Below are 57,671 nucleotides of genomic sequence, written 5' to 3' on the forward strand. Positions count from 1 at the left end.
AATGGCTATTAGCACTGTTTTGAACTTTTGGGTGTCCTATTGATGAAGTCAGGAGAATTTGAGTTCCTTACCAACCTTTTTGATATGAGACCTGATTTGGTATCAGCCATCTACAAACTCCGTTGGCAGATAGAACTGCTCTTCAAACAGCTAAAACAGAATTTTCCATTGAAATATTTTTTAGGTGACAATGAAAACGCCATCAAAATACAAATTTATTGTACATTGATAGTAAATCTACTGCTTACAGTCATTCAAAAGCAGTTAAAGCGCAATTGGTCATTTTCCAATTTAGTTAGTTTTTGCCGTATTCATTTGTTCAACTATCTACATTTGGTGAGATTTTTGGAAAATCCTGAGCAGGATTGGCTAAAGCCTTTGACCAAACCGCCTGAACTTAATCTATTCAGCTATGGGGGCTCACTTTTCTAAAAATACCAACGAATTAATATAACTTGCATATAATCAATTTATTACAAACCAAATATTCGAGAATTATACTTTTGTCGGACGCTACTGGATTACAATAGTGATTCACCAACGAAATCATAGTTTTCATACTTTCTGAACCACAATCAAGTAGCCATTGTGTTACGAATGATAATGATAGAAATAAGTAGCAGTAACTTTATCGGTTACTGCTACTTATTTCTATCAAAATGGGTTTATTTTTCAGCCTTACGAAAGGCTATAACTTTCACTAATTCAGCCTAATACGAAACCCAAGTATAACATCATTGTAAAAAGTATAGGTGTCGTTTTTTTGGTAAGATGAGTTTCCGTCAGAAACAGTTATGCCAGAATCTGGGTTGTAATATCCAATATCAGATTCGAGAAATACCTCTAAAAAGTCGAATACTTCCCATAAATATCCTGCACCAACATAGATGTCGGGAGTTATCCAGAGACTTGTTTTGTTTTCGGGATCCACAAACTTAAAGGCTTTACGGTTATGATGAATCCGTGCATGGATACCAATATTTCCATAAAGAGCCGACCCATTTCTTCTCTTTCCCGGAAAAAGGAATGGTTGATACGATACGCCCAACAGTGTAGAACCTGTGCTAAAAAAGCCTTTTCCATAATCTGACGAAGCTTTGTCTGTAACAAAACTACGAGAAACGCCCAACTTTAGCTCCAAAGAACCGTGGTGTGCAAACACATAACGGTAGCTAAACCCTTTGCAACCCTTACCTACTGAAACAGTTATCCCAACAGCTCTTTCTCCAACAATCTGAGCTCTATTTATCTGAAAGGAAAACAGCCATACTAATGCCGCTAATCCTAAAATTTTTCTTGACATATTATTTTATTATTACTGATTATTAGGATTAAAAAATTAATGTGAAGGTTGGATACCTTTATCTCCTTTTTTCTTTTTTACTGTTTTCGTTTCTTTTTCCTTTCCGGTACTATCGTAAGTTTTTTTCATTAGATCTCCTGATTCATTGTAGAAAAATACTCGATAAGTGCTCCCTTTTTTTTGTAGTTGGTTGCGATAAACTTCTTGCGTTTTCCAGCCTTGAGATTCTATTTGTTTGCTATCTTTAAGAATAGATTCCGGTACTTGGGCTTGTCCAACCTTTTGAACAGAGCCGATTACTTCGCCCTGCCCGTCAAACGTAACGCTAAAAGTGCTTCCGTCATTCATGCCGCTGGCGTGGTAAATCAATTCTCTGCCTTTGTAACGCATCCCCCAACGAATACTGGAAGGGTTGGTATAAATCTCCTTCATTTTTTGGAGAATCTTATTCGGAATTTCATTTTCCTCTACGGGAGACCAATTTCTCTGCGCATTTGAATGGAACGATCCCTTAATAAGAAACAAACTTATCAAAAGCGTGAAAAATAGTAGCTTGAATAAACTTTGTGTTATTCTCATAAGATTGATAGATAATTTAGCAAGACTGCGAAAATATCTATAAAATCAATATATCCAAGAAAAAAAGTATGCTTAATGAGTATTTTTTACGTACTCAGGGTTGAGAAGGTGTCTTTGCTCTTATGGGTTTTCTACGTCTGCACCACGTTGGAATCCGTATTTTTCGATTTTTGAGTATAGGTGGCTGCGCTGAACTTCTATTTCTTCGGCTGTTTTGGTAACGTTCCAGCTATTTTTTTCTAATTTTCTGCGTATAAATTCTTTTTCTGCTGCGTCTTTAAAACTCTGGAAGGAGGTGAATTTATCAAAAAATGAATCTGTTGAAGTCTTAACTACTTCATTTTTAGAGATTACGTATGTGTAAATGTCGTTTTCTGTGATTTCTTTTTCACTTAAAATTGCCAGTCGTTCTATCACATTGCGTAATTCTCTGATATTTCCGCTCCATTCGAGAGCAGTTAGTATTGAAATTGCAGTCGGAGTAAAGGTCTTAGGTTGAAAAGTGTATTCTGTGCAAATTCGATTCAGGAAGTATTGGCACAAAATCGGTATATCTTCTTTTCGTTCACGGAGTAAAGGCACTTGAATTGGGATTACATTTAGCCGGTGAAATAGGTCTTCGCGAAAGTTTCCGCGTTCAATTTCTTTACGTAAGTCTTTGTTGGTGGCGGCAATAACCCTCACGTTTACTGAAATATCTTTTTCCCCGCCTACGCGGGTAATTTTGTTTTCTTGTAAGGCTCTCAGCACTTTTGCTTGCGCCGAGAGGGACATATCACCGATTTCATCTAAGAATAAAGTGCCCTCATGGGCTTGTTCAAACTTACCGATTCGCTGTTTAACAGCACTGGTAAATGAACCTTTTTCGTGCCCAAATAATTCACTTTCAATTAATTCTGATGGGATAGCGGCGCAATTTACTTCAACAAGGTGTTTATGTGCGCGCAAACTTTTTTCGTGAATTCTGTGGGCTACTAATTCTTTTCCGGTTCCATTGCCTCCGGTTATCAGCACCCGTGCATCGGTAGGTGCAATTCTTTCTATGGTTTCTAATATTTTAGTAATAGCAATTGACTGCCCGATAATTTCATGGGATTTAGAGATTTTCTTTTTCAGAACGCGCGTCTCGGTTACCAAATGAGATTTGTCTTGTGCATTCCTAAGAGCTACTAATAAGCGATTTAAATCCGGAGGTTTTTCTATAAAATCAAAAGCCCCTTTTTTGGTAGCCTCTACCGCTGTTTCGATATTTGCGTGGCCTGAAATCATGATAAACTGAACATCAGGTTGGGCTTCACGTGCGCGTGATAGCACCTCTAAGCCATCTAACTTCGGCATTTTTACATCACACAGCACCGCATCATATTGTTTGGCTAATATTTTTTGCAGCCCTTCTTCTCCGTCTGCGGCAGTATCTACCTCGTAGTTTTCGTACTCCAAAATATCTTTGATTGTATTTCGGATGCTGCGCTCGTCATCAATAATTAAAACACTTGGCATAGGATTTTACATAAATCGAATAGAAATTTTTAAAATAAAATATTGATAATCAGTTTTTTCGTTCTATGAAGGTAGTTTTGGCTTTTCTATAGTTGGCATAACGGGTTTCAGATATTCGGGTTCAAAAGTATCTAAATCCACAAAATCTTGTTGCTGCCATGCTTGGAATATTGGTTTTCCCCAGCTTCTTGCACTGCAATTTATTGGTGGTAAAAGAAGTAAATTAGCGTTAGCTTTTATTAGCGGCTGTATTTTGGCAACACCGGATCCGGCTAAAATGGTTGGTGATGAAGCGTTCCAATGCTGAATTGTTGCCTGATTGATGATAACAGGTTGAGGCTTAGGTGTTTGTGGGACAATTTCTTTAGAAAAAAAGTGTGCATAAACTTCCATACGTCTGGCATCTAATAGTATCCCGATTTTACATTCTGGGAATAAATTTGCTATTGGGGAAACCTGCCAAGCGATTCCGGTTAAGGTAGGTATTTGAATCAGAGGGATGCTATGCGCAAAGCATATTCCTTTGGCGGTACTGGTTCCGATACGTAAGCCGGTATAAGAACCAGGGCCGGCACTAATAGCAACAGCCGAAAGTTGAGAATAAGGCAAGCTAATTACATCCATAACGGATTGAATTAAAGTCGTTAGCATTTTTGCGTGCATTTGAGGCAAAAAAATCTCTTGTATAGCCACTAAATTTTCGCCGGCAAAAACGCCTACGGAACACGTTTCGCTAGCCGTTTCTATGGCTAAAACAAATGGTTCTAATCCCACTTTTGAAACCAAGATAAGATCTTTAATACAATGACCCCAAAAACAGCTTCACGAATAATTCCTTTACTCATTTTGGAGTCTCCGGCAGAACGGTCTGTAAAAATAATGGGAACTTCTTTGATTTTCAGCCCAAATTTCCATGCTTTAAACTTCATTTCAATCTGGAAGGCGTAGCCGATAAAGCGAATGGGTTTTGTTAATATTTTTTGGAGAGCCGTTGTGCGATAACATTTAAAACCGGCGGTTGTATCCCGAAGTTTCATACCAGTAATAAACCGAACATAAACGCTTGCAAAATAACTGATTAGAACTCTGTCCATTGGCCAGTTTACAACGTTTACTCCTGTTACATATCGAGATCCGATGGCTAAATCGTAGCCGTCTTCTCGGCAAGCAGATAATAACCGAACTAAATCTACCGGATTATGGCTGAAATCACAATCTATTTCAAACATATATTCATAATTCCGTTCGATTCCCCACCGAAAACCATGAATATAAGCTGTTCCTAAACCCAATTTTCCAGATCTTTTTACCAAAAATAGCCTATCTGAAAACTGGCTTTGTAGGTCTTCAACAATTTTGGCCGTTCCGTCCGGCGAGTTATCATCAACTACAAGCAGATGAAATGGTTCCGGTAAGCTAAAGATAGCATGAATCATATTAGCAACGTTCTCACGCTCCTTGTAAGTCGGAAGAATTACTAATAAACCCGGTTTCACTATGCAAAAGTAATCATATCCAACCAACTTGGGCAATCTCATTGACCGGAAAATACTTTTTCTACAAGTTTATTTCCACACCTTAAATTCCTTTTGGCTATTGCATTAAATTATCCCCAAATTTTAAAACTTCCTATATGTAGCTTATAACTTTGCGCTATGAAGCGACTTAAGCTCAGTTATTTTGTAACTATTTGGGTGAGTTACTGGTGCTTATCTATATTCACGGGATTTGGGCAGTTACCCTCGCAAACAAATGATAAAACAACTTATTCAGATGCCTTAGAACTCTTTTACAAAGGAAAATACAGTGCAGCCCAAAAGCAGTTTGAAGTTTTTTTAGGAAATATCCAATTTTATCCGGAGGCAGTTAATGATTTGATACCCAATGTGCGTTTTTATCATGCTGTTTGTAGTTATCATTTGCTTCGCAACAATGCTGAAAGCCTTTTAGAGCATTTTCTATATGATTTTCCGTTTCATGCACATCAAGATGAAGCACGTTTTTTCCTCGGTAAGTTATTATTTATCAAGAGGAAATATCCGGATGCTTTACCGGTTTTAGAGGAAATTGAGCGGCGTGAGCTGGCAGAAGATTTAAGGCAAGAAGCTGTCTTTATGCGTGGTTATTGCCAATTTCAAACGAAGCAGTTGAAACCTGCCGAAACAGCTTTTAGTCAAGTAAAAAATGGAAATTCTCCCTTTAAAGAGTCTGCTGCGTATTACTTGGGCGTTGTTCAGTATCAACAAGAACGATATTCGGAAGCGCTAAATGCGTTTCGGTCAGTAGAAAACAGCCCTACTTATGGTGCAAAAGTGCCTTTATACATAGCAACTTGTCTGCTTCAAGCAAAACGCTATGAAGAACTGGGTACTTATGGTAAAAAATTACTCAGTAACGACTCATTAGAAAACCAATCAAGTGTTTACTTACTTGTTGGAACGTCCTTGTTTTACCAAAAAGAGTACAAAGAATCCATTCCATTTTTGCAAGGCAGCCCGCAAAATGCTGCTACAAATTACTTGTTAGGCTACGCATTATTTCAGGAAAAGAGGTATCCGGAGGCTTCGGAGTGGTTACAGAAAAATGCTGCCCAATCAGATGAAGCCGGCCAAACTGCCTCTTATTATTTGGGTTTTTGCTTGCTCAATCAAAATAAAAAAGAAGAAGCCCGTTTGGCATTTAAAAGAGCATCTGAAGAAACTTTTCAGCCTGATATTCAATCTAATTCTCTTTATCAATACGGGAAATTATCTATGGAAACCCGATATTATGAAGAAGCTCTTAGCGCATTTCAAAGGTATATAAAGCAGTATCCTAACGGTGAAATGAACGGTGAAATAGTTGGTTTTTTAGGAGAAATATATTTATATTCAAGAAATTATGTACTTTCTGTAGTTAATTTTGAGGCATCACCATTAAAAGATAACCGTACGAAAGAGGCATATCAGCGAGTTTGCTATTATTTTGGGTTAGATTTGCTATCACGAGGGGTGGCAGATTCTGCCAAACGTTATCTTAAAAAAGCGATAACTATTGCTGTTAATCCGGAGCTGACTTTTGCCTCAAGGTATTGGTATGCCGAAGCACTTACGCGTGACCAAGCATACGTAAATGCCGAAGATGCTTATCAAGATTTTCTAAAATCTTCATCTGCAAACCAAGATACATATTATCCACAAACCTTATATGGTTTAGCATGGGTTCAGATGAAGCAAAAAAAATACACCAAAGCCTATACTAATTTTACGCAGTTTGCAAATTTAAAAAACAATAACCTTACGGAAATGATTGCTGATGCTCGGCTACGTGCCGGCGATTGCCAATTTATTCAAAAAAAATATTCAGATGCTATTCAGGAATATCAATATTCTGTTCAGCTAAATTTACAAGGAGTAGATTACGCATTGTATCAGATTGGGATATGCTATTTGCGGCTTTCTAAATACAATAATGCCACTGAAGCATTAGTTCGTCTTGTAAATAACTACAAATCATCTACTTATCGTCCACAAGCTATTGAGCAGTTAGCTGTAACGTATCTTACGTGGCTAAATGACTATCCGCAGGCCACCCATTACGGGAAAATGCTGATAGCTGATTATCCCAATAGTCAATGGATTCCTATGGCTTATGCCTACTTAGCATTATCGGCATTTAACTCAAAAGATGAAGCAGCTGCTACAAACTATTTTAAAATCGTATTATTTGAATATGGTAATGCTACTCACGCAGTTAAAATTGCATTAGATGGTTTAAGCAACATTTTATCCCCGGCAGATTACAATCGGGTTTATCAGCAATATAGAGAAAAGAACCCCGTAGCAAAGTCAGAATTAGAGGATATTGTATTTAACAATGCAAAAGACAGATATTCTTCAGATGACTACGAAAATGCAATTATCCAGCTTACTAATTACGTCAAAGATTACCCTAAGGGTGAATACATTTGGGAGGTTTACTACACTCGCGGAGATTGTTACGAAAAGTTAGGGCAATATGAAAAAGCTTTGTCAGACTATGAGCAGGTTTATAGCTCAAATAAATCAGAAGATGAGGGGATTTTAGCCGCTAAGGCTGCCGGCGAAATTTTAATGCGCCAAAAAAAGTACCCAGAAGCCGTAAAAGTCTATCAACGGTTTGATAGTTTAGCTTCCGGAACAACAGATAAAATGAACGCACAATTTGGCTTAGGTACAGCGTATCTTGCAAATCAGCAGTATTCAGAAGCTGCGGCAATATTTAATGCGCTTGTAGTGCATGAAAATATTACCCAATATTCAAAAACACGCGCAAAAGTCTTATTGGGAAAAGCCCAATATTTCTTAGGAAAATCAGATGAAGCCATGAAGCTATTTACAGAAGTAGAAAAAGACTCCAAGAACGCATTCGGAGCTGAATCACAGTATTTTATATCTAAAATCTTGCTTGACCAAAAGCAATATGAGCAAGTTAAAAATGCTGTGATATACTTAAAAAATAATTATGTACAATATCATGAATGGAAAGCCCGCGCTTTTATCTTGATGGCTGAATCTTATTATCAGTTAGGGGAAAAGTTCCAAGCCTTAGAAACCATGAAAAGCGTTGCACAAAATGCGGTTAATCAGGAAATAAAAGAAGAAGCACAACGCCGCTTTAATGAATGGGAAGAAATTAGAAAAAAAGAACAAGCAGAACGAAAACAGCGTGGAGAAACCGGCCCCGATGAATATTCCGAAGAAACAGAGGTCGAAGAAGATGTTGTGGAAGAAGAGCCTGTAAAGCAACCTAAATCACAACCCAAAACCAATGAAAAAAACAACGAAACAGATAAACCTAAGACCAATTCCCCAACCCCCAAATCAGAAACACCTAAGACCAACTCCCCAACTCCTAAATCAGAAACACCTAAGACCAATTCCTCAACTCCTAAACCAGAAACACCTAAGACCAATCCCCCAACTCCTAAATCAGATAAACCCAAGACCAATTCCTCAACTCCCAAATCTGGAAACTCTAAAACAACTCCTCCGCCTAAGAAGCCAACTCATACCCCAAAGTAATACCAACAGATGTGAGGTAACTGTGGGTAATTAAGTGTTATTAGGAAATATTTAAAGCTAAATTTTTGGTTGTGTATGATACTTTTAAAAAAATACACTTAAATATCACAACATTTATTCGGGAAAATACGTAATATTGCGTTAATATACTATTAGTCCGATGAAATACAACTCTCCTTTACAGTATTTACAGATTGCTTTGCTGTCAATTTGTTTTGCTATACAAGTATCTGCGCAGGTAGGCATTGGCACACTCACCCCTGATGCCTCTGCTATGCTGGATATTCAGTCAGGCGATAAGGGTATTTTAGTGCCTCGAATGACCACTTCAGCCCGATCCGGAATAGCATCTCCGGCAACCGGCTTGCTGATATTCAACACAGATATAAATCAGTTTGAATATTTTGATAATACTTTTGGTTGGGTAACTATGGGATCCGGTTCCGGAGATAATCTGGGCGACCATACAGCTACCCAAAATATAGCATTAGATAACAACTATCTAAGCGGAGACGGAGATAACGAAGGTATATTTGTGAATGGAACCGGAAACGTAGGGATAGGAATAGCTACCTTTTTGGATATATTGCATATAAATGATATAGCTAACACTCAGAGTTCAGTTCGTCTTACTGCTGGGACAGCTACGGGAACCACTACCACAGACGGTTTAACGATGTATGCAAACAACTCTTCCACAGGTATATTGAGCTATGAAAACACCTACCTACACATTGGGAATAATGGGGCAACCCGTGTTTCTATTTCACCTACCGGAAATGTGGGTATAGGTACAGTAATTCCTACCAATCGTTTTTCGGTGGGAGCAAGTTCTCAGTTTCAAGTGAATGCTACCGGTAATATCCTAAAAATAAACGACGTACCCACCAATTTTCCGGCGGCGCAAGGTGCTGCTAATACCTATTTAAAAAATGACGGCAGCGGAAATCTCAGTTGGGCACCATCCGGCGGCGGCAGTAGCTGGGATTTACTCGGTAACGCCGGTACAAACCCCGGAACACATTTTATCGGGACTACCGATAACAAGGCCATCATGATGAAAAACAATAATACAAATAGATTTCGGTTTACCACCAAGGGTCAAATAGAAGTTTTTAATAGTGCCCAATCCGTATTTTTAGGGCAAAATGCCGGTGCAAATCAAGATTCTTCCGCAAACCGATTCAGTGTATTTGTTGGAAATAGTGCAGGACAAGCCAACACAACTGGTGCTAACAATAATGCTTTAGGCTACCAATCATTGCAAACCAACACAACTGGTGCTAACAATAATGCTTTAGGCTACCAATCGTTGCAAAGTAACACAACAGGTGGCAACAACACGGCAGTAGGCTATCAATCACTGCGAAACAACACCACAGCAAGTAATAATACTGCTGTGGGTAGCTCATCTCTTCTGACAAATAGTACAGGAATTAATAATACAGCATTAGGCCAACGTTCAATGTTTTCAAATATAAGCGGTAACAATAACACGGCTATTGGATTACGTTCATTAGAATTAAATGAAACAGGCGACGTAAACACAGCTATTGGTGTGTGGGCACTTCGTTCAAATGTTTCCGGAAACGGTAACATAGCAGTTGGTTTTGGTACCTTAAACTTTAATACTTCGGGAGATACAAATGTAGCAGTAGGGAACTCTAGTCTTTACAAGAACACAACTGGATACAAAAATAGTGCTTTTGGAGATAAGTCCTTATTCACTAATACTACCGGAAATGAAAACACAGCTATTGGCCACGAAGCACTATATTTTAATACAACGGGGTCTTTTAATGTTTCATTGGGACCTTATACCCTGCTTTTAAATGATAATGGGGTTTCCAATGTTGGAGCCGGTGCCTATACGTTATCAGGAAATACTTCAGGAAGCTACAATACAGCTATGGGAGATAATGCTATGATTAGCAATGTAGTTGGAAGTTACAATACTACCATTGGTTATAGTTCAAACGTTGCCAGCCCTAACCTAACTAACGCTACGGCTATCGGAGCAAATGCAGCAGTATCACAATCAAATAGCTTAGTATTGGGAAATAATGCCAACGTAGGAATTGGCACAACTGCACCTACCCAGAAGTTTTCAGTTGCAGAAAAATTTCAAGTAAATAATACAGGTAATATTGTTAAAATAAACAATGTACCCACCAATTTTCCGGCCAGCCAGGGAGTCGCTAATACCTATTTAATGAATGACGGCGTAGGAAACCTTTCTTGGGAAACTTTACCGTCCGGAGAATCTACCACAGCCAGCAACGGACTAACCTTATCCGGTTTCGATGTGCAGTTAGGAGGAAACTTAACAGTTAATACAACGATAATCCAAGACGATAATACCTTAACTTTTGAAAACAATGGCTATAACAACACTATTTTTAACCTATCCTCTACCGGAGACTTTGAGGTGCAAGGTAACGGCACAACAGCCTTTATCGTTGATGATACAAGACAAGTAGGGATTGGGACAAGCTACCCTGCTGCCCAGCTACACACTACGGGAACAGTACGTTTTGAAAACTACATCTCCAATGTTTACGGATCTATTTTACGAACAACTAACACCGGTGATTTAGCCATAACTAACTTTACCGGAAATAGCAGTGATGTTTTGCTGGGTAGCGGTACTTTTGGGCCTACTCCCGGCTTAAATAACAAATGGGATTTACTCGGTAACGCCGGTACGGATACTTCTATCAATTTTATAGGCACCACCGACCTAAAGAGTTTGAAATTTAGGGTAAATAATATGCAAGCCGGATGTATAGACACCGGTTCCGTATTTTTGGGTTACAGAGCCGGCTTGGTGAATACAAATCCAACCAATGTAGGTATTGGCTATAATTCGCTAAGCAGTAACACGGGTGTAGCTAATACAGCAAGCGGCTTTAATTCACTAGGCAACAACACTACGGGTGCAAGCAATACGGCAAGCGGTTATGCTTCGCTATCCAAAAATACTACGGGTAGCTATAATGCTGCAAGTGGTTATTATGCACTATCTAACAACACCACGGGTGGGGCCAATATGGCAAACGGTTCTTATTCACTATATAGTAATACCACAGGCGGATCTAACACGGCAAGCGGTTATCAGTCGCTATACTATAACACCTCAGGCGGATCTAACACGGCAAGCGGTTCTTTTTCGCTATACAGTAACACCACAGGTAATAATAACACGGCAAGCGGTTATTATTCACTGCGCAACAACACAACGGGTGCAAGTAATATGGCAAGTGGCTATCAGTCGTTATACAGCAACGTAGCAGGGAATAATACTACTGCTATAGGTAGTAGAGCTATGTATTATGCCAATAATACCGCTACTTCGTTTACTAACACTAACGTAGCGTTGGGCTTTGAGGCATTACGAGGTTCTACGTCCCCTGCTGCAAATACAGGTCTTGACAATACAGCTTTAGGCTACCAAACTCTTTGGTCTAATACATCGGGAAACTATAATTCAGCTACGGGAAAAGGAACTCTTTATTCCAATACTACGGGAACCTCTAATACAGCTACGGGATACAATACCCTTGCTCTTAATACTACCGGAAATTATAACACTGCTACCGGAGGTAGTGCCCTTTATTCAAACACATTAGGATCGGCAAATACAGCTTCCGGATATTTCTCACTTCGTTTTAATACTACTGGATCCTCTAATACAGCTACAGGGGTTAACTCTCTTACTACTAACACTACGGGTGTGAACAATGTTGCTATGGGACATTCTGCGCTTTATGCTAATACCATTGGAGGCGAAAATACAGCTATTGGTTATGGTACACTTTATAGTAATAAAGCAGGTAATTATGCAACTGCTCTGGGCAGAGGTGCTATGTACTACGCTAATGATATTGGCACTTCGTTTACTAACACTAACGTAGCGGTTGGCTATGAAGCGCTACGCGGTTCTGCGACTCCTGCTGCAAATACCGGCCTTGACAATACGGCTTTAGGCTACCAAACGCTTCAGTCTAATACATCAGGTAGCCGAAATATTGCCTTAGGAACACTCTCTTTGACAAGTAACATTACCGGATCAGGTAACATCGGAATAGGCTGCGGCACACTCAATAACAACTCTGAATTAAGCTATAATATTGCTATTGGAGATTCTGCCTTAAACGCTCAAAGCTATGGTGTACCGTTTGCCTCCAGTAATATTGCCGTCGGGCATGGTGCTCTATTTACAAATAACCCTTCTTCATCGTCTAATGGGTCTGAAAATATTGCCATTGGTGAAAACGCCCTTCGTTCAAATATAACTGGTTCCAAAAGTACATCTGTAGGTTCAAAGGCTTTGTATTCTAATACTACGGGATCTTATAATCAAGCTTTTGGTATTAGTGCTTTATACTCTAATACAACAGCGAATCAAAATTGTGCTTTCGGCAATTCTGCTTTACACTATAATGTATCAGGCACTCAAAATGTTGGTATGGGTACTATGACTTTAGCATATAATACTACAGGAAGCTATAATACCGCTATAGGCAGTTTTGCAGGGCAAGGACAGACTGGGATTTTTTTAACAGGATGCACTTTTGTGGGTTCAAATACCAATCTTACTCAAGACAGAACTAATGTTACACTGTTGGGAGCTAATATTGCTAATGGACAATGCAATGGAGATAATCAAGTATTGTTAGGTAGTACTGCCGTTGGACAAATACGTGCGCAGATTACAGGGATTACGGCATACTCGGATGCTCGCTATAAAACCAACGTAAAAGAGGATGTTAGAGGGTTAAACTTTATCTCTAAACTACGCCCTGTTACCTATAATGTGCGCCCTACCGAACTACACAAAATATGGGGAACACCGGATTCCATAGTTAATCAAATTGACCACAGCGGAATAGAAAAAGAAACATACATCGGGTTGATAGCTCAAGAAGTAGAGCAGGCCGCCAAAGAAAGCGGCTTTACGTTCCCAGGTATTGACATTCCCCGCAATGAACATGAAGCTTATTCATTACGCTATACAGACTTTATCATGCCGTTAATTAAATCTGTTCAGGAACTCAATACAGAGAACCAAAAACTAAAAACTGAAAACGAACAGTTACATTCTCAGATACAAAATATTAACAAGCAAATTGAAGTTATCAATGCTAAAATCAATCAACTCAAAGTATCACAGTAATTAAGCTGCTATTACAGCATCGAATACACTTCTATAAGGTCGTTTATTGAGCGAAGTTCGTTTATTTCGACTTCGCTCAATAAACGACCTTGTGTTTTTTAGCCTTTTGTAAAGCCTGTTTTTGCTATTAACTTAAAAAATAAATGGACTTGTAAAAATTAGGATTTAGGATAGTCGGTTTCAGGATAGACTTTTAGAAAAAACATAACATTAGAATAACAATAACACAATAACCATTTTTTTTATCATTTCTGAATCACAACCGAAAATAGTAGCTGCCTGAACCCAAACCCTATCATATTAATAACTTCAGAAATAAAAACTATTTTTCTTGACAAACATCAGTATTTGTTTTATATTTGCAACAAGGTTAATTTTTTGGAACAGTTTTTGTTTAACAACGTTAATAAAGGTTTATTGCATGAAAAAAATATTTACTATAATATCGCTACAGCTACTTTCTACAATATGTTTCTGTAGCATATCGGCTTACGGAGCTAATTACGGCTCAGTAGAGATTGGATACCCTGCCCATAAAGATTTAAGCGGATACAATATAGATTCAGCAGGGATTGCGCCTTCTGAAGATGCGTTTGCCCAACATGTAGCTATTCCGGACAAAGGTTCTGTTTCGGTCTATCCTAATCCATTTCAAAGCACAGTGCAGGTAACACTACCGGCGGGTGCTAATAGGCTTGAAATACGAAATATGGTTGGCCAAGTGGTTTTCAGCCAAGAAAATATAGAATCTACAACATTGATGTTATACTTAGGGCATTTAGCTCCCGGCCCTTATTTTATGTCTGTCTTTGTAGGCGCAAAGCATGAACTACTGCGAATTATTCGTGAATAACTCGCAGTTTACTTTTTTACTTTAAGGTAATTTCACAAATTTCTGAGATAATACAACTCCGTTAGTTAATTTAATAGTCCCAAAGTAAATGCCCGGTTGCAAATTCTGGACATCTATTTTGGGATTTTCAATGTAAATAACTCCCGAATCAACTAACTGACCACTAATGGAATTGATTTGATATGAAACAGGATTTTGGGCGTTAAGTTCAAAAAGTTGAGTAGTTAAAAACAGATCATTGTTAGTAGGATTAGGGTAAAGAAGAGTACCTTGGAAAGAGTTTATCACGTCTTCAACAGAAGCCCAAACGCCATCCGGTGAATATAGTAATCCTAAGCCGGTAGAACCAATCCGATTTCGTTTACCCAAGATATAAACATCATTTTGAGTGAGTTGAAAAGAAAATGAAGAGCCGATTTGGTCCACATTTTGGTACACTGGTAAGGAATACCAAATAGTTCCTGAATAAGCCTTTTTAAAAATCCGAACTTGATCACTGGTGTTTAGTAGGGAAAATGCTACAAACGGATTTTCGTAAGTATCTAACTGGATTTCAAAATATGCTCCTGCAACTCCTGAAATAGCTTGATACACAACTTCTTCCACCCAAGAGCTTGCTTTCCATATAAAATAATGTAGTGAATTAGTGGCGGCATTTCGGCAAACTATTTGCGGTTGCAAAGATGCTCCTACTGCAATAGCGACCCAACTTCCCATCGTAAAATGGTTGGGTAGAGTAACTTCAGACTTTATCCATAACCCAAAAGCAGTCTTTTTTAGGTAGAATAATTTGTTTGTTCCAATATTCTGAAATGCTACGTGAGGCAAGCCATACGGGTCAATAATGATTTTAAATGCTCCTGCGGCTCCTTGATTAATAGTATCAATAGCAACTTCGGGGGATAAATTAGCGAGGGATGTCCCAAAACGATACCAAAGATTACCTTGGTTGTAGTAAATTAAGTGTATAGAATCATTACGGCTAACCCAGTCTGCGGTAGAGGCTCCAAAGGCTAAAGTAATTGGAGTTGCTCCTTCTGCCGATGCTACTAACTGTTGTGTTTCAGTTTCATACCACATTAAATACCGTTCGCCGTTATTTCTAACCAATAATCTGAGATTCTGGTACGTTTTTCCCGTGTTTATTTGAGAAAATGTCCAATTGTTTTTTTTCTGGCCAAGCCATAGTTCTTGGGAAAGTTCATCAGAAAATAGGGCATCAATAGTTTTATCTTGTCCGTTTTCGGTTACGGTACAGGCGTTTTGTCTGGCATAAAGAGTACTTTTTTGAATAGAGTAGCTACGTATAAACCCCGTATTTACAGCAATAGAGGCATAGTTAAGTTTTTCTTTTTCAATATCATAGCAAACGAGGGTTAAGGAATCGCCTTTCCAAATTATGGGAGCAGGGTAGTCGGTAATTGTTGAACTAAAAACGTTTTGAAACGTCCATGTTTGGCCTCCATCCCAAGATTTGGCTAAGCGAATTTTTCGGGTATCTCTTTCTATAAAGGAAATTATGATAGAATCATTACCTTGAACGGCGATACTGGTGTTGTAGCGATATTTGGCATCTCTGGGTAAAACGATTTCAGAAACAACGGTAGATGAGTCGGTAGGATTAAGTCTTGCATAAAAGAAAGATAGTTCGGGAGTATAGTCATTGCGCCCATATTGGTGTGAAAGGGCGTAGCTTAGGTGATAATCTCCATTAGAGCCTTGTGCAACGGATAATCCTTCAAAGGTTAATTGCAAGATGTCGGTACTAACTCTGTATCGTATGACAGAATCTAATACTACGTAGTTGGTATTCATAAAGTCTGGATACCAGATAATTTGTCCATTTTTATTGCAGACGGTAAATACATAGTTTTTTCCGCTAAGGCTTTGGCTGATGTTACAGAATTCGCCGTATCGGGCACCGGCAATGTTTTCGCCCCAGAAATAATCAGGATCTGAGGTAGGCACAGAGGTGATGGGGATATTTCCGTAACCGCTTACTACCCAAGGTGGCCCGCCTACTCTGGTCGCTCGTTTTAGTTCTAAGCCATAATGAAACTGTGCTGGCTCCCAAGTAGCATCAAAAAAGACGATTATAGGAAATGGCTGCAATATTAAATCAATGGATGGGTGTACATTCCCTTCATTATTTTGGTTACTCAGGCCATATTGCCCCCATGTTTGAACAGAATCTACCACTTCTGTTATCCAGTAGCCAGCTACGCGATTCGCGTATCGTAGCTGCATCTTTCCTTGAATATTCTCATAATAAGCAACATGCGGAACTCCATTTCCGTCTAAGTTGATGGCTGCTGAATATCCGTTATTTCCGGAACTATCAACCCATTCAAAAAGCCACTCATCAGAATTGAATGCTTTAAAGCCGTAAACCAATTTATCTGAGGCTTGATTCCAGCAAACAAGATGTAAGTTTCCGTTAGAATCTTGTACCGTTTTGGGTGTGTTTCCAAAAGCAGCTACGTCATTTAAGGCTGCTTCGTATTGCCAAACGGGGGGAATTTGCCCATAAACGAATGTGATACTTAGCCAGTATCCGGCAAACAGCAGAACTTGCCAACGCTTCATAATTCAAAGGTACAGAAAATTACTAAATAGTGAAAAACAAACAGCTTTTACCGTAAAATTAAACGTTTAAACATATTGATTAATAAACTGGAACACCTTATCCCAATAAACTTTACCGCCAACACGGTGGATGTCATTATGGCCGGCTTCAAAAATGATTAATTCCTTAGGTTCTGCAGCCATTTGATAGGTGTCTTTGGTAAAACTTGCCGGTATTTCGTCATCACTTGCTCCCAATATAAAAAGTTTTGGTATAGAAACTGTAGCGAGAACTTTAGCCGGATTGACTGCTTCTAACTGAAAGTTACCATTTTTTTCGGTGAACCAGATGATGGGCGCAGCAAATATCGTTTCTAAAAAACCTAAGTGTTGCCGGATAATGTAGCGGGTCATGGTGGGGAGGTCAGCATAAGGGCTTTGTAGTACAGCTGCACGAATGGGAAACTTTTGGGTTTCTGGAAGACTTAACAGCATAGAATTTACAATACTTCCCATAGAAGCACCAAATAGGATAATGGGTTGATTAGGAGCTTTTTCTGTTACCCATTTTAAGCAGGCAAGCATATCATGACGTTCGTAGTAACCATAAGTACAAACTACACCTCCGCTATGCCCGTGGGCGCGGTGATCCATAGCAAGCACTTGATAACCACGCTCATAAAACTGCTTAATGAAGGTGATAATCATAGCTTTATTGATAGCAAAACCATGAGAAAGAATAACTATGGGTGCCGCTTGTGGCTGCGGAAGCCACCAAAGTGAAATAGGAACTCCTTTGTAGCCGCTAATAGTCGCCTCTTGATATTCTAACCCCACTTCTTTGGGGTTTTTGGGGCGGTTCTTAGGTAATTTTGAATCTTTTAGCTTTGGTGGAAAAATAAATTTATAGGTAGAAAAACCAACCACTCCCAACCATAAAACAGTAACAATACTAATAATTACAAGAATCCAATATAAAAACATAATTTAAGGGGCAAAGTTATTCGGTTCGGTTCAAAATCAGAGTACCATGCGTAGGAAATAAAACATTGCGCCGCTTAGGGTCATGCTTACGGGCATTGTCAGCAGCCACGCTAATGCGATATTACGAATGGTAGCCGGTTGCAAGTTTTTAATTCCCCGTTTAGCAACCATGCTGCCTGCAATACCGCTGGACAAAACGTGCGTTGTACTTACCGGCAGACCCAAAAAAGTTGAAAAACCAATAGTACTTGAAGCAATAATCTCTGCGGTAGCACCTTGCGCATAAGTTAAATGCTGTTTACCAATTTTTTCCCCTATGGTAACTACAATTCGTTTCCAGCCAATCATTGTACCGAGTCCTAAACTTAATGAAATCAGGAAGATAACCCAAGTAGGCGAGTAGTCAGTTATCAAACGAATTTTTTTTATGTGTGATTTAAGTTCATCAATTTGTTTTAGGTTCAAATTCAAGTTTTTTCCCTCAATAAGCATTGTTACCTGTTTGGAAACGAGCAAAATATCTTTTCGTAGGTCAAAGCGTTTTTCTTTAGGGAAGTTTTCCAATGTATTATACTGCTGAAAAACAACACCTAAATGAGCGCAAATTTCCAGAACGCTACTACGGGCGTTTCTTTCATTAGCAGAAAGTAAAGTCGGGTCAGTTCTATTTAGTAATGTGTGAATTCCCTGAATATCAGGGTGATACAAGGCGGCTTTTTGGGTTATATCAATAGCGTAATAAGTTGGGAGGATGCCAATCAAAATGAGCATCATAAGCCCAACCCCCTTTTGTCCGTCATTAGAGCCGTGAAAAAAACTTACTCCGGTGCAAGTAAGAATTAAAACTGAACGAATCCAGTTTGGCGGGCTTTTGCTTAAATCCGGCGACCTAAAAATACTTCTGTCTTTGATGATTCGGCGTAAAACAAACATCAGTAAAATTGTCATCGTAAAGCCAAACAAAGGTGAAATCAAAAGGGAAAGCCCAACCTCGCCTGCTTTATGCCAATTGACAGCCGCAGACGTAGAACCCGGTAACGTAGAATACATAATACCAACGCCCAATATCGCCCCAATCAGAGTATGAGAGCTTGATGCCGGTAATCCAAAATACCAAGTTCCTAAATTCCAGACTATTGCACTAAAAAGTAAAGACAAAACCATAGCAAGGCTATGCCAAATATTTTGGTCTATCAAGATTTCTACCGGTAAAAGATTTACGATACTCATTGCCACAGATATTCCGCCGGCAAAGACACCTAAAAAATTACAAATCCCAGACCAAATAACAGCCTTCCACGGAGTTAGTGTATTTGTATAAATAACTGTTGCAACTGCATTAGCAGTATCATGAAAACCATTAACAAACTCAAACCCACAAGCCGCTACTAAACAAAATATTAGCAGGATAAACAAAGACGTTTCTAAGTCAAACATAAAATAGTTTCCATGACGGCAAAACTAATAGAAAAATTAACTACGAAATGAAATGCACGGCACTATTAATAAACAAAAAACAACTTTATGAACAGATTTAGTGGTCTTTAGCCCGAAATATCCCCCCAATCTTTTTTAGCACCCAAATATTAGATTTACAATCGTTTAACCTAAAAGTACTTATTCCAAGAAGTGGTAATCATTTAGAAAACAAGATATTACCTAAAAAAAAAGTAAAAAATTGTATAAACTAAACTTTTCTATTATTATTGCTTCGTGAATCAGACTGAACAACTCGAGGAAACAGCTATCACCATTGAATTGGAGGTGTTGTTACGTGCTTATGAACTGATGTGCTGCGCTACGGAGATGGCTGCTATTTATGAAACAAATCGGGATTTGTGTAAATACGTTCATTCTACCTCTCGCGGGCATGAGGCTATTCAGCTTGCAGTGGGGATGCAACTTACTCCCCAAGACTTTGTAGCTCCCTATTACCGTGATGAATCTATGCTGTTAGGAATTGGATTGCAACCACATGAGTTGATGTTACAACTTTTAGCTAAGCGTGATGATCCTTTTTCCGGCGGGCGAACCTATTATTCTCACCCAAGTCTGCGCCGCGCAGATATGCCCAAAATACCGCATCAATCCTCCGCAACAGGAATGCAGGCAATCCCCGCAACAGGAGCCGCTCACGGAATAAAATACTTAGAATCCATAAACCACCCAAACTATACCGATGATAGCCAAAAATCCATAGTCGTTTGCTCATTAGGAGACGGATCTACAACCGAAGGGGAAGTAAGCGAAGCTCTTCAAATGGCTGTTTTACACCAACTTCCAATTTTATACTTAGTGCAGGATAATACTTGGTCAATATCAGCTTCCGCCAAAGAAACACGAGGTGTCTCGGTTTCTGATTTTGCTAAAGGATTCCCCAATTTAGCTGTTTACGAAGTTGATGGCACTGATTTTTTAGCCTCTTTTGGCACTGTTTCATTGATATTTAATCAATTAAGAAAAAAAAGGACTCCTGCCTTACTTCATGCAAGGGTTCCCTTAATAGGCCACCATACTTCAGGGGTGAGGCGCGAATGGTATCGCCAACCCGAAGAAATTGCTTTGGCACAGCAGCAAGACCCACGCATAAAACTAAAAAAAGAACTACTCAATTTAGGCATAAAACCAGATGTTTTGGATGAAATTGAACGCCAACAACAAGAACGTGCCCGATTGGATTTTGAAAAAGCAAAACAAGCCCCTGAACCAGACCCTGCTACCCTAAAAGAGCATATCTTTGCTCCTACACCAATTACCGAAGAAAGAGGCATCCGTGTACCAACAGAAAAAAAAGAAGTTGTGATGGTAGATGCTGTTTTACACGCCGTTGATGAGATTTTTCAGCAATATCCGGAAGCACTTTTATATGGCCAAGATGTAGGCGGGGACTTAGGGGGAGTATTCAGAGAAGCTGCTACATTAGCCCCAAAATATGGCCATAACCGTGTTTTTAACACCCCAATTCAAGAAGCATACATCATTGGCAGTACCGTTGGAATGTCAGCAGCCGGCTGCAAACCCATAGTAGAAATTCAATTTGCGGATTATATTTGGCCGGGCTTAAACCAGTTATTTACCGAAGTCAGCCGTTCTTGCTATTTAAGTAACGGTAAATGGCCGGTTCAGGCATTGATAAGAGTTCCAACCGGAGCATACGGAAGCGGCGGGCCTTTTCATTCGTCCAGCATAGAATCAACATTGCTGACAATACGGGGAGTCAAAATAGTGTATCCTTCCAATGCAGCAGATATGAAAGGACTCTTCAAAGCAGCTTTCCTTGACCCAAACCCTGTTATTATATTGGAACACAAAGGGTTATATTGGTCAAAAGTTCAGGGAAGCCAAGAAGCACGTACCATAGAGCCGGATTCAGATTATATTATCCCGTTAGGAAAAGCAAGGTTAGTACAAGAAAGCAGCCATGAAGCCGTATCAGAGGGAACAGCCTGTACCGTCATCACGTATGGCATGGGAGTTCATTGGGCTAAAAACGCCAGCACAAAATTCAAAAATCAAGTAGAAATCTTAGACCTAAGAACATTAGAACCCATTGACTGGCAAGCCATTGAAAAAACAGTTGTAAAAAATGGAAAAGTTATGATTCTAACCGAAGAGCCTACCCAAAACTCATTTGCAGAATCTTTGGCTGGCAGAATATCAAGTCATTTTTTTACTAAATTAGATGCTCCCGTTCAAGTTGTTGGTAGTGAGAACCTTCCGGCTATTCCTCTTAACACAACATTGGAGCAAACAATGCTTCCAAATGCCGAAAAAGTATCTAAACAAATAGAATACCTATTAAATTGGTAACATCGTAAGATGGTTACTGATGCTTAGAAAGCCTACGTTTGAATTTATTATTAGATTTCTATCTATTTTTACGCCAAAAGATAAAACGAAGAAAATGGCTTTAATAGCGTCTATATCTGGCATACGTGGCACAATTGGTGGCTGCGAACGGGAGAATTTAACTCCTTTGGACATTACGCGCTTTGCAGCAGCTTATGGTGCGTGGCTTTCTCAGCATACAACAAATCGTAGGATTATTATTGGGCGGGATGCTCGCCCGTCCGGCGAAATGCTTACCGCATTAGTCAGTGCTACTTTAGTAGGTATGGGCTTTGATGTGATAGACTTAGGCTTGGCTACAACTCCCACAGTAGAAGTAGCTGTTCCGGCAGAAGGAGCCGCCGGCGGAATTATCTTAACAGCATCTCATAACCCCGCAGAATGGAACGCCTTAAAATTACTGAATAGCTACGGTGAATTTATCAGTGAATCTGACGGCCAAAAAATCATTACCCTTTATGAAAACCCGAATTATGAATTTGCTTCGGTTCATGAATTGGGCAAAATCTGGTATAAAAATAACTATTTAGATTACCATTTACAACGAATTTTAGCGTTACCGTTGGTAGATATTCAGGCTATCCGAAATGCCCAATTTAGGGTAGTGGTAGATGCCGTTAACTCCGTTGGTGGAATAGCTGTTCCAAAATTACTACAGTTGTTAGGTGTAGCCGAAATCATTCCCCTTCATTGCGTTCCTAATGGTAAATTTCCCCATAATCCAGAACCTCTACGTGAGCATTTATCAGATATTTGCTCGGCAGTTACCGAAAACAGTGTTGATTTAGGCATTGTAGTGGATCCGGATGTTGATAGATTGGTTTTGGTTTGTGAAGATGGAGAGCTTTTTGGGGAAGAATATACACTGGTAGCGGTTGCAGATTATGTATTGAGCCACACGCCGGGTTATGCTGTTTCTAATTTATCATCCTCGAGAGCACTACCGTTGCTTGCTGCAAGCAAAAATAGCCAATATGCAGCAGCAGCAGTAGGGGAGGTAAATGTGGTTAAGATAATGAAGCAGACCAATGCGGTTATTGGCGGAGAAGGTAATGGCGGGATTATTTACCCACCATTACATTATGGCCGTGATGCTTTGGTAGGTATTGCATTAGTACTTACCCATTTAGCTAAACAAAAAGTATCCCTTTCGGAATTAAAAAAACGTTATCCGGCTCTGTTTATGGCTAAAACGAAAGTAACAGCTTCAAAAACAGCATCTATTGATGAATTATTTGCTTCTTTGCAAAAAAGATATTCTGATATTCCCCAAAATACCGAAGATGGGTTAAAATTAGACTTTCCTGATTTTTGGGTGCATATCCGAAGGTCAAACACGGAACCAATTTTGCGAATCTATACCGAAGCTGCTACTCAAACCCAAGCCGACGAAGTTGCATTTGCCTTTATGCAACAAATTCAGCGGATGATAGCATAGATAGACACTGATTTTTTTAAGCCATAATCATAATTTTTCAGCAAAAGATTAAACTTTTAAAGCCTAATCTTATAACTTTGCTGTTAAGAATTTAATTGTGAAAAATGCCTAACTCCGTTCGTATTGCAGCGGGACAAGGTTTTTATGGAGATAGTCCCCGCGCAGCGATAACAATTGCCTTGCAGCGTGGCGCAGACTACATTATCCATGATGCCTTAGCCGAATTAACACTTTCGATTTTACAAAAAGATAGACAAAAAGACCCTTCCTTGGGTTATGCCCGAGATTTAGAGTTTACCGCATATAACTTAATCCCAATGTGTTACAAAAATGGAATTAAATTAGTAACAAATTCCGGCGGGCTAAATCCCTATGGCGCAGCTAAAAAAGTATCGGAGATATTAAACAAACAAGGAATAAAAGACCTCAAAATTGCCGTGATAACCGGCGATGATGTTTTTGACAGACTTAATGATTTTCAGGCTAATGGACTTACACTAAGCAATATAGACACAGGAAAACCTTTTTCGGAAGTGAACTTTCCGGTTACGCACGCAAATGTATATGTGGGAGCAAAGAGCATCGCTGACGCGCTTGCGCAAGGAGCAGACCTGATTTTGGCAGGTAGAGTTGCTGACCCTTGCTTGACATTGGGAATTCTGGCTCATCATTTTAACTGGGCATTAGATGACGAAAATTTGAGCCAAGAAGGCCTGAATAAGTTGGCTTGCGGCATAACAATCGGGCACTTATTAGAATGTGGCGGCCAGGCCTCCGGAGGTAATAGCTATGCAGAATGGCCAATGGATTATCCATTACACAACTTAGGCTACCCGATTGCGACCGTTTTTGCAGACGGTTCTGCGGTGTTTTCTAAATTAGAAATAGAAGGAGGATGTGTTACCAAAAATACCATTCGCGAACAGTTGGTTTATGAAATTCACGACCCAAGTCATTATATCACTCCAGATGTTGTCGTTGATTTAACCCACGTTACGGTTGAAGAAGTTGCTAAAAATCAGGTTCGTGTCAGTGGCTCTCTCGGTAAACCTCGTCCGGAAAACTTGAAATTATGTATTGGCTTGCATGAAGGATTTATGAGCGATATGATTGCCTTTTTTTCTTGGCCTTGTGCCTATGAAAAATGCCAAAAATTTATCCAAGCAGTTAAGGATATTTGGGCAAATGCTGGGCTTTCTGGAATAGAACGTGCTGAGTTTCAGTTACTTGGTTTAAATGGAATACACGGAGAGGCTGCTATTTCTGCCTCCCCTGAAGTTTTATCCGAAATGAATGAAATCGGAGTTCGGCTGGTTATTAAACATTCAGATACCAAAACAGGCAGTATGGCTTTTAAGTCAATTGTTTGCTTAGGCTTAAATGGCCCGCCGGGGCTTACTGCCATACCCGGGTGGGGAAAAGAAAACCGCACCTTATTAAGCCTTTGGCCTACATTAATACCCAGAAAACTTGTTCAAACAACAGTACATTGCGCTAAGGCATCCGAATATTTACAGTAATTAATTACTAATCAAGATTATGAAAGTTCGTTTAATAGAAATAGCCGCAGCACGTTCTGGGGATAAAAATGATGTTTGCAACATTGGGGTATTGGCAAAAAGTGCTGAAGCCTATCAGATTCTCAAAAAACAACTAACACCAGAACTGGTTAAAGCGCATTTTGGAAACCTAATACAAGGTCAAGTCATTCGATATGAGTGGGATTCCATAGAAGCACTTAATTTTGTTTGTTTTCAAGCCTTAGACGGCGGAGCTTCGCGCTCATTGCGTATGGATACGCTCGGCAAAAACTTTTCCAGTCATTTACTGCGGTTAGAAATAGAAATTTAAAAACGAACCTTTCGAGGATTTCTATAACTAATTAATTGCAAATAAATTACAAAAATACAAAACACAAAAAAGGAACCTAATTGATGCATAGTTCCGATTAAAACGGGATTGTGTGGCAATACCAAAATGGTCAATATTCCTAATAAAAATTGCAGAAAAATTGCAATAGCAATATATCGAGAATATTTAATAACTTGATTATCAGCAGTATATTTACTGATAGCTATTCCTAAAATAACACCGAAGATTAGTACAACGTAAGCAAAATACCGGTGTATGATTTGAACTCCGTATTTTTGGTTGAATAATTGATATAAAAAAGATTTTTGATTACTGAAAGATTCGGTATTAAACCATTTTCCGTTCATGAGCGGCCAAGTATTATAGCCAAATCCACCATCTAAACCGGCTACAAAAGCCCCAAAAATAATTTGAAGTAAAACCAAAATAAAAGTTACTTTACTTAATACAACAGCTTGTTTCTGAATGACTAATAAAGATTTTTTGCTGTTCAGGATTTCAAAAATAATCCAAATAATATAGCCGCAGGTAATAAATGCAGTTATTAAATGAGCAGCTAACCGAAAATGACTAACCGAAGTGAGTTCGGATAAGCCGCTTTTAACCATAAACCACCCCAAAAAACCTTGAAAACCGCCTAATAAAAATACGATAATTAGCTTGGGATGAAGCTCTGAAGGTATCTTTTTTTTCCAGAGAAAGAAGAGATAAGGAATGATAAATACAACACCTAAAACTCTACCAATAAGGCGGTGAAGCCACTCCCAAAAGAATATAAATTTAAAATCTGATACGGAGAAGTGGGTATTTTCAAGTTTATATTGTGGAATTTGTTTGTATTTTTCAAAAGCCTCATTCCATGCTGTTTCATTTAAAGGGGGGATTGCACCCATAATCGGATTCCACTCGGTAATAGAAAGTCCCGAACCGGTTAAGCGGGTAATCCCGCCAACGATTACCATTAGCATAATAAGCATTACACCGGAAAATAGCCAAATGATAATCAGGCGGTTGCTATTATTTAATGCCATAAACAAAAGTGAATTAGCGATAAAAACAGAATAGGCAGAGAAGTAGTTCCCTGCCTATTCTGTTTTTGCTGCAATGCCAAATTATTTTAATATAATTTTTTGGGTAATGCTTTGCTCCCGATTAGCAGCTTTTATACGAACTAAGTATAAACCGCGCGGCAAATCTGAAACCGAAATATTAACATAACCTTGAAACTCACGTTTAAGAAGTGTTACGCCCATAATATTCTGAATTTCAACAGTTTGGGATATATTTTCTTCTGGAGTTGAAATATGAATAATGTCGTTAGCGGGGTTTGGATAAATAATTGGAGAAGTGTGGGTTTGGTCAGCAACAAGGTTGTCATTAGCCGAAACAAGATCTCCTCCATAAATTGGGAATATAATTTGGGTGGGCATGGTGTTTGAAAAGGCGATAGTTTGTACTGCTGAACGCCCAATAAGTTGTTGGCCATTATAGACATAGTATTTTTCTTCCATCGGACGGCGGCGGTAAAATTCTCCATCCATCAGAGGTATTTGCGGGCAGGATTGGTATCTTGGCCAGCTACTACTGGATATTAAAACTTTCATTCTGTGGCCTTTCCCAAAAGTGTAAGCTAATGGCAGCATTTTAAATCTAAACTCATAGATAGAATCAACTTTTATATTGCTCCAAGGTAGGTTTTCTGTTCCGTAAGTATCATTTGAATAGGAGGCTGCGTAAAGTCTTGCGCGAGCATTAACAGCCCCTTCATTAACAAACAACTCGCGACCGTCTGGGCAAACATCTATCACGCGAACAATAAAATCACAGTTCGTAACGTCCATATTGTTCACGTCAATAGGAAGAGATTTTGCATAAAGAGTTACAACAGGATAGCCGATGATAGACAAAGAATCTCTAATATCAGGTGAAGTAAACTGTAAAACATCAGGGCGGTTCATGGTATATGAAGCATAGCGGGTATCGGCTAAGTTCATCTGACCTTGGCTAACTCGGCTTCCGTCAGTGGTATAAACTATCATGTTATTACCTCCATGAGTACGAACAGGGTTATTGGGGTCATTTGTATAGCTGAGATTTCCTTCGTCAGTAGTTGGAGATTTTAGGTCTAAGGTCTGGTCTGCATGCAAGTAAAATGTTTTGTTTTGGACATTTTTTATGGGGAATGTATCTGCGCTCATCCAGTAGTTACCGGTTGCAGGGTTTCCATTTTGGCCGGATACACCGTCTTCAACCGGACCAACTACATAAAGTCGAACATTGGGCACACCATTTGGCTTTGACCTATCCCATTCAACATTAGCAGGGTCAGGGATTGCAGAATGTGTGGGGTCTCCAATGAGGGATGTTCCGGTAGCCGGTATCGTAATGTATTGAGTTTGGCTCGAATCTACCAATGCAATTCCTTTTATTTTGATAGGTAAATTTTGTAATGGACCGGCTCCGTTAATAAAGTTAAAGAACTGAGTAAATGGAATATGGAAAGTATCTGCCGGAACCTGTATGTAAAGAGTACCCAATACGGTTTGGATAGGTTGCCAAACGGGATAGGGGGGGAGTTCTACCGTAGGTTCTCCTAAAAATTTTCTAAACCAAGCTATTATCTCGGATTTTCCTACACTTGGAATATCGGCTGCGGAAATATTATCTAAGGTTGCACCTAACAAAGAGCCTACAACTTCCGGGTAGGTTACGTCTCCGGTAGTGCGGCTGCCAATAGTTTGGTGTGCCCATGGCCCAATTACCAACTTTTGTAAGTTTTTGTTTTTAGTGGATACATTTTGCATAACTCGTTGGTAGGTCTCAATTTGGCCATCTGTAAAAATATCCCACCAGCCACTTAGATGATAAATGGGTAGTTCAAAATTTGTATAGCGAGAAATAGTTCCATGTTTGGTAGCATTGCCGGCAGAGTCAATATAAGCATGGCTAACATCCATAACGGCACGGCCTTCTGCATCCGGATAGTGGGTTCTATACATGGTAGTCCAAAAATCAATTGCCATTTCGGCAGCAGACAAGGGCGTTGTGATACTGGGGCCGTAGTCTCTCAGCGTATGAACGCTGTTATTGGGGTCGTTATCGGTAGAATCATTTTGCCAATCATAACGCTCTACTTGGCCTCTAAGCCAGCCGTCAATAATTCTTTCTCTATAAACACCATTTTGGTGGCCGGTTGAATGATAAAATTCTCCGGAGGCTACTATGGGTAATAAGCACTTTAAGCCCGGATTTTGGGTGTTTATTTTTTTTACTGCTGCCGCCTGATACTGGCTATTTCCCAGAGCAGATGCTCCCAGCATCCCAATATTTCCGTTGCAAATCAGATCATCACTATCATTGATAACACTATCTCTATTGGAATCATAGCGGAGATTATAGGTAAGATAATCAATGCTTTCTAATCCGTCTTCATGGAAATTAGCGTTAGCATTTGGGGTAATATCCATAGGGTGGCGCATGGAGCTATCAGCAAAGTAGTTCTTTTTAGCCCATGAGTCGCTGAACATAGGGAGGTACGTTCCTTCGGAGCGATAGCGCCCGCGCATATCCTGAACGACCCCACAATATCCCATAAGAGCCTCTATTTGCCCCTGAAGTGGGTCATTCTTGCCGTATGGGGTCCGAGTAAAAACAATAGATAATTGGTTGGAGTTGCTTTGTGTTAAGTTTTTATAAAACTGAGTGCCTTTTTGGGCAACAGTTAGGTTGATGTTTCCTAAATTAAAGCCGGCAACGGTCAGGGGTGTTTCAAAAGATAGATCATCTTGCAGAATCGGACGGAAAACATCCGTAGCTAACCGAACTCCGTCTTTCATAGGAACCATATATTCTTTTCGCTCTATAAGCTCCTCTATTCCCTCTACTTTACCGTTGTTGGGAATAACCGGCCCACCTATCTGGGAGAGAGCTACATAGCTTGTTCCGAAAATAATTAAAACGCTGTAATACAGTTTTCTCATTGATATTTTTTATTTGGGTTTTCAATAATACATTTTTTTGGAACACAAAACTGAAATAAGATTAAAAATAGCCTAAAAATGAACCTAAGGGGGGAAATTCCCATGAGTGTTCTGTTTTTTTCTTACTATTTAGGGTAGTGGATTTATTTTACTGCTAACTACGTATTTTACGTAAAGCAAGTTGGCCGCAAGCTGCATCAATATCTTTTCCTCTGCTTTTCCGAACATTAACTATTATGCCTTTGGATGTTAAATACTTTTTGAAGTATTCTATTTTTTCGGTGCAAGCATTTTTGAATTCGGATTCTAAAATGGGGTTGTATTCTATAATATTTACTTTGCAAGGTACGGTTTTGCAAAAACGGTATAGTGCATCTGCGTCTTCCATAGAATCATTAAACTGGTCAAAAAGGATATATTCCAGTGTAATTTGATTTTTAGTTTTGGTATAAAAATATTGTAGAGCTTCCTTAATAGCTGTTAAAGAATTGGTTTCGTTTATAGGCATAATTTGGCTGCGTTTTGGGTCAGTAGCAGCGTGTAGGGAAAGAGCTAATTCAAAACGAACATGATCATCACCGAGTTTTTGAATCATTTTGGCAATACCTGCTGTGGAAACGGTTATTCTTTTGGCTGAAATATTCATCCCTTTTTCGCTTGTGATGTAGTCAATTGCGGTTAAAACATTTCGGTAGTTTAGCAGAGGTTCTCCCATTCCCATAAAAACGATATTTGAGAGGCTATTTCCGTAGGTAGAAATCGCTTGTTGTTGCAGCAGGGCTACTTGGTCATAAATTTCGTAGCTGTGTAGGTTTCGTTTGAATTTTAGATAACCCGTTGCGCAGAACTTGCAAGCTAATGAACAACCCACTTGTGAAGAAACGCAGGCAGTTACTCTGTTTTTATGTGGGATTAAAACACCTTCAATGATTTGTTCATCAGTGAGTTGTATTGCAAGTTTTAAGGAGTCATCGGAACTGATTTGGCGTTCTATGATGCTGGGATTATTCAGGAAAAAATGCTCCCGCAGTTGGTCTCTGAGTGAGTTAGGCAGGTTGGTCATTTGGTCAAAGTCTTTGACCTGATTTTTCCAAGCCCATTCTAAGATTTGCGTAGCTCTATATTTAGGCTGTTTCCATTCTGTTAGTTGGTCTTGCCATTTTTTCTCGTCTAAGTCTCTGATTTCTGGTAGCATAATCAGCTAAGTAGCTCTGCGAGGGAGCATTTTTTTTCGGCTTTGTATCCTTTTTCGGTTTTCACAATACTGCTACATTCCGTTACGGGGTCATGTTCGTAATACAAGAATATGTTCTCTTGAATCATTTTATTTAGCCAAATTTCTTTTTCTGCGAGGGTTTGCAATGGTCTAACGTCATACCCCATTACATAAGGCAGCGGTATATGTCCGGTAGTGGGAAAAAGGTCGGCAGCAAAAAGCAGTTTTTTTCCTTTATGGGAAATCAAAGGGAGCTGCATAGCGTCAGTATGCCCATCAGTGATAACTAACTCTATTGCCGGATGAATCAGGTCGCTTGGTGAGATGAGTTTAAGTTGCCCCGAGTTTTTGATAGGGAGAATATTTTCCGGAAAAAAACTTGCTTTTTCTCGGGCATTTGGGCTTAAAGCTGCTGTCAAGTGTTTTTGTTGAACCCAATAATGTGCGTTGGGAAAAGTAGGAACTAACTGATTTTCTGCATTATAGGTAGTTACTCCGCCGGCGTGGTCAAAGTGCCAATGGGTGATAATTACGTCAGTAATATCGTTTTCGGTGAGGCCGTGTTTTCGTAAAGAATTTGCTAAGGTGGTTTCGGTATGGTTTACGGCATAAATATCCGCAAACTTAGGGCTATACTTATGACCAAGTCCGCAATCTATCAAGATAGTACGTTTTCCGTCTATTAGCAATAAAGCCCTCATAGCTAAGTCTATGCGGTTTTGTTCATCCGCAGGATTTGTTTTGTTCCAAATAACTTTTGGGACAACTCCAAACATAGCTCCGCCATCTAACCTAAAATATCCGGTTGGGATCGGGTGTAATTCCATGATGTCTGTCTAAGGGAGGGCGTTTTTAAATTCTCTGTATTGTGCTTCAAAGGTTTCTCCGGTTCGGCTACCGAGATTTTGCCATTCTTGCAGGATGTTTTGCACCCGATTATCTGGATTTGGGTGGGTACTTAAAAACTGCGGAGTTCCGCCGGTTTGCCCGCTATTGATCAATTTTTCAAAAAAACGAGAAACCCCTCGAGCATCATAAGACGTTGAATTTAAGTAAATAACAGAATATTTATCGGATTCCGTTTCATTAGATCTGCTAAATTTAAGGAGTAATAAATTGGCGGCGACTTCAGCAATCAAGCCGGGGTTATTTCCCAAAACAATAGAAAGCAGAGTAGAAACGCCATATTGTTTGGTGAGGTTATCTGTTGAATGCCTGCGGTCTGCGTGCGCAATTTCATGGCCTAAAACCCCCGCTAATTCATCTTCTGATTCTAAAAACTTAATAATGCCGGTGTAAACATAAATATAACCTCCCGGCGCACAAAAAGCATTTAAAACACTATCATTACGGATGATTTTGGTACGCCATTCAAATTTATCTTTGTAAAAAACTTTTCCAGAAGATAAAATATTATTAACTATTCGATGTAAATGAGAATAAGCTAACGGATATTGAGATTCTGATAAAATAGGGTAGTCTTTCGGGTTAGATTCTATTTCCTGACTGACCTGTTTTCCCAACGAAATATCATCCTCAATGGAAAATACATTCAACGATTTGTCATCGTTTCCTTTATCACAGCCGACAAAAGATATAAAAATAAGAGAAATTATAAACCCTGCAAAACTACTGCGGACTTTATTCATAATACGTAGTAAACCATGCAAAAATAGTTATTTTTCAAGTTATGATTCAGAATGTATGATAAAAAGATTACCAAGAACATTCTTTCAACGAAATTATAGCTTTTGTAGATTAGGCTTTTGGCATTATGAGTAAAAAAAATTGGTTGTGGTTCAGAAAATATGATGAAGTTTTTGGCAATAATGAGTAACCTTAGTCTATGCCGGAAGTCAAAATAACAGTTACTTACCCTCATTGCCGAAGCACGAAAACATTTGTAAAACAAATATAAATAACTCGTTACGTATTAGAAGCAGAAGATTAGTAAGGAACACTACTTGTTTTTCCAAGAAAACAGAAAACTATGGTGCCATGATTGCAATAATGTTTCACCAACGAAGTTATAGTTTTCATGCTTTGTAGTGTTTTGGTTATCAATAAAATAATACAAATTTTGGGCTGCAAGTGTATTGAAAATTAGGCTGAACCGATTCAGGATCTATTCTAAAAAGCGGTAATCCTTCTAAATCTATCGCTATGCTAATTTCTAATCGTTCTTGCTAATGCAATAATATGGCCATCTGGGTCGCTAAAATAAGCAACGTCATGTCCCCAATCCCTTGTTTCTAAGGGGCTTATCTGTTTTGTGTTTAGTGAATACATCCGTTCTATGTAGGGTTCTATATTTTCTAATAGTAGATACAGTTCACAGCGTGGTATTCCGTTTCCGGAGGCAGGGTGCGGAGTATGAGGCTGCAAGATGTTAACTATCCCATTTTCAGGCATTAATCCGAGTTTCAGATTCTCTGTAATCATAAATTCAGTCATACCCGGAACATCTAAACAAGGTTCAATTTGTAGTAAAAAGGTATAAAAATCTCTGCTTTTCGCTTGATTTGCTACATAAAGAATCATTTCTACTTGCATTTTCATAAGATAATTACCATTTAAAGGATTTTAGAGACATAGATTTTGCTTTAGCTTTTTCTGCCAAAATCGGCTGGTATTTCGCCCCAAGCTTGGGTATTCCATTTTTTTATGGGATTATGATTGGGATGGGTTTTTAACCAAATAACGGCTCTGCTGATGTCGTCTAATAAGTTTTTGGTGTCTGCTGAATAGGGAAGTTTAGAACGAATATCTGATTTTCTTGCCCAAGCAAGTGCTGTATTTGAGTCTGTAAATAAAGTAATTTGAGAAAGATTTTTCTGCTGAAGTTTTGCAAGAGCGTGCACAATTCCTAAAAACTCTCCCAAGTTATTTGTACCAAGCGGATATAACTTAGACCGGAAAATAAGTTTTCCGGTTGCAATATCTACGCAGCGATATTCCATTGGGCCGGGGTTTCCTACACAAGAGGCATCTACTGCCCAACCGTTTTGAGGTCTGCTTAATTCCATACAATTGGGATATATCCGCCTAAGGCGATAGATTTTCGAACAAAAAGGGGTGTGCTAAACAAAGAACTATAACGAATAAAAAAGCATTTTTGGAATAGCCGTGCAGAGAGTTCTATCATCCAAAGAGGCCGAATAAAACGTTCTGTATTAGCTTTTAGGTTGTAGTAATAACTGGGTCCGATTCCAAAACCGATTCCCAACTTTTGGTTATTCATCGGCTGATTCCCATAACCATACTTAGCGCATAAAAGTAATGGCAGTTCAATAATCCAGAAATCTTCTATCCGAACGCTGCCACCTACTTTTAAGTCTGCGGATATTCCCAATGAAAAATCTTCTGAACTCCGGTAAAAATCACCCCATAAACCTATTCCCGCATAAAATTGATAGTCCCGTGGATAACGTAATAAATGATGATAATTACACAAAGCTCCTTCGGTAAAGGAATAAAGTCCGGGGCCATCCGGCATAAAACTCCAAGATTTTAGGGAATCCTGCGCAAAGACAGAGCCATTAAGAAATAGTTGTAATACAATAGTTATCCGTAAAAAGACTCTCATAATCAATGAATTAACTTTCCAACTACTTTAAATCGCCGAAAAACAGTGTCATTATGTGGGGCAAGTTTAAGTTCATGGGTAAGGTCTTGACCTGCCCAATGTTCGTAATGCTTACCTCCACGAAATAAACGGCTTTCTGTAACATCATAAATTATACCGTGATAGGCCACCCAAATCTGTTCTTTCTCATTACCATTGTAAAAAGCCAATTGTCTTTTGCTAAACTCCGGTAAATCAGTTGATTGCATAAGGCATTGCAATAATGGACTGTAAAATCTGAACAGCATTTGTTGCAGCTCCTTTACGCAAGTTATCGGCTACAATCCATAAATTGAAGGTATTGGGTTCTGATTCATCAATTCTGATTCTTCCTACGAAAACATCATTTTTTTGGTGAGCCATTATAGGCATTGGATATTTTTTCTCTTGGGGATTATCATAGACAACAACGCCCGGAAAATTCTCTAATGCAGCTCTTAGATTATCTATCGAAATAGGTTTTTCCAGAGAAATATTGACGCTTTCTGAATGCCCGCCCACTACCGGAACCCGTACTGCTGTTGCGGTAATGGCTAAATTTGGGTGATTTAAGATTTTTCGGCTTTCTTGAATTATTTTTGTTTCTTCTCTGGTATAGCCATTTTCTAAAAAAATATCACATTGCGGGATGCAGTTTAAGTCAATTGGATAAGGATATGCCGGTTGAGAAGTCTTTTCTGATGCTCTTTCTTGGGTCAATTGATCTACGGCTACTTTACCCGTTCCGGTAACTGCCTGATAAGTTGATACTATAACACGCTTGATATTAGAAACTTGTAATATTGGATACAAAACCATCACCAATTGGATTGTGCTACAGTTGGGGTTTGCTATAATTTTGGATTGTCCAATTTGTGTACCGTTAATTTCCGGTACTATCAGCGGAATGTTGGAACTCATCCGCCAAGCAGATGAGTTGTCAATAACGGTTGTGCCTATGGCTGCAAATTTTTCTGCATATTCTAAACTGACGGCACTTCCGGCAGAAAAAATAGCAAAGTCCGGCTTCTGAGTAAATGCTGTTTCGATAGAAACAATTGGTATGGTCTGATTTTGCCACTGAATTTCTTTTCCAACTGACTTTTGGGACGCTACCAATATCAGTTCTGAAATCGGAATATTCAGTTCTGAAAGAACTTGTAATATTTCGCAGCCTACCAGACCGGTTGCACCTACTATGGCTAATTTCATAAAAAACAGCAGTTTAACTTAGGCTTCTGTAGCGGATACGTTTAGGTTCGGCATCTTTTCCAAGTCTTTTTCTGCGGCTTTCTTCATATTCTGTGTAATTTCCTTCAAAGAAATACACCGTAGAGTCTCCTTCAAAAGCCATGATGTGGGTGCAAATTCTATCTAAAAACCAGCGGTCGTGGGAGATTATAATTGCACAGCCACCAAAATTTTCGATACCTTCTTCTAATGCACGGAGGGTGTTTATGTCAATATCGTTGGTAGGTTCGTCTAAAAGTAGAACATTAGCGCCGACTTTTAGGATATTGGCTAAATGAACGCGGTTTCTTTCGCCTCCGGATAGTGTTGCGATTTTTTTGGTTTGGTCTGAGCCGCTGAAGTTGAAGCGAGATACATAAGCGCGGCCATTTACTTCTTTATTTCCCAACTTGATAATATCATTGCCATCTGTAATGGATTTATAAACATCATATTCCGGATTTAGAGTATCATGTTCTTGATCCACATAGCCCAAAACGACTGTATGGCCTACTGTAATGGTTCCGGAGTCTGGTTTTTCAGTGCCGGTTATCATTCGGAATAACGTTGTTTTTCCGCTACCATTAGGGCCGATTATGCCCACAATACCTCCTTTTGGGATGTTAAAACTCAGGTTTTCGATTAAAATTCGGTTTTCATAAGATTTGGTGATGTTCTCGGCACGGATAACAACATCTCCTAATCTCGGGCCGGAAGGAATAAAGATTTCCAATTGCTGTTCGCGCTCCATGCCGGCTTCTCCCACTAATTTTTCATAAGCATTTAGGCGTGCTTTTCCTTTAGCTTGCCGAGCCTTTGGTGCCATCCGAATCCAATCTAACTCCCGTTCTAAGGTTCTTTGCCGTTTAGATTCCTGTTTTTCTTCTTGTTGTAATCTTTTCTGTTTTTGTTCGAGCCATGAAGAATAGTTACCTTTCCATGGAATTCCTTGTCCTCTGTCTAATTCGAGAATCCAGCCGGCAACATTATCCAAGAAGTAGCGGTCGTGTGTAACGGCGATGACTGTTCCGGGATATTGCTGTAGATGTTTTTCGAGCCATTCTACGGATTCTGCGTCTAAGTGGTTGGTGGGTTCGTCTAAGAGCAGAATATCTGGTTGCTGGATGAGCAGCCGGCATAAGGCTACCCGTCTTTTTTCGCCTCCGGAAAGAATTCCGATTTTGGTTTCCGATGGTGCGCAACGTAGTGCGTCCATTGCGCGCTCCAAACGAGTATCTAAATTCCAACCATCAACAGCATCAATTTTATCTTGGATAGCTGCTTGCCTCTCAATGAGTTTGTTCATCTCATCATCAGACATTTCATTGGCAAACTGCTCGTTAATCCGGTCATATTCGGCTAAAATTTCGATAACATTTTGGGCACCTTCTTCAACCGTTTCTTTAACTGTTTTTTCAGGATTTAAAATGGGTTCTTGCTCTAAATAGCCTACGGTATAACCCGGCGAAAGTTTAGCCTCCCCCAAAAAGTTGGTGTCTATCCCTGCCATGATTTTTAGGAGTGTACTTTTGCCGGATCCATTTAACCCGAGTACACCAATCTTGGCACCATAAAAATAGGATAGATAAATATCTTTTAGTACTTGCTTATTCGGCGGATAGATTTTACCTACACCGGCCATCGAAAAAATAATTTTTTCGCTCATATTGAAAATAGATTGCAAAGTTAAGCAATGTAGCTCGCTTCTAACCAAAGTTACAGATAAGTTTACAAAATAACTCTACAATAGATTGATTATCACTATTGTATAACTATCTTGAAACTATTTTTTTAAAATAGATTCAAGATAATTTGACCATGGTTCAGAAAACCTAAAAGATATAGTTCTGCAAACAAAGAATAATAGCTTTTAGGGCATTACTTTTTTTCCACTTCTCATTGTTAATCTTTTTAGCATACTTTCTGAGCTACAACTGATTATTTTGGGATGGAATAGAAGAGGTAAGCCCAAAGCGTGTATTTTTGTTCCATAATTCAAATGCAGCTAAAAATTTCGGATTTAACGAAGCGTTACGGGGCGCAGTTAGCTATAGACGGTATCAATTTTTCGGTAAAACGTGGAGAGATTCTCGGGTTTTTAGGCCCCAATGGTGCTGGTAAAACGACTACGATGAAAATTATTACAGGGTTTATTCCGCCTACCGAAGGCACTGTTACCTTAGATGACTTAAATATTCGAGAGCATTCTCTTGAAATTCGGAAAAAAATAGGCTATCTACCGGAGCATAATCCGTTGTATTTAGATATGTATGTTCATGAATTTCTGCGTTTTATGGGAAAATTGAGTGGTGTAACGAGTAATTTACTAAAAACGCGCATTGCCGAAATTGTGGAGCAAACCGGCCTAACGCGAGAACAGCATAAAAAAATCGGACAGCTTTCTAAGGGATACCGGCAACGGGTAGGGCTTGCCCAAGCACTCATTCACGAACCCCCCGTACTTATCTTAGATGAACCAACCACCGGCTTAGACCCAAACCAAATCATCGAAATCCGTAGCTTAATCCAAAAAATAGGCAAAGAAAGAACAGTCATCTTTTCTACCCACATTTTACCCGAAGTAGAAGCTATTGCTAACCGTGTGGTTATCATCAACAAAGGAAAAATTGTTGCAGATTCTCCCACACCGGAATTATTGGCAAAGATTTCCGGAGAGCATATTATCGTTGTGGAGTTTGAAACTGCCGGATTCCGGTTAGAGGTGTTTCAAGATTTTCCGCAAATTTCCAAAATCGTTTCTGTATCAGCTACTTGTTTTGAGTTTTATACGCAGGCAGACGGAGAATTACGCAAAAAAATTTATGCCGAAAGTGTGCAACAGCAGATACCGATTCTCTCATTACAAAAGAAAACTACGTCTTTGGTAGATATTTTTCAGAGTGTTACAAATTGATTGCTATGAATTAAACTGTAACTGCTGGGCATTTTGGGTGATAAATTTTCCGTTGTTCCAAGCGCAAGCACCATTTATGTAGGTTTGTTCTACCGAAACAGGGAAAGTTTCCCCCAATAGGGGAGACCATTTACAGGCATAAAGCAACGAATCTGCTGTTACAATTTGGGGTTTGTTTGGGTTTATCACAACTAAATCAGCATAATAGCCTTCGCGTAAAAAGCCTCGTTCTTGCACGTTAAAGCATATTGCCGGTGCGTGGCACATTTTTTCAATAACTTTCTCTACGGTGATTTTTCCTTGCTTTGCACAAGAAAGCATCATCGCTAAAGCATGCTGCACTAACGGCCCGCCGGAGGGAGCGTCCCAATAAGGTTTATTTTTTTCGGCTAAAGTATGCGGCGCATGGTCGGTAGCTACAATATCCAAGCTATTATTCAACAATCCAGCCCAAAGAGCAGTTTGATCTTGGTTCGTTTTTATGGCCGGATTCCATTTAATTAGGTTTCCTAAGCGTTCGTAATCTTGGGAGTTAAACCAAAGATGATGCACACAAACTTCTGCCGTAATTCTTTTTTGCTTTAAATCTAACTTATTATCAAATAGTTGTAACTCTTTTTCTGTTGAAATATGCAAAATATGAAGCCGTGTATTGTGTTTTTTGGCTAATGATACGGCATAGGCCGAACTTTCAAAACAGGCTTCTGCGCTGCGAACAAACGGATGAATTACCGCTTGGGCATCCGGATAACGGCTTTTTAACTCTTTAGTTGACTGCTGAATACTGGGTTCATACTCGCAATGCGTAGCTATTAGCGTTGGGCTTTCGCTGAAAATATGTTCTAAAATCTGTGGATTATCTACCAATAAATTTCCGGTAGAAGAGCCCATGAATATCTTTACTCCGCAGATATTTTGAGGGTTTAGGGATTTTATCTCTGTTAAGTTGTCGGGTGTAGCTCCCAGATAGAAGCTGTAATTTGCCCAAGCTGTTTGCCGGGCTTGCTGAAACTTCCAATCAAGTAGTGCTTGGGTAGTAGTAGCTGGGTTTGTATTCGGCATTTCCATAAATGAGGTAATTCCTCCGGCTACCGCAGCTTTGGATTCAGAGGCTATTGTAGCTTTGTGGGTAAGACCCGGCTCCCGAAAATGAACTTGGTCATCAATAGCACCGGGAATCAACCAGCGACCATTCCCCTCAACAACCTGTGCCGCCGCTGCCGGGGTAATATCAGAATCTATCCGTTCTATTCTTTCGCCACACACCAATAAATCCCCATAAAAAGTTTTCCCTTCATTAACAATATTAAACCCCCGAAACAAAATCTGACCACTCATGCTGCAAATCTACAAGGGTTTTTAGCACTTATCATACCCAAAATTTATTAGTAGAAAGTTTCTTTTGGGAAAATTGAACGAACTCTAAAACGGATATAATCTCTTTTTTACGATATTTGTAAGACAGCGATACAATAGTTCATATAAGTATTTTAGTAATTGTAATTCAGTAAATTATATGCAATCCAATGTAGAAAAGATAACAGATGAGAATGCGCAGATATTAGCATACTACCGAGCATTACTACGTTCTTGCCGGAATATAACAACTTCTTTGGAGAGAAAAGAAATCGGGCGGGCTTTTAGAATGAGCTTAGAAGCGCATGCAAATTACCGGAGAAAATCAGGTGAACCATACATTTACCATCCAATAGCGGTAGCCCGAATTGTGGCACAGGAACTTGGTTTGGATGCAGTTTCTGTAATTTGTGCATTGCTACATGATGTAGTAGAAGATACAAGCATAGAACTCTCTGATATAGAGCGTGAATTTGGCGTAACGGTAGCTAAAATTATTGATCATCTTACAAAAATATCCGGTGTATTTGAAAAAGGCACTTCCGAACAAGTAGAAAACTACCGCCGATTGCTGCTCACGCTGTCTGATGATATTCGGGTTATACTAATCAAATTAGCTGACCGCCTACATAATATGCGAACGCTGGAGCACATGAAAGGTGAAAAACAGCTCAAAATAGCCTCTGAAACCAGATATATCTACGCTCCTTTAGCCCACCGCTTAGGGCTGTTTTCTATTAAAAGCGAATTGGATGACTTAGCGCTAAAATTCATGGAACCAGAAACTTACCGACAAATAGTCCGAAAACTAAAAGAAAACAAGGAAGAAAGCGATAAATACATCAAACAGTTTGTCAATTATTTACGCGAACATATATCTGATTTAGATTTAAAGTTCAAAATAAAAGGCCGCTATAAATCCATAAATTCAATAGCCGAAAAAATCAAAAAACAAGCCATCCCATTCGAGCAAGTTTATGATTTATTTGCAGTAAGAATCATCATTGATTGCAGCGTAGAGCAAGAAATAGCGTTATGTTACCATGTTTATCAACGGTTAATTTCAACCTTTAAGCATAATCCGGGGCGGCTAAGGGATTGGATAGCTGTACCTAAATCAAACGGATACCGTTCTTTACACGTTACCGTTTTAGGCCCTAAAAATCGCTGGGTAGAGGTTCAGATTCGCTCTATTCACATGGATATAGAGGCCGAAAGAGGTGTTGCAGCACATTGGAAATATAAAGACAGCAGCACAAAACACAAAAATGCACCCAACCGAAATATCCCTTCGTATGAAAACTGGATACTTTCTGTTAGAGAAATGCTTGAAAACCAGCAACTAAACTCTGTTGAAGCTGTTTCTAACTTTCAAAAAACCTTAGTAATAGATGAGATTTTTGCCTTTACACCTAAGGGAGACCTCATTCGTCTGCCGGTAGATAGCTGCATAGCAGATTTTGCCTATGCCATTCATTCAAAATTAGGTTCTCAATGTATTGGTGCTAAGGTAAATGGGAAATTAGCGACCCTTACGCAGGGAATCAAAAATGGAGACCATATTGAAGTGCTTACCTCGGCTAAGCAGTCTCCTAAGCCTGATTGGTTAGATGCCGTCAAAACACCAAGAGCAATTCACCACATCAAGCGCGCATTATCCGAAGTCCGAAAACAACAAATTGAACGTGGACGAACTATTTTCCTGTGGAAACTAAAACAATTTTCTCTCTCCGAAAATAACCCATTGGTTCATGCGCTTATTCGTTATATGAACTTACATGACTTAGATGAATTACTCTATAAACTTGGAACTCATAGTATTGATGTAGAGCGAATTATGAGCTTTATCAGCCAAAAAGTACGCCCTGTGATTAAGGCTCCTAAAAATGAAGATAATGGAAACAAAATTGTGATAGGAGCGCAGGAAATAGACAGAGATATGCTCTTAATAGATCTGAACAACACCATTGACCGATATGAATTTCCGGCTTGCTGCCACCCCTTACCCGGAGACGATGTGGTGGGCTTATTGAGTCTGGAAGATAATGGCCACGTAGAAATCCATAAAACAACTTGCCCGCAAGCAATAGATTTTATGGCAAAATACGGCTCCCGAATCGTAAAAGTAAATTGGAATGAAACCAGCAGTGTAGAATTTTTAGCCGCTGTAAAATTAATAGGCGAAGATCGTATCGGGATGATGAACAGTATCTTACGGATAGTTTCAGTAAAAATGAAACTTAATATTCGCTCAATTTTTATAGATGCAGAAAAAGCTAATTTTGAAGGTATTTTGCGCGTTTATGTACAAAATAGCCAAGAATTAGAGCGAATGATGGCTAACCTAATGCTTATTCCCGGAATTACCGAAGTTATGCGGATGAATGCCGAATCATATAGAAAATATTTTAAACGAGTGTATGAAACTACTTTAACCCGCAGGGTCAGAGAATAAAATAAAAAACCCACACTAACCTAAAATCCCTATTTAATAAACGCTATCAAAAATAAAAATAATTACCCAAAAAATAAAACCAATAATTGTAACATAACTTTTCTAAAAACACTATAATTGCATTCTGAATTTCTGAAAAAAACAGCCGTGAAAAAAGTTTTATTTTTATTGTTATGCTGCTGTTGCATTGTGTTTCAATCAACAGCTCAATTAGTTTCCTATCACTTACAACGAAGTTATACCGTTTCGCAGTTAGATAGTTTCTTTAATGCATCCGGGTTTAGTTTACCGATTAGCCCTCGGTATAATATTGATGTATATCAAGTTATCTATAAAACACCTTACAAGCACCTAGATTCTTTGGTAAACGTTTCGGGTATAGTGGTATTTCCTAAGGGCACTCCCTGCCCCAATAGTTTGGCTTGCTATGCGCACGGCACTTTTACAAGGCGTGATGAGGTACCAAGCTATAACGGCCCCGAACGCCCTATCGGCTTCTTTTTTGGGGGAATTGGTGGTGTCGTTACAGCTATGCCTGATGAACTGGGGTTAGGAGACTGCGACAGCAGCGTTATTATTCATCCTTATCACAATGCGTTCCACTCAGGATATGCTTCGGTAAATATTATACGTGCCGCAAGGCAGTTAGCCAACATCCTTAATTTCCCACTCAATGGTGAAGTTGCGCTTACCGGCTATTCACAAGGAGGTTATACTACTATGGCAACAGCTAAACTTATTCAAGAAAAATTTTCTTCCGAATTTAATATAGTAGCCTTAGCACCCATGTCGGGAGCCTATGACCTAAAAGTAACCATGACCAATCAGATGCTTTCCAGAGATACCTTTGCTACACCCTCTTATCTTCCGTATTTACTGTTAGGCTACCATTCTATATCTCCATTACTTCAGCAAAAATTTCCGAATCCTGCCGAGATGTTTAAACCTCCGTATGATAGTATTTTGCCGCCGATGTATTATAGCAAAAACTTTACTACTGGACAAATTAACGCTTTTTGTGACTATGTGCCGAGAAATATGATAAAGGATTCTGTATTAGATGAGTTTGTGAATGATATGAATCACCCTTTCCGTATAGCACTTGCTGAAAACGATTTATTGGGCTGGGCACCCCAAAAACCTGTAAAAATTGCCTATTGTACCAAAGACGAACAAGTGAATTATCTAAATGCTATTCGTGCTGACTCCGCTTGGAGAGCTAACGGCGCACCTAATATTGAAATAGAAAACTTTGGCAACCTAAGCCATGGCGACTGTGTACAACCCGCCCTAACCGCAGCGGCACTCTATCTGTTAGGTAAATTTTCTACTTGTACAGGCATCCCAGAAACACCAAATATCAACTTTACAATTTACCCGAATCCATCAACAGGCCAATTTAGAATCCAGAAAAAAGAAGGCATCTTTGACATAGCAGTATTCAGCATAACCGGACAGAAAATTTACAGCACCACATTACGAAATGATATTGAATCAATTTACCTTGAAAATATACCGGCAGGTGTCTATTCGGTAGAACTAAGCAATAATGCCGGACAAAAGTCTTACCAAAAGTTGGTTATAGTTCAAAAAGAATGATGTGAAAAATGATTCTGGTTCAGAAAGTATGATAAGATTCTGGGCAGTAAGAAAAAACTATGTAATCAAGAAACAATGCTGCCCTGATTGCAACAATATTTTCGCTAATAAAACGATAGATTTCATACTTTCTTGAACCCAAAACCAAGGATATAGCAAGTTTTCCTTTTTTTTACAATATTTTTCGTTAAAACATCATAAATTTGGTGCTTCAAATGACGAGTGCACTTATTTTAACCCTGATTACGACCATTTTAATAGCCTTATTTTCAGGGGTAGAAATAGCCTTCTTGAACGCAAACCGGCTCAAAATAGAGCTTAAAATCAGTCAAGGAGGAATTATTGGCCGAACTTTAAATGTATTTTATTCAATGCCGTCGCGGTTTATTGCCACTATTTTGATTGGAAATAACCTTGCGCTGGTTATTTATTCGCTGAATTTTTCTGATTTGCTGCTACCTTGGCTAAACTCATTAGGCTTACACAGCAGTCCAGATCCATTTCCCTTATTTTTAGTTCAAACTTGCCTATCTACGCTTTTTATCCTAATCATAGCAGAATATCTTCCTAAGATGCTATTTCGCTACAACTCAGAGATTTTATTAGAATATACTGCGCCGGTAATGCAGTTTTTTTACTATATTTTATCTCCATTTGTGCGCCTTTCTACCGGAATCACTTCGTTTATATTAGCCACTATTTTCAAAAAACAGCCAACTTCGGCAGTAAATACATTGATTTTTAGCAAACAAGATTTGAATGCTATTATTCAAGGAGATTCAACTGAAAAAAATGGAAAAAACTCCACTCTGCAACTCCCGGTAGATGCTGAAATATTTTCCAAAGCATTATCTTTCAATAAGATAAAAGTACGTGAATTTATGGTTCCGCGAACAGAAATTGTCGCTATATCTATCCATTCTACGATTGAAGAATTGCACAAAAGTTTTATTGAATTTGGGGTTTCCAGAATGTTAATATTTGAAAACTCGATAGACCAAATAAAAGGTTATATCCATTCTAACTCATTATTTTCTAACCCTAACTCAATCGCAGAGGTACTTCAAACGATACTATTGGTGCCGGAAAGTATGGCTGCCAGCACTTTGTTTCGTGAATTTAAGTTAAATCGAAAAACAATAGCTGTTGTTGTGGACGAATTTGGAGGCACTTCCGGCTTAGTTACCTTAGAAGACCTGATTGAAGTCGTTTTTGGAGAAATTAGAGACGAATTTGATGAAACTACGGATGAAAAAAATACCCGCGAAGAAAAAATCACCGAAAATGCCTTTGTTTTTAGCTCACGACTTGAAATAGAATATCTAAATAAAAAATACAATTTACAACTACCTACTGGGGACTACACTACCTTAGGAGGCTTAGTTTTTCAGTATTTTGAGCGAATACCGGAAGTATCCGCTTCTATGACGATCGGGAATTACATAATCACGATTTCGGAGGCACATCAAAATAAAGTTGAGTTGGTACGCTTAGATATTTTAGAAAATACGAATGGTGCAACTTAAAAGCGATGAGTTCTGAGCCAGTAGTTATCGTTGGGGCTGGGCCGGGCGGTTTAGTTTGTGCCATTAAATTAGCGCAGTTGGGGGTTTCCAGCATTGTCCTTGAAAAAGAATCCTTTCCGCGTGATAAAATATGCGGAGACGCACTCAGCGGAAAAGTGGTCAATGTAATGCAGAAAATCATGCCGGACTTTGTGCCCACCTTTTCTCAACAAACAACTCAAATTCCTTGCTGGGGAATCCACTTTTTTGCACCCAACCAAAGTAGTTTACGGGTTCCATTTAAGCTGTCTTACAATTCCCAAAAAGATACTCCGGTAGGCTTTATTGCTAAACGGATTTACTTTGACCACTTTCTGGCTGATTATGCCCGAAAACACCCTAATATCCAACTGATAGAAAATGCTACTGTCCAAAAACTAAATCGCACCCAAACCGGTATTCAAATATCTTTAGCAGACGGACGCACATTGCAAACAAATCTTGTTGTGGGTGCAGATGGAGCACAATCCCAGGTTGCAAAACAATTAGCTGGTTTTCAAATAGATGCAAAACATTTTTGTGCCGGTTTACGGGTCTATTACACCGGAATACAAAATCTGGAGCAAGATAACTTTATAGAACTGCATTTTTTGAATGAAGTATTACCGGGCTATTTTTGGATATTTCCACTGCCTAACGGGGAGGCAAATGTGGGCTTAGGAATGCGCTCTGATGTAGTTCAAAAACAAAAAATTAACCTAAAAAAACTACTACAGCAGATTATTACTGAAAACCCAACTTTTCAAAAAAGGTTTCAGGTTGCCAAAGCCTTAGAGCCTATTCGGGGGTTTGGATTACCAATGGCTTCCCGAAGAAGAGTATTATCCGGCGATAATTTTTTGTTAGTAGGAGATGCAGCCTCTTTGATAGACCCTTTTACCGGAGAAGGAGTCGGAAATGCCATGATAAGCGGCTATATCGCTGCCGAAAAAACTTACGCCGCTATACAACAGCAAAAATTTGACTCAAAATTCCTGAAACAATACGATAAAGCTGTATTTCAGCAGTTAGATAGCGAGCTGAAAGTCAGTACGATACTACAAAAACTGCTAAATTATCCGGCATTATTTAACTTTGTTGTGCGTAAAGCAAACAACAATCCAGCCCTAAAAGAAACCATTATCTGTATGTTTGAAAACGTAGATTTACGAAGTAAACTTAAAAACCCACTTTTTTATCTCAAACTTTTATTTAGCTAACTAAAATAACAGCTAATTCTTATTTAGTTCCGAACTATAGTTAGAACTTTCATAATTAGAACTTCCATAGACAGAACTATTACCTTGTAAATTGTTTAACTCTTTGATTGTTTGTATGTTGGTTTCACTTTCTGAAATTACAGTATCAATAAGTTGCGTTAGTTCTTGCTCTGATAAAACCAAAGATTGATCTAACAGATAGCTGATAGTATCTTCAAGGTTTGCAATTTGAGTTGCGGCTAATTCCTTACTTTCTTTGACCAATAGGTGCTGGTCAATTCGTTTTTTCATAAGTTCAAGCCGTTGTTTTTTTGCATTTTTTACTTTTTCGGAAGTAGCTTGGCTGATTTCAGCTTGTAATGCCTTAATTTCTGTTAATATCTGCGGCTCTTCTTGTGCAGAATTATTGTAGGTGTGGATTTGATCAAGGCTTCTAATTTGCTGCAAATAAGCATTATCTAACTGATTTAGTTTGTGGCTATAGCTTTCTAAGAAAAGATCAGACGTTAAATGGTTGTTTTTTAGATTATAAAGAACTTGCATTTTCTTTTTTAAGAAAGAGAGGTAGCGTTCAGAATTTGGTTGAGAAAGTTTTTCAAGTGTTGTAAGTGCCTGAATTTGAGTTTCGGTTCTTTCAATTAAAGCGCTATTTTTGGTGTTGATAGCACGGATAAAACGTTCATTACCGGGGGCAAAGGCTAAATAAGCCATTTCAAGGGCAGTAGCTAAAAAAAGCCCAATTTGAATTGGGGTTGAAAGCCATTTAATGGGAAAACTTGTTTCGATAATCAGCATTGCAGTAAGCAAAGTAGCTATAACTGCCAATAACACTAAGTTAATTGGTAATATGAACGCCTCACGAGTGTAGTTTAGAAATGGCTTTTTTTTGATTAAGGATCTCATGAATTATTGGCAGTTTCAGAGTTAGAATCTTTTTCAGAACGGCGCACTACTTGAACCCCCCGAAACTTTTTGTCATCAACACTAGTATCCAGAAATTGATTTACTGCTGAAATATCCATAGTAGAGGTGATTTCACCAAACTGATTTACACTTATTTGAAAATCATTAAGCTCCGGGCTTACAATTTTCTTCTTACGCTTAGACATGAAAAGCCAACAGAAATATAGTACTAAATTGGGCATAAATTTAAGACTTTTTTGATTTAATAATCTTAATAAAGATAAAATATGATTGAACCAATTGACAAATAGTATTTTAGCTTTAAAATAAAATTCACTTTGTTTGTAAAATTGAATCTATCTGAAATGATTTTTTGCCGATGACTAAAAATCTTAATTAGCGCAATAAAATAGTTTTTTAAGTTTTAAAACTAAAATGTATTATTGCATTGTCAAACAGTAAGCTGTTTCTATTCATTTGGTAGGATTTTAAGGTATGGTGATTTTAGGGCAAATTTTATTTGTAATCTGCTTAGTTGTAGCCGGCTGGTTTTTTAGCAAAAGTGTTAAGCGAATCCGGCGTAATATTTTGTTAGGCAAAGATTTTGTTATCGAAGGGGATTCCGGAGAGCGTCTGCAAACTATGCTACGGGTGGCTTTTGGCCAATCTAAAATATTGATGAGAATTATTCCGGGCATCTTGCACCTGATGATTTATCTTGGTTTTTTGATAATAAATACAGAAATGCTCGAAATCATGATAGACGGAATCTTTGGCACACACCGGATTTTGTCCGGCGTGTTAGGCCCTGTTTATCCTATCTTAACAGCTATTATTGAGTTTTTTATGCTCTTGGTATTGATTGCCAGTATAGCATTTTGGGTTAGACGTAATGTGATAAAAGTTCCCCGTTTCACAAGTCCGGAACTAACTCGTTGGCCATTGTTAGATGCAAATATCATCTTGTACGTAGAGCTTGCTTTAATCACTGCTTTATTTATCATGAATACAGCAGACCAATCTTTGCAGAAAGCTCAGGCAGAAGGCTATCATGCGGTAGGTAGTTTTCCATTAAGTTCTGTTTTAGTACCTTTATTCTCAGGACTTTCGGTAACGGTTCTAACGATTATTGAGCGTGGTGCGTGGTGGGTTCACGTGGTTGGCATTTTAATATTTTTAAATTATATTCCGAGGTCTAAGCATTTACACATCTTTTTAGCGTTTCCAACGACTTATTTTTCTAAGCTAAAGCCTAAGGGGCAGCTAACCAATATGGCCAGCGTAACCCAAGAAGTAAAGCTCATGTTAGATCCCTCATTACCGCCACCTCCACCACCGGCAGAGCCGATCCGTTTTGGGGCAAAAGATGTTTTTGACTTAAATTGGAAACAGTTATTAGAAGCCTATTCGTGTACTGAATGTGGTAGATGTACCAGTTCTTGCCCGGCAAATATCACAGGAAAAAAACTTTCTCCTCGAAAAGTTATGATGGATACCCGAGATAGGTTAGAGGAGGTCGGTTTGAATATAGACCAGCATGGAAAGTTTGTAGAAGATGGCAAGACACTACTTGGGGACTATATCACGCCGGAGGAAGTGTGGGCGTGCACAACCTGCAATGCTTGCACAGAAGCCTGTCCCGTTAATCTTGACCCAGTTGCTATCATTATGGAGTTACGGCGTTTTATGGTCATGGAAGAATCTAAGGCACCGGAAGCCCTAAATGCGATGTTTACAAACGTAGAAAATAACGGCGCTCCTTGGGCAATGCCGGCAGCAGATAGATTTAATTGGGCATCAAATTCCTGAAAATCAATATCTTTTTATTATGAATGTACCATTAATGGCAGATTTAGCGGCACAAGGAAAGCAACCTGACGTATTGTTTTGGGTTGGCTGTGCCGGCAGTTTTGACGAGCGTGCCCAACGGATAACCCGAGATTTCGTTAAGATTTTACAGCATATTGGAATCTCGTTTGCAGTACTTGGCCGTGAAGAATCTTGTACCGGAGACCCCGCCAAACGTGCCGGAAACGAATTCCTATTCCAAATGCAAGCTATGGCCAACATCCAAGTACTAAATTCCTATCAAATCAAAAAAATAGTAACCGCTTGCCCGCATGGTTTTAATACAATCAAAAATGAGTATCCAGAATTAGGTGGAAATTATGAAGTATTACACCATACACAGTTTTTACAACAACTAATTAACGAAGGCAGGTTAAAAGTAGCCGGGGGAACTTTCAAAGGGAAAAAGATAACTTATCATGATTCTTGCTATTTAGGGCGTGCCAACGGTATTTATGAAGCACCTCGCGAAGTATTAGCAACCTTAGATGCAGATTTAACAGAAATGAACCGCAGCCGCGGCAACGGCCTATGCTGTGGTGCCGGCGGAGCACAAATGTTTAAAGAAGCTGAAAAAGGAAAGCGAGAAATCAATGCTGAACGTACTGACGACATTGTAAATGTAAACCCAGAAATAGTGGTTACAAACTGCCCTTTTTGTATGACAATGATATCAGACGGTATTAAACACCGAGATATGAACGATAAAATAAAAGTCCTTGATATAGCCGAAATCATCGCAAAGACAATACCTCCAGAATCTTCCGGCACTTAACAAGGCCGGTTAGCTAACCCATAATGGATGGTTTAGCTTTAGATTAAGATGCTGTGTCATGATCCAAAACATCATGGTTCTTTGAGGGCAAACTATTGGGTAGGCTGCTTGATTTTGTTTTGAGGACAAACCCAGATACCGGGAATATTTCCCAGAGGAATCATATCTTCTTTATTACAAGGAAGTTCTGCTTTAGAATTTACAGAATGAAAAGTGATTCCGTGATCTTGCATACGTTTTTCAATGGCTCGAAATGGCCCCCAGTAGATGTAGCTATCATACCCGATTTTATTATAGTCAGACCACCAGCGGTTTTCGTCCCACATTTGTAGTTTTCCAGAATGCTCTGTAATATGACCAATATTCCAAAATCCGGCTATTAATGTTCCAAATAAAATAATTTTTAGCCCGATATGAGATGTATTTCGCCAGAAAAAAGCTAAAATAAGCCACGGAAAGTACCAAAAATAAGGAACATAACGAGCTAACCAGTTTTCTGGAACGATAAGCACACACAGTAAATAAAAGATAGCAATTAAAAGATAACGGTATAAATTAGGATTTAAAACAACTTGAAAAACAGACAATACTATGATTACCAATAAAATACCGCTAAACATTGGGCCAAATCCGGCTGTAATCCACCCACCGGGTATCCAAGCATGAACTTCTTCTGCATCAGTGGCAAAAGGAATCCGCCATTCTAAATCTTTTTCGGTATTCAGATGCTGGCAATAGGAACCATAAGATTTTAAAAACTTATACCAAGTGCTATGACCTCCAAACTGATATTTGTAAGCCGGGTTGTTATTCATAATATCCACAGCTTGAGATTGTTCTCCCATTAAGGGATAAAAAATATGATTGTGTTCTGAAAGATTACGTACGTATGGGGCATAACCCAAAATCCAAAATCCTACCGTAAAGGTTACGAAGCCGGCGGCCAATATTGGAAGAATTAATTCAAAACGTTTTAGTAAAAAATAGGCTAATGATGCCATACTCAATAACATAAGCACAAAAACAACGCCCGTAAACTTTAACTGAATAAGTGTTATTGAACCTAATAAAATACCACAAAAGAAATAATCAGTAGATTCTCGATAACGCCAAATAAACAAAACTATCAGAAATAGCCAGAAAGCAGCTATGTGGCCATCCAAATATAAACTTTGAATTTCGTATATTGAAACAGGGTTAAACCCTAAAATACTGCCTATCAAAATAGCAATAGGCCAGCTAAATCCAATTCGCTTAAAAACACCTATTGAAAAGCTGGCGGCGCATAATGGCAAAAACATACTGAATGACTTCATGCCACTAAAACTTGGTAAAGCGGCATACAGTAAGGCAGCGTCAAGCCACGACGCTATCGGATAATGGTTTAGCCAAATCTCATGCAGGGTTTCTGTGGATAATTTATAGTAATAAGGATTCCAGCCATTCAAAAACTCTATTACAGCCTGCGCATGATATGAAACGCCATCATAAGAAACATCTAATTTTCCATATTGATAAACATAAACACCTGAAAATAAAATAAAAACACCTAATATCCCTAAAAAATATTCAGTATAATTTTGCTCTTTTCTACCTAATAAGCCTACTAAAATAGCCGTTACGAAGGCTGAAACCCAGAATAAACCAGCGTGAACAGACCCACCAAATAGCAAAAAAAATGATCCAATGATGAATAATATTGAATAGAAGAAAATACCGCTTAGCCCAATCTGAATAAAAATCTGGCTAACTCGAATTCCTTTAAAAGACTGCATAATTAACGATTCAAAAAAACTTGAGAATTAATAATATAAAAAACCTGATAGTATAATTTATTGATAACCAGATTTTTATGTTAAAATATTCTGTTTTTATTCAGGGATTAAGATTTTGTTTTCCCGAATAGCTTTTCCGGTAACCATTAGCCGCAAATAGTAAGTTTGGCCTTTGAGAACGGCGTTACTGCGCATTCGGACATGGAGTTCATGGGTTCCAGGAATAAAGGGACGCTCTTTCATGATTGGTTGAACAACCGTTCCGGCGGTATCATAAATAGCAATAGAGCCGCTAATTGGCTCAGAAATCGAAAAAATAAAGTCAGTTTCAATGGTATTTATGACCGGATTTATCTTTGTATGGGCAGCACCGGGTTTTTGGCCTGTTAATTTTGTGAGTAAGGTTACTAACTCTTGGGTCGCTGCTCCGTCATCAGAAATAACGTTATCAATGGAAAATTTATCACTTACGACCCAGATAGCCATTGACCCCAATTGGTTGTGATACTGTTTTTTTTCAACGAACTGGGCGATTTCTAAAAGGTTTCCGGAAGATTTAGGGCCTAATACATACTGGGTTGTTTCTAACGGGCAGTCATCTTTTGCTTCAATGCAGGCAGCATACAGAGAGCCACTAAACGTTTTGCCCCCTGCTAATTCAATTTTCTCTGTTCGGGTAATTAGCATATTTTGATATTTACTTTCTACGGCAGTTATGGTTTGGCCGGCAGAAATTATCACTACAAAAGTGCTGTTGGTGTAGTTTTGTAAACTAAATTGGATACACTGGCCATAATATCCTTTGCCGTTTCCTTGTGCTTGAAACCGCAGCATTTTATTTTGAACGGCTTGCTCTATATCCACCTCTACAGTGGCATAGAGGCCGTAGCACTTTAATATTCCGATTAAAAATAGCCAATAGTTTAAATTATTTCGGATAGTTAGCGGGAGAAATCCCAAAATAGCCAGCATGAAAACGACACTCGATAAAGAACAAAATTAAGAAAATAACCCAATTAATCCACACCTTAGCGAAAAGATTATCTTGTGAATAAGTGTTTGGGATAAAATTTTCCAAAACTGCGCAAAAGCTATTGGCTAACGGGTAAATGCAGTTTACTTTTGCTGTTTATGCCGCTATTAAAGTTGCGTAACATTTTGGGGAGATTTTGGGTGCTTGTTTTCCTTTGGATAAAAGTTTATGGGCAGCCAACACATCCGCTATACCGCTCTTTTTCATTCGGAGAAGAGAATCAATTTCCGCAGCAATTTTCAATTGCTTCGGATTTATTGGGTGGAATCTGGATGGCCGGCGAAGAAGGATTACTATACTACAACGGACATAAATTTACGACAATTCCACTGCCATTTCGAGCTGTTTTTGTTAAAACAGATGCGAAGGGACGAATCTTTGCCGGCTGTAACTCAGATTTTGGAACGATTACCCTTTCAAAACAAAAAAGGTTAGAATACCTTTCCTTAGGAGAATTTTTTACGGGAAAACAAGAAGTTAGCGGCGAAATCTCCAACATCGTGGTTATTGGAGATACCGTATATGCCTACACAAAATCTGCCTTATATGCTATTTCTACCGATAAAAAAGCTAAAAACAGGTGGTCTTTTGAAATCGAAACATCCGGAAGTGCCCAGTTTGATAAATCTATTTTAATAAATCACCCCCAAAAAGGTCTCTGCCGCGTTGCCGGCAAAAAGTTAGAGCCATTAACTAACGCGGCACTTACTGCACAAAAAGAAATAGCTACTTCTCTTAATATAAATGATTATTGGACACTTATAGCTACCAATTCAGGAAATTTGTTTGTGGCAAATAATCAAACCGTTAAGCCAATAAATGAGATTTGGAAGCAGCATAATGAAGCCATAAATTATCTGCAAAAGTTTGGGGTGGTTGATATAAGTCCTTTGGGGAAAAATAGACTGGTTATTGGCACCCAAACCGGCGGAATTTTGTATGTTAATCGCTTTACGGGTGAGTTATTGCAGATTTTTAACCAACAAAACGGCTTTCTGAATAACAACATTTTTGCTGTAGCTACAGACCCGGAAAACGGTATTTGGGTGGCTTTAGAAAACGGCCTTGTCCGAATTATGGAAAACAACTTCCTGTCAGACGTTCGCCAAATACAAGGAACACGGAAAAATACAATAGAAATACTGGACATCGTTCGCCATCAAAACAATTTATATGTAGCTACCAGAGATGGCTTGTTTGTGCTGGCACAACAAACAACGATGATCAATATGCCGGTCGCAAATTTTCAAAAGACCAATGAAGAAGCCCAAAAGGGAAAAGAAAAAACAGATACTAAAAATAAAAAGAAAAAAACAAAAGATAAAAATAAACACACAAAACAAGGCGATACCACAAAATTATCCAAAGGAGATTTTTTGCAAATTAAAGTCAAAACAAATGTATGGGAGTTTGAGCGCATTTCGGGAATAAACAATAGTTGCAATAAATTACTGAGTTTACCGGAAGGCTTATTTGTAGCCTGCGATGAAGGTTTATACCGCATTTCCGGCAAAACAGCCTCAATAGTTGTTCCCAAGCTAAAAGGAAAGTATATCGGAAATATTTACCCATTTTACTGGCCAAACGGCTTACAACTGATTATAGCTACCGGAAGCGGATTAGATATAGTTACTTTTCAAAATAACACGTTTAGCTACTTAGGTGAAATTCAGGAAGTTAATGAAAAAATAACAACATTGGCAAAAGATAAAAACGGAACAATCTGGGCTACACCAGAAGACAAAGGAATTTATGCCTTAAAATTTAGCCACTTAAATGATATTCAACCCAAAATAAAATATTATGGAAAGCAGCACAAACTACCCACTCAACCAATCAAAGTAATTAGTGTTGGAAAACAAACCATATTTTATACAGATGTTCGAGCTTACCAAAAAGTAGAAAAAAAAGACTTATTTGTTCCTGACACAGCCTTAAATCAGTACATAACTAAGCAAACTTCGATTCATGTAGGGAACAATCAAGATGCTTGGCTACTTTCAGACCAGCAATTATTTCGAATTATTTGGAAAGAGAGCCGTATCTATGTAGATACATTAACGGATTTAGTATCACCGATTTATTTTCAAACTCGTGCCATTAACGATATATTTCCAGATACTTTTGATAACGCATGGATAGCTACTGCCAAAGGATTATTTTTACTTCGGGCAAAAAAACAACAGGTATCTTCAAACTTTCAAGTATGGCTTACGGAGTTACGTTCTATTCGAGATACGGTACTTTTTTCCGGCTTTTTGGTTGATAAAGACGGAATTGCCTATATTTCTAAGCCCAATCTTAACTTAGGAACAATCCCTTATGATTTTAACACACTAACATTTTACTTTGCTGCATCAGCCCATAACAACAGTTTAAACACTTGGTATCAACATTTTTTGGAGGGCTTAGAAGACGATTGGTCAAACTGGACACATGATCCTACGGCACATTATTCAAAACTTCCGCCCGGTAGCTATACGCTCTATGTACGTGCCCGAAACTTAACCGGAGAAATGGCCTCAACAGCTCATTACCAAATAACGGTTGAAGCACCATTCTACCTGCGGTGGTATGCGTATCTACTATACATATTTACCGGATTAGGACTGATTTTTGGAATTATCTATCTGAATAACAAGCGATTACAAGCAGAAAATAAGCGTCTTGACTTAATTGTAAAAGAAAGAACAGCCGAAGTAGAAGGCAAGAAAGTGCAGTTGCAACAAACAAATATTCAGTTAGAAGAGCAGAAAAACCAACTTCAAGAAGCACTTGAACAGGTAAAATCAACCCAAGAACAGTTAGTTCAGTCAGAGAAAATGGCCGCCTTAGGGGTTATGATAGCCAGCATCGCCCACGAAATTAACTCACCATTTGGAGCTATCAAAAACACTATTCACACCCTGAGCGAGCAAATCCCGGAACTCTACAAACTGCTAAAAGTGTTAGTCGAAACCACAGACACTAACATTACACAGCAAATTTTTCAGTTAGTAGATCAAATCAATAATAGCCAATCTGTTACTATTTCTACTCGCGAAGAAAGAAAATTGCGAAATACTTTTATCGAAGAACTTAAACAAGCACAAATTCCTAATCCTGAAAATATAGCTATTCGATTGGTAGAAATGGGTTTACGAGAAACTCCGGCTAAATACGTCTCGTTATTAACACATCACAATGCGGAATCCTTTTTAGCTACCGCAGAACTCTTAGCAAAGCTTTCTAATAGCATCAAGCGGATACGAATGGCTGCCGAAAAAACACAAAAAATCGTAGGTTCTCTAAAAAGTTACTCGCATCAAACTACGGTTGTAGAAGAAGCCACCCCTTTTGATTTAGCCGAAAATATAGATACAGTATTAACAATTTACCAAGCAGAACTCAAGCAAGGCATTGACGTTACCCGAAATATAGAACCCGGAATCACCTTATTAGGCTGGCCTGACGAACTCACACAAGTCTGGACAAATTTGATTACAAATGCCATACATGGTATGAAAGGAAAAGGAGAGCTAACTATCTCGGCACTCAAAAACCCTACTCACGTAGTCGTGCAGATTACGGATAACGGTGCAGGAATAGAACCGGAAGTCATTGATAAAATATTTCAGCCATTTTTTACCACCAAACCCAAAGGGCAGGGGAGCGGCCTGGGGCTGCATATTACCAAAGAAATAGTCCAAAAACATCATGGACAAGTTTGGGCAGAATCTAAGCCACAAAAAACTACGTTCTTTGTGGAACTACCTATGTATCAAAAAGAATCCTAAAAAATTATGGCCTTAAATTTTTCAGAACGAGATAAACAATCCTTATGGCATCCTTATACACATCAATTTAATGTTACTGGCCTGCCGGTTATTGTTAGCGGCAAAGGTGCGTGGCTCTATGATGAACATAACAACGCATTGTTAGACGGAATCAGTTCATGGTGGGTTACTTTGTTTGGGCATTGCCAACCGGAAATTGTATCCGCAGTATTTAAGCAATCTACTGAATTAGAGCAAGTTATATTTGCTGGATTTTCTCACCCACAGGCAATTCTATTAGCTGAAAGGTTGATTAAACTTGCCGGAAACTCATATTCTAAGGTGTTTTTTTCGGATAATGGATCTACTGCTGTTGAAGTTGCGCTGAAAATTGCCTTGCAATACTTTCAGAATCAAGGGATAAAAAATAGGACTAAAATCATTTGCCTGCAAAATGGCTATCATGGGGATACTTTTGGAGCTATGTCGGTTTCTGAACGCTCTATTTTTACGTGGGCATTTAGAGATTTACTCTTCGAGGTTATCTCGATACCGGCTCCCTTAGATATTAAAACAGCCAAAGAAACTATCTCTGAACTCGAAGATATGCTAAAAAAAGAAGAGATAGCTACGTTTATCTATGAGCCTTTGTTGCAAGGGTCTTCCGGTATGCAGATGTACCCTACTGAGCCACTAAATTTTTTATTAGAGGAGCTTCAGAAACATAAGGTCATTTGCATTGCAGATGAGGTATTTACCGGTTTTTTCAGAACAGGGACGTTTTTGGCAAGCCATCAATTAGAGCATCAGCCGGATATTATTTGCTTATCCAAAGCCTTAACGGGCGGTTTTTTACCATTAGGAGCAACCCTTGTTACGCCGGCTATCTATGAAGCATTTCATCAGCCAGAAAAACGAAAAATGCTTTTTCATGGTCATTCTTTTACCGCAAACCCACTTGCTTGCGCCGCCGCTAATGCAACAATATCATTATTACAGCAACCCAATACCCTTACAACACTAAAAAACTATTGTTCAAAACAACAAGATTTTGCACAAGATTTGGGAAAACTCAAAAATGTAAACCAAGCAAGGCATTTAGGAATGGTTGTAGCAGCAGAAATAGAAAATGCACGTTCAGATTATACCAGCCATTTAGCAGCGCAAATAAGCACTACATTTTTACAGAAAAATATTATTCTGAGGCCATTAGGGAATACACTATATTTATTGCCCCCGCTATTCATCACCCCCGCAGACCATAAATGGCTGCATGAAACCTGCTTGGACGTACTAAGCAACT

At 38.8% G+C, this 57,671-nt stretch carries 40 protein-coding genes and 1 pseudogene (1 of these 41 running past the window's edge); 17 read left to right on the forward strand and 24 right to left on the reverse strand.

Annotation, left to right across the window (positions count from 1 at the left end):
- The first annotated feature begins 57 nt into the window (after positions 1-57).
- Positions 58-432 (forward strand): annotated as a pseudogene (locus LC115_10415) (transposase).
- A gap of 268 nt (positions 433-700) precedes the next feature.
- Here LC115_10415 and LC115_10420 read toward each other — a convergent pair.
- The 5 genes from LC115_10420 to LC115_10440 form a co-directional block, all read right to left on the reverse strand.
- Positions 701-1,303, reverse strand: a complete 603-nt coding sequence (locus LC115_10420; protein MCZ2357076.1) for a hypothetical protein — start codon at positions 1,301-1,303, stop codon at positions 701-703.
- 36 nt (positions 1,304-1,339) lie between these two features.
- Positions 1,340-1,882 (reverse strand): hypothetical protein, encoded by a 543-nt coding sequence (locus LC115_10425; protein ID MCZ2357077.1) that lies wholly within the window; start codon positions 1,880-1,882, stop codon positions 1,340-1,342.
- Positions 1,883-2,002: 120 nt separating this feature from the next.
- Positions 2,003-3,382: a sigma-54 dependent transcriptional regulator gene (locus LC115_10430; GenBank protein ID MCZ2357078.1), complete on the reverse strand. Its 1,380-nt coding sequence runs from the start codon at positions 3,380-3,382 to the stop codon at positions 2,003-2,005.
- 63 nt (positions 3,383-3,445) lie between these two features.
- A complete protein-coding gene (tsaB, locus tag LC115_10435; GenBank protein MCZ2357079.1) occupies positions 3,446-4,156 on the reverse strand; it encodes a tRNA (adenosine(37)-N6)-threonylcarbamoyltransferase complex dimerization subunit type 1 TsaB in 711 nt (236 codons plus the stop codon).
- Positions 4,147-4,920: a polyprenol monophosphomannose synthase gene (locus LC115_10440; protein ID MCZ2357080.1), complete on the reverse strand. Its 774-nt coding sequence runs from the start codon at positions 4,918-4,920 to the stop codon at positions 4,147-4,149. The genes tsaB and LC115_10440 overlap by 10 nt, the downstream gene beginning before the upstream one ends.
- A gap of 117 nt (positions 4,921-5,037) precedes the next feature.
- Between LC115_10440 and LC115_10445 the strand changes: the two genes are divergently transcribed.
- The 3 genes from LC115_10445 (at position 5,038) to LC115_10455 (ending at position 14,453) form a co-directional block, all read left to right on the forward strand.
- On the forward strand, positions 5,038-8,424 hold the full coding sequence (locus tag LC115_10445; GenBank protein ID MCZ2357081.1) for a tetratricopeptide repeat protein: 3,387 nt from the start codon (positions 5,038-5,040) through the stop codon (positions 8,422-8,424).
- A gap of 160 nt (positions 8,425-8,584) precedes the next feature.
- Complete coding sequence (locus LC115_10450) at positions 8,585-13,600, forward strand: tail fiber domain-containing protein (protein ID MCZ2357082.1); 5,016 nt, start codon at positions 8,585-8,587, stop codon at positions 13,598-13,600.
- Positions 13,601-14,021: 421 nt separating this feature from the next.
- Positions 14,022-14,453, forward strand: a complete 432-nt coding sequence (locus LC115_10455) for a T9SS type A sorting domain-containing protein (GenBank protein ID MCZ2357083.1) — start codon at positions 14,022-14,024, stop codon at positions 14,451-14,453.
- A 21-nt stretch (positions 14,454-14,474) separates the two neighbouring features.
- On the opposite strand, the gene LC115_10460 is transcribed toward LC115_10455, so the two are convergent.
- The 3 genes from LC115_10460 to LC115_10470 all read right to left on the reverse strand — a co-directional run bounded on the left by LC115_10460 (position 14,475) and on the right by LC115_10470 (position 19,439).
- The gene (locus LC115_10460) at positions 14,475-17,039 is read right to left on the reverse strand and encodes a T9SS type A sorting domain-containing protein (GenBank protein ID MCZ2357084.1); all 2,565 of its coding nucleotides are present in this window, start codon (positions 17,037-17,039) and stop codon (positions 14,475-14,477) included.
- A gap of 66 nt (positions 17,040-17,105) precedes the next feature.
- Complete coding sequence (locus LC115_10465) at positions 17,106-18,002, reverse strand: alpha/beta hydrolase (protein MCZ2357085.1); 897 nt, start codon at positions 18,000-18,002, stop codon at positions 17,106-17,108.
- Between the two features lie 36 nt (positions 18,003-18,038).
- Positions 18,039-19,439: an inorganic phosphate transporter gene (locus LC115_10470; protein ID MCZ2357086.1), complete on the reverse strand. Its 1,401-nt coding sequence runs from the start codon at positions 19,437-19,439 to the stop codon at positions 18,039-18,041.
- 351 nt (positions 19,440-19,790) lie between these two features.
- Between LC115_10470 and LC115_10475 the strand changes: the two genes are divergently transcribed.
- The 4 genes from LC115_10475 (at position 19,791) to LC115_10490 (ending at position 25,140) form a co-directional block, all read left to right on the forward strand.
- Complete coding sequence (locus tag LC115_10475) at positions 19,791-21,812, forward strand: tungsten formylmethanofuran dehydrogenase (protein ID MCZ2357087.1); 2,022 nt, start codon at positions 19,791-19,793, stop codon at positions 21,810-21,812.
- 94 nt (positions 21,813-21,906) lie between these two features.
- Complete coding sequence (gene glmM / locus LC115_10480) at positions 21,907-23,289, forward strand: phosphoglucosamine mutase (protein ID MCZ2357088.1); 1,383 nt, start codon at positions 21,907-21,909, stop codon at positions 23,287-23,289.
- 104 nt (positions 23,290-23,393) lie between these two features.
- Positions 23,394-24,809: a DUF1446 domain-containing protein gene (locus tag LC115_10485; GenBank protein MCZ2357089.1), complete on the forward strand. Its 1,416-nt coding sequence runs from the start codon at positions 23,394-23,396 to the stop codon at positions 24,807-24,809.
- A gap of 19 nt (positions 24,810-24,828) precedes the next feature.
- A complete protein-coding gene (locus tag LC115_10490; GenBank protein ID MCZ2357090.1) occupies positions 24,829-25,140 on the forward strand; it encodes a hypothetical protein in 312 nt (103 codons plus the stop codon).
- On the opposite strand, the gene LC115_10495 is transcribed toward LC115_10490, so the two are convergent.
- From LC115_10495 to ettA, 11 genes are all read right to left on the reverse strand, one after another.
- Positions 25,137-26,192, reverse strand: coding sequence for a COX15/CtaA family protein (locus LC115_10495; GenBank protein MCZ2357091.1), 1,056 nt, complete (start codon positions 26,190-26,192; stop codon positions 25,137-25,139). The genes LC115_10490 and LC115_10495 overlap by 4 nt on opposite strands.
- 81 nt (positions 26,193-26,273) lie before the next feature.
- Positions 26,274-29,141, reverse strand: coding sequence for a CocE/NonD family hydrolase (locus tag LC115_10500; protein ID MCZ2357092.1), 2,868 nt, complete (start codon positions 29,139-29,141; stop codon positions 26,274-26,276).
- 154 nt (positions 29,142-29,295) lie between these two features.
- Positions 29,296-30,336, reverse strand: a complete 1,041-nt coding sequence (gene rlmN, locus LC115_10505) for a 23S rRNA (adenine(2503)-C(2))-methyltransferase RlmN (protein ID MCZ2357093.1) — start codon at positions 30,334-30,336, stop codon at positions 29,296-29,298.
- A gap of 2 nt (positions 30,337-30,338) precedes the next feature.
- Positions 30,339-31,184, reverse strand: a complete 846-nt coding sequence (locus LC115_10510; protein MCZ2357094.1) for an MBL fold metallo-hydrolase — start codon at positions 31,182-31,184, stop codon at positions 30,339-30,341.
- 9 nt (positions 31,185-31,193) lie between these two features.
- Positions 31,194-32,006 carry a M48 family metalloprotease gene (locus tag LC115_10515; protein MCZ2357095.1) on the reverse strand — a complete coding sequence of 271 codons (813 nt, stop codon included), beginning with the start codon at positions 32,004-32,006 and terminating at the stop codon, positions 31,194-31,196.
- 517 nt (positions 32,007-32,523) lie between these two features.
- On the reverse strand, positions 32,524-32,916 hold the full coding sequence (locus LC115_10520; GenBank protein MCZ2357096.1) for a lactoylglutathione lyase: 393 nt from the start codon (positions 32,914-32,916) through the stop codon (positions 32,524-32,526).
- Between the two features lie 44 nt (positions 32,917-32,960).
- On the reverse strand, positions 32,961-33,383 hold the full coding sequence (locus LC115_10525) for a ribonuclease H (GenBank protein ID MCZ2357097.1): 423 nt from the start codon (positions 33,381-33,383) through the stop codon (positions 32,961-32,963).
- Positions 33,374-33,943: a hypothetical protein gene (locus LC115_10530; protein ID MCZ2357098.1), complete on the reverse strand. Its 570-nt coding sequence runs from the start codon at positions 33,941-33,943 to the stop codon at positions 33,374-33,376. Before LC115_10530 ends, LC115_10525 begins: the two co-directional genes overlap by 10 nt.
- 2 nt (positions 33,944-33,945) lie before the next feature.
- On the reverse strand, positions 33,946-34,191 hold the full coding sequence (locus tag LC115_10535; GenBank protein MCZ2357099.1) for a cytochrome b5: 246 nt from the start codon (positions 34,189-34,191) through the stop codon (positions 33,946-33,948).
- The gene (locus tag LC115_10540; protein ID MCZ2357100.1) at positions 34,178-35,173 is read right to left on the reverse strand and encodes an aspartate-semialdehyde dehydrogenase; all 996 of its coding nucleotides are present in this window, start codon (positions 35,171-35,173) and stop codon (positions 34,178-34,180) included. Before LC115_10540 ends, LC115_10535 begins: the two co-directional genes overlap by 14 nt.
- Before the next feature lie 13 nt (positions 35,174-35,186).
- Positions 35,187-36,857 (reverse strand): energy-dependent translational throttle protein EttA, encoded by a 1,671-nt coding sequence (gene ettA / locus LC115_10545; GenBank protein ID MCZ2357101.1) that lies wholly within the window; start codon positions 36,855-36,857, stop codon positions 35,187-35,189.
- 333 nt (positions 36,858-37,190) lie between these two features.
- Between ettA and LC115_10550 the strand changes: the two genes are divergently transcribed.
- Positions 37,191-38,105 carry an ATP-binding cassette domain-containing protein gene (locus LC115_10550; protein MCZ2357102.1) on the forward strand — a complete coding sequence of 305 codons (915 nt, stop codon included), beginning with the start codon at positions 37,191-37,193 and terminating at the stop codon, positions 38,103-38,105.
- A gap of 3 nt (positions 38,106-38,108) precedes the next feature.
- On the opposite strand, the gene LC115_10555 is transcribed toward LC115_10550, so the two are convergent.
- Positions 38,109-39,443, reverse strand: a complete 1,335-nt coding sequence (locus LC115_10555) for a dihydroorotase (protein ID MCZ2357103.1) — start codon at positions 39,441-39,443, stop codon at positions 38,109-38,111.
- 178 nt (positions 39,444-39,621) lie between these two features.
- Here LC115_10555 and LC115_10560 point away from each other — a divergent pair, with 178 nt between their 5' ends.
- The 4 genes from LC115_10560 to LC115_10575 all read left to right on the forward strand — a co-directional run bounded on the left by LC115_10560 (position 39,622) and on the right by LC115_10575 (position 46,279).
- Positions 39,622-41,916 carry a RelA/SpoT family protein gene (locus tag LC115_10560; protein MCZ2357104.1) on the forward strand — a complete coding sequence of 765 codons (2,295 nt, stop codon included), beginning with the start codon at positions 39,622-39,624 and terminating at the stop codon, positions 41,914-41,916.
- A gap of 189 nt (positions 41,917-42,105) precedes the next feature.
- Positions 42,106-43,515 carry a T9SS type A sorting domain-containing protein gene (locus LC115_10565; protein MCZ2357105.1) on the forward strand — a complete coding sequence of 470 codons (1,410 nt, stop codon included), beginning with the start codon at positions 42,106-42,108 and terminating at the stop codon, positions 43,513-43,515.
- 215 nt (positions 43,516-43,730) lie between these two features.
- On the forward strand, positions 43,731-45,041 hold the full coding sequence (locus LC115_10570; protein MCZ2357106.1) for a hemolysin family protein: 1,311 nt from the start codon (positions 43,731-43,733) through the stop codon (positions 45,039-45,041).
- Positions 45,042-45,046: 5 nt separating this feature from the next.
- The gene (locus tag LC115_10575; GenBank protein ID MCZ2357107.1) at positions 45,047-46,279 is read left to right on the forward strand and encodes an NAD(P)/FAD-dependent oxidoreductase; all 1,233 of its coding nucleotides are present in this window, start codon (positions 45,047-45,049) and stop codon (positions 46,277-46,279) included.
- Positions 46,280-46,291: 12 nt separating this feature from the next.
- On the opposite strand, the gene LC115_10580 is transcribed toward LC115_10575, so the two are convergent.
- Complete coding sequence (locus LC115_10580) at positions 46,292-47,182, reverse strand: hypothetical protein (protein MCZ2357108.1); 891 nt, start codon at positions 47,180-47,182, stop codon at positions 46,292-46,294.
- The gene (locus LC115_10585; protein MCZ2357109.1) at positions 47,179-47,388 is read right to left on the reverse strand and encodes a hypothetical protein; all 210 of its coding nucleotides are present in this window, start codon (positions 47,386-47,388) and stop codon (positions 47,179-47,181) included. The genes LC115_10580 and LC115_10585 overlap by 4 nt, the downstream gene beginning before the upstream one ends.
- A gap of 289 nt (positions 47,389-47,677) precedes the next feature.
- On the opposite strand from LC115_10585, the gene LC115_10590 reads away from it, so the two are divergent.
- Together LC115_10590 and LC115_10595 are read left to right on the forward strand one after the other, a co-directional pair.
- Positions 47,678-48,991 carry a (Fe-S)-binding protein gene (locus LC115_10590; protein ID MCZ2357110.1) on the forward strand — a complete coding sequence of 438 codons (1,314 nt, stop codon included), beginning with the start codon at positions 47,678-47,680 and terminating at the stop codon, positions 48,989-48,991.
- 19 nt (positions 48,992-49,010) lie between these two features.
- On the forward strand, positions 49,011-49,805 hold the full coding sequence (locus tag LC115_10595) for a (Fe-S)-binding protein (protein MCZ2357111.1): 795 nt from the start codon (positions 49,011-49,013) through the stop codon (positions 49,803-49,805).
- Between the two features lie 92 nt (positions 49,806-49,897).
- Here LC115_10595 and LC115_10600 read toward each other — a convergent pair whose 3' ends face one another.
- Both LC115_10600 and LC115_10605 read right to left on the reverse strand, forming a co-directional pair.
- The gene (locus LC115_10600) at positions 49,898-51,580 is read right to left on the reverse strand and encodes a hypothetical protein (GenBank protein ID MCZ2357112.1); all 1,683 of its coding nucleotides are present in this window, start codon (positions 51,578-51,580) and stop codon (positions 49,898-49,900) included.
- Positions 51,581-51,676: 96 nt separating this feature from the next.
- Positions 51,677-52,552, reverse strand: coding sequence for a hypothetical protein (locus LC115_10605; GenBank protein ID MCZ2357113.1), 876 nt, complete (start codon positions 52,550-52,552; stop codon positions 51,677-51,679).
- A gap of 201 nt (positions 52,553-52,753) precedes the next feature.
- Between LC115_10605 and LC115_10610 the strand changes: the two genes are divergently transcribed.
- A complete protein-coding gene (locus LC115_10610; GenBank protein MCZ2357114.1) occupies positions 52,754-56,389 on the forward strand; it encodes a GHKL domain-containing protein in 3,636 nt (1,211 codons plus the stop codon).
- 6 nt (positions 56,390-56,395) lie between these two features.
- Positions 56,396-57,671: the 5' portion of an adenosylmethionine--8-amino-7-oxononanoate transaminase gene (bioA, locus tag LC115_10615; GenBank protein MCZ2357115.1), read on the forward strand. It continues 5 nt past the right edge of the window; 1,276 of the gene's 1,281 nt are visible here — the first part of the coding sequence; it begins with the start codon at positions 56,396-56,398; its stop codon lies off the right edge, out of view.

It is taken from the genome of Bacteroidia bacterium, from assembly GCA_026932145.1.
Lineage (GTDB): Bacteria > Bacteroidota > Bacteroidia > J057 > JAIXKT01 > JAIXKT01.

Bases quoted from the DNA above. Each gene is read 5' to 3' on its own strand.
- LC115_10430 (MCZ2357078.1), bottom strand. From the start codon at position 3,382: ATGCCAAGTGTTTTAATTATTGATGACGAGCGCAGCATCCGAAATACA.
- LC115_10595 (MCZ2357111.1), top strand. From the start codon at position 49,011: ATGAATGTACCATTAATGGCAGATTTAGCGGCACAAGGAAAGCAACCT.
- LC115_10470 (MCZ2357086.1), bottom strand. From the start codon at position 19,439: ATGTTTGACTTAGAAACGTCTTTGTTTATCCTGCTAATATTTTGTTTA.
- LC115_10455 (MCZ2357083.1), top strand. From the start codon at position 14,022: ATGAAAAAAATATTTACTATAATATCGCTACAGCTACTTTCTACAATA.
- glmM (MCZ2357088.1), top strand. From the start codon at position 21,907: ATGGCTTTAATAGCGTCTATATCTGGCATACGTGGCACAATTGGTGGC.
- LC115_10440 (MCZ2357080.1), bottom strand. From the start codon at position 4,920: ATGAGATTGCCCAAGTTGGTTGGATATGATTACTTTTGCATAGTGAAA.
- LC115_10530 (MCZ2357098.1), bottom strand. From the start codon at position 33,943: ATGAGAGTCTTTTTACGGATAACTATTGTATTACAACTATTTCTTAAT.
- LC115_10540 (MCZ2357100.1), bottom strand. From the start codon at position 35,173: ATGAAATTAGCCATAGTAGGTGCAACCGGTCTGGTAGGCTGCGAAATA.
- LC115_10605 (MCZ2357113.1), bottom strand. From the start codon at position 52,552: ATGCTGGCTATTTTGGGATTTCTCCCGCTAACTATCCGAAATAATTTA.
- LC115_10420 (MCZ2357076.1), bottom strand. From the start codon at position 1,303: ATGTCAAGAAAAATTTTAGGATTAGCGGCATTAGTATGGCTGTTTTCC.
- LC115_10450 (MCZ2357082.1), top strand. From the start codon at position 8,585: ATGAAATACAACTCTCCTTTACAGTATTTACAGATTGCTTTGCTGTCA.
- LC115_10495 (MCZ2357091.1), bottom strand. From the start codon at position 26,192: ATGGCATTAAATAATAGCAACCGCCTGATTATCATTTGGCTATTTTCC.
- LC115_10555 (MCZ2357103.1), bottom strand. From the start codon at position 39,443: ATGAGTGGTCAGATTTTGTTTCGGGGGTTTAATATTGTTAATGAAGGG.
- LC115_10560 (MCZ2357104.1), top strand. From the start codon at position 39,622: ATGCAATCCAATGTAGAAAAGATAACAGATGAGAATGCGCAGATATTA.
- LC115_10600 (MCZ2357112.1), bottom strand. From the start codon at position 51,580: ATGCAGTCTTTTAAAGGAATTCGAGTTAGCCAGATTTTTATTCAGATT.
- LC115_10535 (MCZ2357099.1), bottom strand. From the start codon at position 34,191: ATGCAATCAACTGATTTACCGGAGTTTAGCAAAAGACAATTGGCTTTT.
- rlmN (MCZ2357093.1), bottom strand. From the start codon at position 30,336: ATGCTACCAGAAATCAGAGACTTAGACGAGAAAAAATGGCAAGACCAA.
- LC115_10475 (MCZ2357087.1), top strand. From the start codon at position 19,791: ATGTGCTGCGCTACGGAGATGGCTGCTATTTATGAAACAAATCGGGAT.
- LC115_10500 (MCZ2357092.1), bottom strand. From the start codon at position 29,141: ATGAGAAAACTGTATTACAGCGTTTTAATTATTTTCGGAACAAGCTAT.
- LC115_10580 (MCZ2357108.1), bottom strand. From the start codon at position 47,182: ATGAGATCCTTAATCAAAAAAAAGCCATTTCTAAACTACACTCGTGAG.
- LC115_10570 (MCZ2357106.1), top strand. From the start codon at position 43,731: ATGACGAGTGCACTTATTTTAACCCTGATTACGACCATTTTAATAGCC.
- LC115_10525 (MCZ2357097.1), bottom strand. From the start codon at position 33,383: ATGGAATTAAGCAGACCTCAAAACGGTTGGGCAGTAGATGCCTCTTGT.
- LC115_10490 (MCZ2357090.1), top strand. From the start codon at position 24,829: ATGAAAGTTCGTTTAATAGAAATAGCCGCAGCACGTTCTGGGGATAAA.
- LC115_10590 (MCZ2357110.1), top strand. From the start codon at position 47,678: ATGGTGATTTTAGGGCAAATTTTATTTGTAATCTGCTTAGTTGTAGCC.
- LC115_10485 (MCZ2357089.1), top strand. From the start codon at position 23,394: ATGCCTAACTCCGTTCGTATTGCAGCGGGACAAGGTTTTTATGGAGAT.
- LC115_10445 (MCZ2357081.1), top strand. From the start codon at position 5,038: ATGAAGCGACTTAAGCTCAGTTATTTTGTAACTATTTGGGTGAGTTAC.
- LC115_10575 (MCZ2357107.1), top strand. From the start codon at position 45,047: ATGAGTTCTGAGCCAGTAGTTATCGTTGGGGCTGGGCCGGGCGGTTTA.
- LC115_10550 (MCZ2357102.1), top strand. From the start codon at position 37,191: ATGCAGCTAAAAATTTCGGATTTAACGAAGCGTTACGGGGCGCAGTTA.
- LC115_10520 (MCZ2357096.1), bottom strand. From the start codon at position 32,916: ATGAAAATGCAAGTAGAAATGATTCTTTATGTAGCAAATCAAGCGAAA.
- LC115_10510 (MCZ2357094.1), bottom strand. From the start codon at position 31,184: ATGGAATTACACCCGATCCCAACCGGATATTTTAGGTTAGATGGCGGA.
- LC115_10425 (MCZ2357077.1), bottom strand. From the start codon at position 1,882: ATGAGAATAACACAAAGTTTATTCAAGCTACTATTTTTCACGCTTTTG.
- LC115_10460 (MCZ2357084.1), bottom strand. From the start codon at position 17,039: ATGAAGCGTTGGCAAGTTCTGCTGTTTGCCGGATACTGGCTAAGTATC.
- LC115_10515 (MCZ2357095.1), bottom strand. From the start codon at position 32,006: ATGAATAAAGTCCGCAGTAGTTTTGCAGGGTTTATAATTTCTCTTATT.
- LC115_10465 (MCZ2357085.1), bottom strand. From the start codon at position 18,002: ATGTTTTTATATTGGATTCTTGTAATTATTAGTATTGTTACTGTTTTA.
- LC115_10585 (MCZ2357109.1), bottom strand. From the start codon at position 47,388: ATGTCTAAGCGTAAGAAGAAAATTGTAAGCCCGGAGCTTAATGATTTT.
- ettA (MCZ2357101.1), bottom strand. From the start codon at position 36,857: ATGAGCGAAAAAATTATTTTTTCGATGGCCGGTGTAGGTAAAATCTAT.